Consider the following 55,751-nt stretch of genomic DNA (forward strand, 5'->3'; position numbering starts at 1 on the left):
TCGCGTTCGCCAACCCGTTCAAGATCTGAGTTTCGCGGTCCAACCTGACTAAAGGAAGACTACCGTGAATCTGAACGCAACCCTGGTAGCCCAGCTCGTTGTGTTCTTCATTCTGGCGTGGGTCACGATGAAATTCGTGTGGCCCCCCATTGTGAAGGCACTCGATGAGCGCGCGAAGAAGATCGCCGACGGGCTCGCGGCTGCGGACAAGGCGAAGAGCGATCTCGCTCATGCCGAGAAGAAAGTCGTTGAAGAGCTGCGCAAGGCACGCGAATCCGCTACGGACGTTCGTGCTTCTGCTGAAAAGCAGGCTGCAGTGTTCCTCGATGAAGCTCGCGCCGAAGCCGCCCGCATCATTGCCCAGGCCCGTGAAGCCGCCGAAGCCGAAGCTGGCGTCGCTGCCCAACGCGCCAAAGAAGCCCTGCGCGATCAGGTCGCCCATCTGGCTGTCGCCGGTGCCGAGAAGATTCTCCGCAAGGAAATCAATGCTCAGGCCCACGCCGACCTGCTGGCCAACCTGAAACAGGAACTTCAATAAGCCATGGCCGAGAATGTCACCATCGCACGCCCCTATGCTGAAGCGGCATTTCAGCTCGCTTCCGCGGGCAATGCGCTGGGGCCTTGGTCGGAAGCACTAGGTCGGCTGGCGTCCATCGCCGCCGATCCGCAAATGGGGGATTGCATCAGCGATCCCAAGCTCCAGCCTGCACAACTGGCCGGGCTTTTCCTCGAGGTCGCTGGAACCGGACTTTCTGCTGAACAGCAGAATTACGTTCGTGTTCTGGTTGAAAACGAGCGTCTGCAAGTGCTTCCCGAGATCCGTGACCTGTTCGTTGCTCTCAAGAACGAACACGAAGGTGTCAAGGAGGCGAATATCGTCTCCGCCTTCCCCATGGACGATGCCACGCTGAAAACGCTCGTTGCTGACCTGGAAGCTCGCTTCAAGGCCAAGCTCAACGTGAGCGTCAGCGTCGACCCCGAGTTGATCGGTGGGGTCAAGATCGCCGTTGGGGATGAAGTCATCGACGCCTCGGTCCGCGGCAAGCTCGCGAACATGGCCGCCGCGCTAAAGAACTAGGAGCATAAGCTATGCAACTCAACCCCTCTGAAATCAGTGACCTGATCAAGAGTCGGATTCAGAACCTGCAGCTGTCCGCGAATGCCCGCACTGAGGGTACCGTGGTCTCTGTGACCGATGGTATCTGCCGTGTTCACGGCCTTTCCGATGCCATGCAGGGCGAAATGCTGGAATTCCCCGGCAACGTTTTTGGCCTCGCCATGAACCTCGAGCGCGACTCCGTCGGCGCCGTGGTCCTTGGTGAATACGAAGGCATCTCCGAAGGCGACACCGTGAAGTGCACGGGCCGCATTCTGGAAGTTCCGGTTGGCCCGGAACTGCTTGGTCGTGTGGTCAATTCCCTTGGCCAGCCGATCGATGGCAAGGGCCCGATCAATGCCAAACTGTCCGAGCCGATCGAAAAGGTTGCTCCGGGCGTTATCTGGCGTAAATCGGTGTCCCAGCCGGTGCAAACCGGTCTGAAGTCGGTCGACTCCATGGTCCCGGTTGGCCGTGGTCAGCGTGAGCTGATCATTGGTGACCGCCAGACCGGCAAGACCGCCGTCGCCGTTGATGCCATCATCAACCAAAAGGGCGAAGGCGTTCTGTGTATCTACGTGGCAGTCGGCCAGAAGGCCTCGACGGTTGCCAACGTGGTGCGCAAGCTCGAAGAGCACGGCGCGCTGGAGTACACCATCGTCGTTGCTGCCACCGCTTCCGAGTCCGCCGCGATGCAGTACATCGCACCGTACTCCGGTTGCACCATGGGCGAATACTTCCGCGATCGCGGTCAAGACGCCCTGATCGTTTATGACGATCTGACCAAGCAAGCCTGGGCCTACCGTCAGGTTTCCCTGCTGCTGCGTCGTCCCCCGGGCCGTGAAGCCTACCCTGGCGACGTGTTCTACCTGCACTCCCGTCTGCTTGAGCGCGCAGCCCGCGTGTCTGAAGAGTACGTCGAGAAGTACACCAATGGCGAAGTCAAGGGCAAGACCGGTTCGCTGACCGCTCTCCCCGTGATCGAAACCCAAGCCGGCGACGTTTCTGCGTTCGTTCCGACTAACGTTATCTCGATTACCGACGGCCAGATCTTCCTGGAAACCGACCTCTTCAACGCTGGTATCCGTCCCGCCATCAACGCGGGTATCTCGGTGTCCCGCGTGGGTGGTGCTGCTCAGACCAAGGTCATCAAGAACCTCGGCGGCGGCGTGCGTCTGGCGCTTGCCCAGTATCGTGAACTGGCTGCGTTCGCGCAGTTCGCTTCCGATCTGGATGAAGCGACCCGCAAGCAGCTTGAGCGCGGTCGTCTTGTTACCGAGCTGATGAAGCAGCCGCAATACGCGCCGCTCAAGGTTTCGGAAATGGCGATCACGCTGTTTGCAGTCAATAAGGGTGCTTTCGACGATGTCGATGTCAAGCGTGCCCTGGCTTGCGAAGCCGCGCTGCACCAGTTCGTGAAGACCAAGGCTGCTGATCTTGTTGCCAAGATCGAGTCGAGCAAGGTTCTTGATGGCGAAGGCGAAAAGCAACTCGCTTCCGTTGTCGAAGAATTCAAGAAGAGCTGGGCTTAACGCAGGCACACGGAGAGCGAAATGGCTAGCGGTAAAGAGATCCGTAACAAGATCAAGAGTGTTCAGAACACTAAAAAGATCACCAAGGCCATGGAGATGGTTGCTGCGTCCAAAATGCGGAAGGCTCAAGACCGCATGCGCGCAGCCCGTCCCTACGCCGAGAAGATCCGCCGTCTCGCCGCGAATCTGTCTGCAGCCAACATCACCGACTACAAACATCCGTTCCTCGTATCTAAGGACGATGTCAAGCGTGTTGGGCTGATCGTCGTAACGACCGACAAGGGTCTGTGCGGCGGCCTCAACACCAACACCTTGCGCACCGGGTTGAATGCGCTCAAGGAATGGGAAAGCAAGGGTGTCACTGACATTCGCGTGACCTGTATTGGCAACAAGGGGCTGGGTTTCATGCAGCGTCTGGGTGCCAAGGTTGTCTCGCATGTCACCCAGCTCGGGGATACCCCCCATCTGGAAAAGCTGATCGGACCTGTCAAGGTCATGATCGATGCTTTCCAGAATGGTGAGCTGGATGAAGTGCACCTTGTCTACTCACGCTTCGTCAATACGATGAAGCAGGAGTCCCAGCTTGAGCAGCTTCTCCCGCTGACCGGCGAGCGTCTCGGAACCCCGGAAGGGAACTGGGACTACCTCTACGAGCCGGACGCGCAGGTGGTGATCGACGAACTCCTGGTGCGCTATGTCGAAGCGCTGGTGTACCAGGCTGTCGCCGAGAACATGGCGTCCGAACAGAGTGCCCGGATGGTGGCGATGAAGGCAGCCTCCGACAACGCAGGGAGCGTGATCGGCGAACTCCAACTGGTCTACAACAAGACCCGTCAGGCCGCGATCACGAAGGAACTGTCAGAAATTGTCGGCGGCGCAGCCGCGGTGTAACGCTTTAACAAGTTTGGGGAAACGACGATGAGTCAAGGAACGATCGTTCAATGCATCGGCGCCGTGGTGGATGTGCAGTTCCCGCGCGACGCGATGCCCAAGATTTACGACGCCCTCACCCTGGAAGGTGCTGAACTGGTTCTTGAAGTTCAGCAACAACTGGGCGATGGTGTTGTGCGTACCATTGCGCTGGGGTCTTCGGACGGCCTGCGTCGTGGCATGCAAGTTTCGAACACCGGCAAGGGTATCGCTGTGCCGGTGGGCCACGGCACCCTGGGCCGCATCATGGACGTGCTGGGTCGCCCGATCGACGAAGCCGGCCCGATCCAGTGCGACGAGCGCCGGGTTATTCACCAGAAGGCTCCGAAGTTCGACGAGCTGTCTCCCTCCGTGGATCTGCTCGAAACCGGCATCAAGGTTATCGATCTGATCTGTCCGTTCGCCAAGGGCGGTAAGGTCGGTCTGTTCGGTGGCGCCGGTGTGGGCAAGACCGTGAACATGATGGAGCTCATCAACAACATCGCCAAGCAGCACAGCGGTCTGTCGGTGTTTGCCGGCGTGGGCGAGCGTACCCGTGAAGGGAACGACTTCTACCACGAAATGAAGGACTCCAACGTTCTCGACAAGGTTGCGATGGTGTTCGGTCAGATGAACGAGCCCCCCGGCAACCGTCTGCGAGTGGCGCTGACCGGCCTGACCATGGCCGAGCGCTTCCGTGACGAAGGTCGTGACATCCTGTTCTTCGTGGATAACATCTACCGCTACACCCTGGCCGGTACCGAAGTGTCCGCGCTGCTGGGTCGTATGCCGTCTGCGGTGGGTTACCAGCCGACGCTGGCCGAAGAAATGGGCCGTCTGCAGGAGCGTATCACCTCCACCAAGGTGGGTTCGATCACCTCCATCCAGGCCGTGTATGTGCCTGCGGATGACTTGACCGATCCGTCTCCGGCCACCACCTTCCTTCACTTGGATTCGACCGTCGTGCTGTCGCGTGACATCGCCTCCCTGGGTATCTACCCGGCTGTGGATCCGCTCGACTCCACCTCCCGTCAGCTCGATCCGCTGGTGGTGGGTGAAGAGCACTACAACACCGCTCGCGGCGTTCAGCAGACCCTTCAGCGTTACAAGGAACTGCGCGACATCATCGCGATTCTGGGTATGGACGAACTGGCTCCGGAAGACAAGCTGCTTGTTTCCCGCGCTCGTAAGATCCAGCGTTTCCTCTCCCAGCCGTTCTTCGTGGCGGAAGTGTTTACCGGTTCTCCCGGCAAGTACGTTCCCCTGAAGGAAACGATCAAGGGCTTCAAGATGATCGTGGCTGGTGAATGCGACCATCTGCCCGAGCAGGCCTTCTACATGGTCGGCCCGATTGAAGAGGCCTTCGAGAAAGCGAAGACCCTCTAATCATCGCGACCATCGTTCGGCGGAGCTCCTGGTGAGCCCGCCGGATTGAGGAGGAAATAGCTATGGCAATGACCATTCATGTCGATATCGTCAGCGCGGAAGAGCAGATCTTCTCCGGTCTGGCCGAGTTCGTGGCTCTGCCCGGCGAAGCCGGCGAGCTGGGTATTCTGCCTGGCCACATGCCGCTGATGACCCGGATCAAGCCGGGTGCCGTACGCGTCAAGGTCCAGAACCAGCCTGAAGAGGAAATGGTTTTTGTGGCCGGCGGCTTGCTGGAAGTTCAGCCCAACCTTGTTACGGTCCTGGCAGACACCGCCATCCGCGGCAAGGATCTGGACGAGGCCAAGGCACTGGATGCCAAGCGTCTCGCGGAAGAAGCCTTGCAGAACCAGGGTTCCGCCCTGGAATATGCAAAGGCCCAATCCGAGCTGGCTTCGGCGCTTGCGCAGATCGCAGCCATCAACAAGCTGAAGAAGCGCGGCCACTAAGCACGAACGGTTCGCTGTATTGCAAAAAGGGCAGTCCAAACGGGCTGCCCTTTTTGTATGTGTGCGAATATGGTGTCAGTGTGCCGATTCGAGTTTCTGCAATCGCTTGTCGAGTCGGGCCAGATCATCGCGGAGGGCTGCGATGTCACTGGCCAGATCTTCAAGGGCGTGGCGTTTGACCAGCACGGCCTGTTCTTCACTCAGGTATTCGGAAAGGTTTTCGACGACGTTGCGTGCAGTCTGTCGGTGCCACTCGGCCACGTTGCGTACGAAGCCGACGCTTCGATGGGCGGCGATGTCACCGATCAGCCTTGATAGGGCTTCTTCACCATCCCAGCGCAGCTTGCGCAGCACGAAACCGAGGGTGTCCGCCAGATCGGCGTTGCCGCTGATGCGGATATCGGCCATCAGCGCATCAGGCCCTCCTACCAATTTGGGCAGGCTGGCAAGAGGCAGCTCGAGAACGACGTCAGGTGATGTTGTGGCAGTTTCGGTAAAGTAACCGTTGCTGTCGATACCCAGCCCCAGTTCGAGGGGGTTGAGTACGAAAGCCGCACTGCGACCGGAAAAAGGGGCCAGCCTTTCCCGGGCCCAGGGAGCATCACCGAGAATGTGGTTGAGGCTTGCAATGGCTGAGGAGGTGAGCATTCCGATCCCCGGACTCAGAGTTTGTAGCCCCGGTGCAGCGCGACCACGCCGGCAGTCATGTTGAAATACTCGACCCGCGCCAGACCTGCGCCTTCCATCAGATCTTTCAGGGATTCCTGGTCAGGATGCATGCGAATGCTCTCGGCCAGGTAGCGATAGCTGTCGGCGTCCTTGGCGACCTTCTCGCCCATCATCGGCAGCAGCTTGAAGGAATAGAAGTCGTAAGCAGGCGCCAGAGGTTTCCAGACCTTTGAAAATTCCAGCACCAGCAGGCGGCCGCCGGGTTTCAGGACACGGCGCATTTCGGCGATAGCAGCATCCTTGTGGGTCATGTTGCGCAGACCGAAAGCCACTGTCACCACGTCGAAATGGTTGTCGGGAAAGGGCAGTTTTTCGGCATCACACTGGGCGACGGGTAGCAGAAAGCCTTTGTCCACAACGCGATCGCGGCCACGGGAGAGCATGGCGTGGTTGATGTCGGTAAGCCAGACCTGGCCGTTGGGCCCGACCTTCTTTGCAAAGGCCAGGGACAGATCTGCAGTGCCGCCGGCGACGTCGAGTACCCTGTCACCGGCGCGGACACCCGCGATCTGCACGGTGAAGGCCTTCCACAGGCGGTGCAGGCCGAAGGACATCAGATCGTTCATCACATCGTAGCTGGAGGCAACGGACGAGAAGACGCTTCTTACCTTGCCGGCCTTTTCGGATTCGGCAACCTTCTGGAAGCCGAAATGGGTGGTCTTGTCATTCATGATCGGGATACGGATCGGAATCGGAGGGAGTCGGCCCCGGTTGGGGCAGACCTGGAATCAGTGATGGTGACCGCAGCCACCACCCTTGGGCGCCGGTGCGGGCTGCAACGCGGGGTCGCGACTACCGCCTGCCTCGGCGAGACGGAGGAGGTAGGTCTGCCACAATTCGTCGTGGTTCTCGCCCAGGTCATAGAGGTAATCCCACGAGTAGAGGCCGCTGTCATGGCCATCGGAGAAAACCGGCTTGATGGCGTAGTTGCCGACGGGTTCGATGCGCGTGATGTCCACGTCACGTTTCCCCAGTTGCAGGACCTCTTGGCCCACCCCGTGCCCCCGGACTTCGGCGGAGGGCGAGAAGACGCGCAGGAACTCAAAGCTGAGCTCGAACTTCCGGCCATCGTCGAAGCTCACTTCCATGATGCGCGAACGCTGGTGCAATTTGATTTCGGTCGGGACGGGATCGTCCTTGCGCAGGCCTGCCATGATGGAGATCCGGGATCTGAGTTCGTGATGGGCGAATGATACTAGAAGGTAGCTTTCCTGCCCTGTCGGGGAGCAAACAGGCTCGCTGTTGCAGGCACGTGACCTGTCATCAAAACTTCAAGTTGCTGCAATACACTGCGCCGGTCGCCAGAAATCAACGAGGTTCCCATGCCTGCCACCATTCTGCTTGTTGAAGACGAGCCAGCTATTCAGGAGCTCATTGCCGCCAATCTGATGCGGGCCGGCCACCATGTGGTTCGGGCTGCCGATGCAGAGACGGCCCAGCGCATCGTGCGTGATGCCCTACCGGACCTGATCTTGCTCGACTGGATGCTGCCCGGCATGTCCGGTGTCGAGTTTGCCCGGCGTCTGCGTGCTGAAGAGCGAACCCGCGGCATTCCGCTGATCATGCTGACGGCTCGCGGTGAGGAGCAGGATAAGGTACTTGGCCTGGAGTCCGGTGCCGACGACTACATCACCAAGCCCTTTTCGCCGCGTGAGCTGGTGGCCCGCATCAAGGCTGTGTTGCGCCGCCGGGCGCCGGAAACCACCGAAGACCCGGTTGAGATGGGAGGACTGCGCCTCGATCCGGCCACCCACCGGCTGGCCGCATCGGGCAATCCGGTCACCCTTGGACCCACCGAATTTCGTCTGCTGCACTTTCTGATGACCCATCCGGAGCGGGTGCATTCCCGTGCCCAACTGCTTGATCAGGTATGGGGTGATCACGTTTTCGTGGAGGAGCGTACCGTGGATGTGCATATCCGCCGTCTTCGCTGTGCCCTTGAGCCGAGTGGTCACGATGCCCTGGTGCAGACGGTTCGGGGGAGCGGCTACCGCTTTTCGACCCAGCAGGAATCAGCCGCCCCCGTGCGATAATTCATGTCAGTTCAGCCTGCTGAAGGGATGATGGCCATTCGGCCGGTCCGGTACATCTTCGTTGCAGCCTTCACCTTTCTGGCAATCCTCGCCCTTGTGGCGCTGATTGTCTGGGGGGTATTCGGCCCGCTTGCAGCACTTCTCGTGTTTTCTGCCGGTCTGCTAGTGGCAGGCATCTACCATGTGCGTAATTTGCACAAGCTGGTGAGCTGGTTGCGGACGCCGGTGGACGATTCGCCGCCCATGCCCCGTGCTATCGGCATGTGGGATTACATCTTTGCCGATGTGAACAGCCGTGCGCGCAGTGCCAGTCATCGCCAGCAGCGCCTGTCATCGGCCCTGGAGCGCTTCCGGGAAGCCAGCCAGGCAATGCCCCATGGGCTACTGTTTCTTTCCAACACTCATACGATCGAATGGGTAAATCGGCAGGGAGAACAGCATTTCGGTCTGGAGCAGGCCCGGGACCAGGGTATGCCTATCACCAATCTCGTGCGCCAGCCGGATTTTGTACGCTACTTGCAGGATGCTCATTACCAAGAGCCTCTGACCTTGAGCATCGGCCGCCCCCATCCCCGCATGCTGATGGTCCACGTTGTGCCTTTCAGCGAAGACATGCGCTTGCTCATGTCCGAGGACATCACCCAGGGTGAGCGCCTGCAAGCGATGCGCCGTGATTTCGTGGCTAACGTCTCCCACGAAATGCGCACGCCCCTGACAGTCGTGACCGGCTTTCTCGAGACCGTGATCGATGGGTTGGACGATCTGGAGAAGGACGACATTCACCATTACCTGGGCCTGGCGTCCGAGCAGGCCGGGCGCATGCAACGGCTGATCCAGGATCTTCTCACCCTGTCGGCCCTGGAGGTCGACGAGCCGATCCGCCATGAGGAGGCTGTGGATGTGGCTGACCTGCTCGAAGAGGTTCAGCAGGAGGCGCAGGTGGTTTCGGGGGGCAGGCACACCATCGAGCTTGACTGCAGTACCCGTGCCCGCCTGCTCGGCAACGCCAAGGAGCTCTACAGTGCCTTTGCCAATCTGGCCATCAATGCGGTGCGCTACACCCCGGCGGGTGGGCATATCCGTATCAGTTGGCGTCAGCGGGGTTCAGTGGTGGAGTATGCGGTAAAGGACGATGGGATCGGGATTGCACCGGAGCACATTCCTCGTCTGACCGAGCGTTTCTATCGGGTGGATCGAGGCCGCTCCCGGGAAACCGGGGGAACGGGGCTCGGTCTGGCTATCGTCAAGCATGTGTTGAGCCGCCACCAGGGCGATCTGCTTATCGAGAGCGAACCTGCCACCGGCAGCACTTTCACAGCCTGCTTTCCAGCCCGCCGCCTGGTGGACTGAAACAGCCGGCTGGGCTCAGGAGGCGACCATCTCGTAGGTTGCCTGGTCGAAGTTGGTGCCCCGGGCCACCAGCGAAGTGAGGCGTATCTGACGCGGTTCGCCAGTGTGCAGTTCAAGTACCTTGTCGGCATGGAACCAGCCACCAGGCAGCACGATGCTGGCTGCGGCCCGCATGGCTGCCACTTCGGGGAGCAGGAAACCCTGGGCGTAAGGCTCATGAGGGCTTACGTTGAGGCCCGTTCCCCTGACGGCCACTGAAGCCGGCAAACCCGTCAGCAGGTGGATGCCGGCCATCAGGGTGCCATCCGGCTCATACATCAGCCAGCTCACCTGGCCGAGCAAGTATTGATTGCCATCGCCGGGCTTGATGCCGACCAGCTGATGGTGTTCGATGCGCTGCCCGGGGTGTTTGCGCTGCAGCCGGAAACCTGACACCGAGTGATCGACGGTGGTCCATTCGTCAATATGGAAACCACGCCGCCTCACCTCGGCTTCGGCGTCGATAATGGTTGGCACTTCGTCATCCACACGGGCGCCGAAGGTGATCACGTTGAGATCGTAGCGGCTGCCCATGGCCTGGCGCCGGTTGGGGGGCACGAACTCCTGCCCCGATACCAGCAGCCCGATGGCCTCCCAGTCGGTGCTGATGATGTTTCCGACCTTCTTGCTGTGCCGCGGAAAACGACGCCCTGCAGCGGACATGCCCCACGGTCGGTATAGCGAAACGAGCAGACGGGCGCAGGCCGGTTGCGAGCAGTCGTCACCCAGGCCGAGGGAAGCCGGGGTGGTGCCCTGCTTGAACTCGGCCAGCATGGCCTTGATCTGGGCCGCCAGACGGTGGCCGTCGAATCGGCGCATGCCGGGCCGGCTGCCGATCAGGGCGATGGGGCGCAGGCCGTGGTCTTCAGTCAGATCGAGGCCATAGGCGCGGGCGTCATCCTTCTCCCATTCGCTCTGCATGATGCAGTAGGGGGCGAAGCGTTGGGCCCAGCGGCAGATCCAGTTGAGCTCGCGCTGGTTGCGGCCGTAGGGGTTGGTCAGGTCCACGAGCAGCAGGGCGATGTAGGCCTCGTCGGGGCTCTGGGCTTTCCAGGTGTTGTTGAGGGGGTCGATGACCCGGCTGTGGGCCACGCCTGTCCGTTCGGCTTCCAGATAGGCCGCATGCACGGCCTTCCAGGCACCCTGGGGTTCGGCCCGGTGGGCGCGAAAGTACTCGATGATGACTTGGCCCAGATACTGGATGCGGCGCTGGGCCAGCAGAGGCCACTGGGCGCGGAATTCGTCGCTGCCGGCGCCGCTTTCCACCAGGCGCGCGTAAGCCGTGCTGAGGGCCGTCCATAGGCGCACCACCTGACGCAGGGTGGCGTCTTCCGCACTGTCGGGGGGCAGGGGGTGCGCGGCATAGCGGGACGACATCTCGTGCTGCACGAAGGTGATCGTCTGGCGTGCCGACTCGAGGACTTCCAGCTGCTCTTCCGGCCCCAGCGGGCTGGCCAAAAGGCCCTCAAGCATGCGCACGAGGGTGGCGTGGCTCTCGGCGGCATTGAGGGTGTGGAGGTTGCGCAGCAGCTTGCGATACTGCTCCACGCTGCGCAGATCGGTGTAATTCTGGGGGCTGTCCGTCATGGGGCTATCCTCCGCGTTCAGCCGGAAAGGTGCTCGGCAACGGCATTGCGTATGGCCAGGGCGAGACGGGCGTCATCGACGTCGGGTGCCGGAGAGTGGCCACCCTTGCGCTGGCTCTGCCCCCACACGGGCTGGGGGAAGTGGCGGTCGTCGAGGTAGCGTGGAATCACATGCCAATGCAGGTGTGGCACCACGTTGCCAAAACTGGCCAGGTTGACCTTCTCGGGTCGGAAGCACTCACGCACGGCCACCTCGACTGCCATCAGAATGTTGAAGCAGTGGCGTTGTTCGGCGGGCGAAAGATCGCTCATTTCGGCCACATGGTCGGTCCAGACAAGCCGGCAATAACCAGGATAGTCCGGATCACTGACCCGGATCACCCGGCAGCTCGCGTCGTGCCAGAGTACGTTCTCCCATTCAGGGAAACACAGGGGGCAGTCTTTCGGGGCGCTTGTCGGCATGGATGTTTCGACCCGGGTTGGCGGTATCCGATGATTTTAGCCCGGATACATCGCAAAATTTCACAGCGGCTTGGTTGTGACGTAATTCATAGAAATTGTATTTCCAGGCAGATTTGACATTCCAGCCTCAGCCAGTCGCCCGGACAAAAGCACAGGTATCAGCGGGCCCCGCATCTACCGGTTCGCCGTCTACGAACAGCATCAACGTACCGGGCGGGATGGTGGCCCAATTTTCGTTGTCGGTCAGTGGCGTGGTGGCTACAACGGCAACCCGGTCGGCCGGGGAGGTCAGCTGGCGGAAATCCACGGTGATGTCCTGGTCCTTCAAGTGGGCCTCGTCGAACGGCGCCTTGCGCACGATGTAGGTCAGCCGGGACGCGCAATGGGCGAACAGGCAGGTACCGTTGGACAGCAGGAAGTTGAATTCACCGTGGTGGCCGATGTCGGTGGCGATGCGCCGGATGGCAGAGAAGAGCTCTGCCCGGGTGGGCTCGCCGTCGGGGAAGTCCCGGTTGAGGGTTTCCATCAGGTGGCAGAAGGCCCGCTCCGAGTCGGTCTGCCCGACGGGCTGGAAATCGCCGCGCTGATCGGGGGAGAAATCCAGCAGGTTGCCGTTGTGGGCAAACACCCAGTAGCGTCCCCACAGCTCGCGCTGGAAGGGATGGGTGTTCTCCAGGCTGATGAATCCCTGGGTGGCCTTGCGGATGTGGGCGATCACGTTGAGGGAGTGGATCGGGTAATTGCGTACCAGCTCGGCCACCGGTGAATGGGCGCTGGCCTTGGGGTCAAGGAAGACACGCACGCCGCGACCCTCGAAGAAGGCGATGCCCCAGCCGTCCCCGTGCACGTCGGTCAGGCCGCCGCGGGCCTGGAAGCCGGCGAAGGAGAAGCAGATGTCCGTCGGCGTGTTGCAGTTCATCCCGAGTAGCTGACACATGTTCTTTTCGGCCTCCCCTATGGCCTGCGACCGCTGTGGCGGTCAGAATTCAATCATTGGCGTGTACAGCCGTTAGCCAGACACACGCGTCACCCCGGAATTCTCCCGTAAGGGACTCAGCATGACAAACACCACCATAGCCGATTGCACTGCCCAGATTGCTGCCGCAGGTCGCCTCCTGTCTGCCGCCAGGCGCATCCTGTTCATCACCGGGGCCGGTCTTTCAGCCGATTCCGGCCTGCCCACCTATCGGGGCGTCGGTGGCCTGTACGAAGGGGCCCTCACCGACATCGGCCTGCCCATCGAGCAGGCCCTTTCCGGTGCAGTCTTCCGATCCCGGCCCGACATCACCTGGCGCTATCTGGCACAGATCGAGTCGAGTTGCCGGGGGGCCCGGCCCAATGCCGGTCACTACGCGATCGCCCGCCTTGAAGCCTTGCACGGCAAGGTGACGACCCTGACCCAGAACGTGGACGGTTTTCACCTGGAGGCGGGCTCCCGGGATGTCATCGAGATGCACGGCACCCTGCGCCGCCTGCGCTGTGTGGACTGCGGCCGTGTGCGTCAGGTGGAGAACTACGCCGGCCTGTCGATCCCGCCGGAATGCCCCCACTGTGGCGGCGTCCTGCGCCCCGACGTGGTGCTGTTCGGCGAGAGCCTGCCCGACCAGGCCGTGCATCGCTTCGAAACCGTGCTGGCAGCGGGGCCCGACCTGATCTTCACGGTGGGTACCGGCAGCGCCTTTCCTTATATTGCCGGACCGGTGTTATGGGCGCTGGAAGCCGGCGTGCCGACCATCGAGATCAATCCGGGTAGCACGCCGGTCAGCGAGCGGGTGGACATCCGCCTGCGCCTGCGCGCCGCCGAGGCCCTGCCGGCCATTCTCGACGCTGCTGGTTTTTCACTGGACAGCGGCCGCGACGCCCGCGCCTGAGTTTCCCGGGCTTGTTTCGCTGCAGCGCCGCAAAGCCTAGAATCGGGGGTTTTCTCTGCCTGGCCGCCGGCATGGATCTCCCCCGCCTTCTTGCCCAGCTTGACGACACCCTCCTCGGCGAGCTGTTTTCCGCCAGCTCCCTCAGCCGGGCTCGTGCCTATGTGGGGCGAGTGCGTCACATCGAGATGGCCGGCAATCAGCTCCAGGCCCAGGTCCAGGGGACCGAAGCGGTGCCCTACCGGGTGTCGGTACGGATCGAGCGGCGCGAGTTCTTCGGCCAGGGCAGCATCGAACTGGCCACCCGCTGCACCTGCCCGGTCGGCAACCGCTGCAAGCATGCGGCGGCGCTCATTCTTGCCGCCCGCCGCCCGGGTGCCCTGGTGGACAAGCCTCGCGCCGAGATTCTCGCCTGGGCGCGCAGTCTGCGCGACCGGGTGGACAAAGCTGGCAAGGCGAAGAAGGCAGCCGTGCCCAAGGAGGCCATCTTCTACCTCTGCTCGGTGATCAGCCTGCCCACGGGCGACGAGCTGGAGTTCAGCCTGCTCAAGGCTCGGGTGGGGGCCGACGGTGGCCTCACCAGCCTGGCCGGTGAATGGTCCAACTACGAACAGGCCCTGCTGCGGCCCCCTGGTTTCGTGAGGGACGAAGACCTCAACGTATTCCGTCTGCTGCGCGAGGCCAACCGGCGCACCGGCGGATATGGCTGGCCTCATATCAGTGGCAGTGCCGGCCTGGCCCTGCTGGATGCGGCCGTTGCCACCGGCCGGGCCTACCTGGAGGCGGATGGCAACGGGCGGATATCGCTCCTGCGCGCCGGCAGCACCCGCCCCGGCAGCCTCGAATGGGTGCCCGGGGCGAACGGCATGAAGGCGCGGGTTGCCACGGCCCCCCCCACCACCCTGGTGGTCCGCACCGAGCCCCTTGCTTACCTGGACGTTACGGTCGGTGAGGTGGGCCGCGTGTTGCTGGACGACAGCATGGTGATCGCCGAGCTCCTCGCCCTGCCGGCCCTGGCCCCGGCCGAATTGCCGGTGATCGCCAACGCCCTGGCCGAAGTGGCCCCCCGCCTGCCCTCACCCCAGGGCCAACGGGCTGCCGAATTGCCCCTGTTGGTGCTGCCCTGCCAGCCCGTCCTTAGCGTGGCCTCCCTGTTCTGCTGGAGCTGGCGCAAGCACCGGGGCTACGAGGCGGACTTCGGCGGCCATGAGTACGATGTGGCGACCCCCGTGTTCACCTATGGCGAAGCGCGTTTCGAGCCCGGCGCCACCAGTGAACTGGCCAGCCTCCCCGATGGCCGGGCCGTCCGCGTGCAGCGTGACCTGGCGGCCGAGGAGAGTGCCTGGAAGGCCCTTCTGGCTGCCGGTTTCCAGCCCCTCAAGCGCGGCTGGCTGATCAGTCCGGGTACCGTCACGGAAGGCCTCTACGGCCTCGAAAGCGAAGCTCACTGGATCCACTTCTTCTCCATTGTCGCCCCGGTGCTGCGCGCCGCCGGCTGGCACATCGATTGCCCCAAGGATTTCCGCCACCGGGTGCTGGTGGCCACCGGCTGGGAGGTGAACATCGAAGACAGCGACGAGGGCTGGTTCGAGGTGTCCCTGGGGGTTGAGGTGGACGGCCGGCGGATCGACCTCGCACCCATGCTTCACGCAGTCTTCCGTCAGGACACCCGCTGGCTCGACCCGAAGCTGATCGACGGCATTCCCGACGACGCCCAGGTGCTGGTGCAGCTCGATGATGGCGACCGGGTGGCCCTGGCCGCCGAGCGGGTCAAGCCCATCGCCCGCAACCTGGTGGATCTCTTTGACACGCCGTCCAGCACCCTCAAGGTGTCACGCTTCGACGCCCCGCGCCTGGCCGAGGTGCTTGGGGACGGATGGCGCGCCGAGGGCCTGGCCAGCCTGGAGCGCTGGATCGAGCGCATCCGCGGTGCTGGAAAGATCAAGGCGGTGGCCGCCCCGAAGGGCTTTGCCCTCGACCTGCGCCCTTACCAGCTCGAAGGCCTGGCCTGGCTGCAGCACCTGCGCAAGCACGAGCTCGGCGGCATCCTGGCCGACGACATGGGCCTCGGCAAGACCGCCCAGACCCTCGCCCACCTGCTTACCGAAAAGCGTGGCCGGCGCCTCGGCAAGCCGGCTCTGGTGGTGCTGCCCACCTCCCTGGTGTTCAACTGGCAGCGCGAGGCCGAACGCTTCGCCCCCGATCTCAAGGTGCTCAGCCTGCGCGGTGCGGGCCGGGCCGAAGCCTTCGCGAAGATCCCCGAGCACGACGTGTGCCTCACCACCTACCCGCTGCTGTGGCGCGACCGGGAGCAGCTGGCTGCCCACGAATACCACTCCCTGATCCTCGACGAAGCCCAGACCGTCAAGAACGCCGCCAGCCAGGCCGCCCAGGTGGTGCGCACCCTGCGGGCGAAGCACCGCCTGTGCCTCACCGGCACGCCCCTGGAGAACCACCTGGGCGAGCTGTGGAGCCAGTTCGACTTTCTGCTGCCCGGCTTCCTGGGAGACCAGAAGGACTTCACCGCCCGCTGGCGCACCCCGGTCGAGAAGCACGGCGACACCGTGCGCCGCGATCTGTTGGCCCGCCGCATCGCCCCCTTCATCCTGCGCCGGCGCAAGGAGCAGGTGGCCACCGAGCTGCCCCCCAAGACCATCGTGGTGCGCAGCGTCGAGCTCGACGGCCGCCAGCGCGACCTCTACGAAACCGTGCGCGCCAGCATGGACCAGCGGGTCCGCGACGAGATCGCCGCCCGGGGCTTTGCCCGCAGCCAGATCGTCATCCTGGATGCCCTGCTCAAGCTGCGCCAGGTGTGCTGCGACCCGCGCCTGCTCAAGACCGATGCCGCCGCCAAGGTCAAGGAGCGGGCCAAGCTCGACCTGCTCATGGACATGCTCCCGGAGCTGGTGGAGGAGGGGCGCAAGATCCTGCTGTTCAGCCAGTTCACTGGCATGCTCGGCCTGATCGCCGCCGAGCTGACTACCCGGCGCATCGACTTCGTCATGCTCACCGGTGACACGCAGGACCGGGAAGCCCCCATCCGCCAGTTCCAGGACGGCGAAGTGCCGGTCTTCCTGATCAGCCTGAAGGCCGGTGGCGTGGGCCTCAACCTCACCGCCGCCGACACGGTGATCCACTTCGACCCCTGGTGGAACCCCGCCGCCGAGAACCAGGCCACCGACCGCGCCCACCGCCTGGGGCAGACCAAGGCGGTGTTTGTCTACAAGCTGGTGGTCGCCGGCTCCATCGAGGAGAAAATCCTCGGCCTGCAGGAGAAGAAGGCCGAACTCGCTGCCGGCATCCTCGCCGAGGATCACCAGGGTACGGTGAAGTTCGGTGAGGATGACATCCGCGCCCTGCTCGCCCCCCTGCCGGAGGTGAAGGGTGACGGCGATGCCCCAAAGAAGCGGGGTCGGCCGAAAAAGGCATGAGGTGGGGCTTCTCTCACCCCCTTGCACGGGCGTTCCGCCATCGCCATGCCGGAGGCCTCAGGCCACCCGGTTGCGTGCCTCGCCTGCCACGAAGGCTTCGATGTTGCCGATCAGCTGATCGGCCAGGGTCTGCATGGCGTCGCGGCTGGACCAGGCCACATGGGGGGTCAGGATGAAGTTGCCCGCCGCCAGCAGATCGGGGGCCAGCAGGGGGTTGTCCCGGGGGGGCTCCTCGGTCAGCACGTCGAAGGCGGCGCCGCCGATGTGGCCGCCACGCAGGGCATCGGCCAGAGCGGCCTCGTCCACCAACCCGCCCCGGGCGGTGTTGATGAGCAAGGTGCCGGGCTTCATGGCAGCCAGCTCCGCCGCGCCGATCAGGTGCCGGGTGGCCGCGTTGAGGGGGCAGTGCAGGCTGATCACGTCGGCTTCCCGGATCAGCGTGTCGAAGGCCACATAGCCCTCGCGCAGGCTGTCGGCACCCTTGCGCTCGCCGCGGATCACCCGCATGCCGAAGGCTTGGGCGAGGCGGGCGACGCCTTCACCCAGGCTGCCGCTGCCAAGCAGGCCCAGGCTGCGGCCGTGGAGGTCACGGATCGGGTAGTCGAAATAGCAGAACTGCTCGCTGAGCTGCCAGCGCCCGGCGGCCACCGAGCGGTGGAAGGGGCCGATCTGCCGGGACAGGGCCAGCAGCAGGGAAAAGACGTGCTCGGGCACGGTCTCGCGGGCGTAGCCGCGCACGTTGGAGACGACGATGCCCCGGGCCCGGCAGGCGTCCAGATCGATGTTGTTGTAGCCGGTGGCGGCAATGGCCACCATCTGCAGCTGCGGCAGGCCGGCCAGGATGTCGGCGGTGAGCAGGCGCTTGTTGACGATGGCGATGGTGGCGTCGGCCAGGCGGGCGGCCACGTCATCCTGGCGGGTGGCCTCGTATTCGACCCATTCGTGGGCGAAGGCAGGGCGGCGGATGTTGGCGATCAGGGCGCCGGCTTCGAGGGTGACGATGCGGTGCATGGTGGGGCCGGAGTGGGGAAGGGCACCCAGCTTAGCGCGTCAGTGCCCCGGCCTTGAACCGGGGTTTACCGCAGGTGGCTCAGAACTCCACCCCGGCCTGGGCGGCAATGCCGGCCTTGAAAGCGTGCTTCACCACGCCCATCTCGGTTACTGTGTCGGCGGCTTCGATCAGGGCCTCGGGGGCGCCTCGGCCGGTAACGATGACGTGCTGCATCTCGGGGCGGCTGTTGATGTCGGTGATGACCTCGGCCACATCCAGGTAGCCGTACTTGAGCACGATGTTGAGCTCGTCGAGCACCACCAGGCCGATCTCCGGGTCGTCCAGGAAGCGCCGCGCCTGCTCCCACCCGGCTTTGGCGCTGGCCATGTCGGCGCTGCGGTCCTGGGTGTCCCAGGTGAAGCCGTCACCCATGACGTGCCAGCTCACCTCGGGCTGGCGGCGGAAGAAGGCTTCCTCGCCGGTGTCGGAGCGGCCCTTCACGAACTGCACCACGCCCACTTTCATGCCGTGGCCGAGGGCCCGGGCAAGCACGCCGAAGGCAGCACTGGATTTGCCCTTGCCGTTGCCGGTGTTCACCAGCAGCAGGCCACGGGTGTCCGTGGCGGCGGCGATGGCGGCATCCACCACGGCCTTCTTGCGTTCCATGCGTGCTTTGTGGCGGGCGTTGCGTTCGCTATCGATATCGGTGGGCTGTGTCATTGGGGGCTCCGGGGAGGTCAATCAATGGGTGGACATTGGGCGCGATGGTTCAGGCCGGGACAAAGAGGGTGTGGGGTCCGTCGGTGATGGCCCGCAGGGGGTGGCCGTAGGCGGCGGACAGCGTGTCGGTGGTGAGCACTTCGGCCGCGCGGCCGAACACGTGGCCGCCCTGGCTGTCGAGCAGCAGCACGTGGCTGGCGTAGCGGGCAGTGAGGTTGATGTCGTGGAGCACCATGGCGACCCCTGCACCACCCGCGGCGAGGCTGCGGAAGTGGTCGAGCACGCTGATCTCGTGATGCAGGTCGAGGTGCGACAGAGGTTCGTCGAGGAGGTACAGGCGGGGTTGTTGCACCAGTAGCGCGGCGATGGCCAGGCGCTGACGTTCGCCCCCCGACAGGGTGGGTACCTGTCGCTCGGCAAAGCCGTCCAGGCCCATCTGCGCCAGAGCGCGGAGGGCGATGGCTTCGTCATCCGGACTTTCCCAGTCCCAGCGGCCCAGATAGGGGTGCCGGCCTACGAGGGCGGTCTCGAGCACTGTGGCGCTGAAGAAATCGGGCTGGCTCTGGGCCAGCAGGCCGCGCAGGCAGGCTTCATGGCCTCGCGGCCAGGCGGCGTAGGGTTGACCGGACAGCAGTACCGCACCGCGGGTGGCATCGCGCAAGCCGGCCAGAGTGTGCAGCAGGGTGGTCTTGCCGGCGCCGTTGCGGCCGAGGATCACCAGGGTGTCGCCGGCCTGCAGGCTGAAGTTCAGATCGCGGCACACATCCCGCCGCCCCACTTGCACGGCAAGGCCTTCGGCGGCCAGCACGGGGGGGCGGGCGTCCATTTTCACCGGGGGTGGCGGGCCAGCAGGAAGAGGAACACCGGCACGCCGATGAGGGCAGTGAGCACACCCACCGGCAGCTGGATGGGGGCCACTACGGTGCGGGCGGCGGTGTCGGCGGCACACAGAAGCACTCCACCGGCCAGGGTGGCGGCGGGCAGCAGCAGGCGCTGGTCGTTGCCGATGGCCAGGCGCACGAGGTGGGGCACGATCAGGCCGATGAAGCCCACCGAGCCGACTGTGGTGACGGCGACTGCGGTGAGCAGCGAGCCCAGGCCATAGACCAGGCCCCGTAGGCGTCCTACACGTACGCCCAAGGCCCGTGCGGTGACCTCACCGCGGGCCAGCAGGTTGAGCTCCCGGGCAAAGGGCAGGGCGGCGGTGAGACCGATGGCCAGCAGGCCGAGAGCCGGCCATGGCCGGGTGGCGCCGCTGGCGTCGCCCATCAGCCAGAACAGCATGCCCTTGACCCGGCCCTCGGGGGCAAGGCTGAGCATCAGGGCTACGGCGGCACCACAGCCGGCGGCGACGATGACGCCGGTGAGAAGGAGACGGGTCTGGGTCCAGGAACCGTCGCCGTGGGCCAGGCCGAAGACCAGCAGGGTGGCGCCGAGGGCGCCGATGAAGGCGCCGGCGTCGATCCAGCCGGCAGTGGCGCCGGCCAGGATCGCGCCCAGGGCGCCCACCGCAGCACCGCCGGAGATGCCCAGCACGTAAGGGTCGGCCAAAGGGTTGCGCAGCAACACCTGCATCAGCGCTCCGGCCAGAGCCAGCAGGCCGCCGCAGGCAAAGGCTGCCACGGCTCGGGGCAGACGCAGGCTGCGGATGATGTCTGACTCCATGCTGCCTCCGGCTCCGGAGAGGGCCGTCAGCAGATCGTCGAAGGAGACCGGCAGGGCGCCGGCAGAGAGGGACCAGGTGAAGGTGGCGAGTGCCGCCAGCACCAGGCCGGCCAGCACGGCAGCAGCGCGGCGGCGCACCGACGGCAGGCCGGTGTTGCGCATTGCAGCCTGCCCGTGGGCCATGGTCCCTCTGCTCATGTCTTACTTCGGAGCGTAGCGTACGCCGAAGAACACGTTGGCGCCGGGGGTGTTGTAGCCGTAGGCGGTCTCGTACTGCTTGTCGAGCAGGTTGTTCGCCCGCCCTTCGACTGCCCACTCGTGGGTCAGGGCGTACTTGGCGTAGGCATTGAGCACACCGTAGCCGCCCATGGGCCGGATCTCGCCCGCCCGGTCGTAGCGGTCGCCGGAGCCGCGCCATTCCATGCCCACCGTCAGAGCCTGGATGCGGCGGCTGATGGCCAGGTTGGCGAACTTGTTGGCGCGGCGTTGCAGGCGCTTGTCGGTGTCGGTGTCCTTCGGATCAAGGAAGTCCACGCTGGCGCTCAGATCAAAGCCGGCCAGTTGCCCACCGTAACCCAGGGTGATGCCCTCAAGCTTGGCGTTGGCCACGTTGCGGGGGATGAAGTTCTGGTCGTTGGCAATCAGGTTGCTGATGCGGTTGCGGTAGTAGGTGGCGCTCAGGTTGTGGCTGCCCTTTTCCCACAGCAGGCCGATTTCCTTGTTGTAAGCATTCTCGGGCTTCAGCTCGGGGTTGCCGAAGCCCGGGTAGTACAGCTCGTTGAAGGTCGGCGCCCGGAAGGCCGAGCCGATGCTGCCCTGGACGCGCAGGGTTGGCAGGATCTGGTAGCCGTAGCCGGCGTAGCCGGTGGTCTTGCCGCCGTACTGGGAGTTGTCGTCATGGCGGGCGTTGAGCTGCAGGCGGTGGGCGTCGATGCTCGCCGTCCAGCCGAGCAGGAAGGAATTGACCGAGCGGCTGACATCGAAGGTGCCTTCGTTGGTGGCCTTTTGGTGCAGGTTTTCGTAGGCGGCCAGCAGGCTGCCCACCGGCAGGCGCACGTCGTGCTGCCACATGAACTGGTTCTGGGTGGTCTTGATGGTGGCGCCGTTGGGAGCGTAGGAGGCGAAGTTCTCGTAATCGTCGATGGACTGGCCGAAGCGTACGGTGCTGGTCCAGATGTCGGTCAGGCGGTTGCGGCTGTAGAGGTTCCAGGCGCTTTGGGCGGCGTTGTTGTAGTTGTTGTAGGTCCGGCCCGAGTCGTACATGGAGCGGCTTTCGGCATACAGCACCGAGCCGCCCAGTTCGTGGCCGGCGGCGGGACGCCAGGCGAAGTTGCCCGAGAAGTTGCCGTTGCGGTACAGGTCATTGTCGGGGTTGTAGGTGGTCAGCTTGCGGTTCTGGGCGCTGAAGCTGTCGGTCTGGGAATAGCCGCCCCGGACCGAGTAGGACAGCTGTTCGGTGCCGCCGGCCACCCCGGCCGAGACTTCGCGGGTGCCGTAGCTGCCGGCGCCCACAAAGGCATTGACCTTCGGTTCGCCGCTGCCCTTCTTGGTGATCACCTGGATCACACCGCCGATGGCGTCGGCACCATAGAGCGCAGACGCAGGGCCACGGACGATTTCGATGCGTTCGATCTGGGACAGCGGAATGTCCTGCCAGGCGGCCGTGCCGAGGGTGGCGGAGCCCAGGCGCATGCCGTCCACCAGGAACAGGGTGTGCTTGGAATTGGTGCCGCGGATGGAAATGTCGGTGGCCTTGCCCGGGCCGCCATTGGAACTCATCTGGATGCCGGGCTGGCGGGCCAGCAGTTCGGGCAGCGAGAAGCTCGGGCCGGCGCGCTCGATGACCTCCCGGTCGATCACGGTAATGTCGGCAATGGCTTCGTCGGCGCGCTGGGCCTGGCGGGTGGCGGTGACGGTGACGGTGGGCTGCTCGTTGTCGGCGGCGAGTGCGGCAACAGGAAAGGCGGAGGCGACCGCGATGGCGGTTGCGGAAAGGCGGATGATCATCTGATGGTTTCTCCCTTGCCCGGCCGCGTCCCCGCCGCCGGGTGGATTGCGCTTGGCTGTGCCGAGGGAGGGGGACAGAGAAGGGCCGGAAGATCCATGACCGCGCTCGTCGCCACCACCCCGTGGCACTGCCGCTTCATGTGATCAAGGCCGGTATCCGGGCTCACAAGCTGAGCCGGCGGGCAGAAAGATGCCGAACCGGACGCGGTGTATCGCCTTCCCAGGCCCTTGGCCCAGTGGCGGTGTGATACACCTTGCGCTTGCTTACCGTTGCGGGGGCAGCACAGGCATGGCGGCTTCGGCGAGAAGCGCGCGCACCTGTTTCCCGTTTAACTCCTGGTCTGGAAGACCTGTGGAGCACCTGGAACACGTTTGCCCGGTAAAGCCCATGCTGCACCGGACAGCCTGCGATAATACCACCGAAATCAGATACTTCCCGAATTTGGTTGACGTGCACGGAATGTTTGGAAACCCACTATGCCCTGTGAATTGATCCTCGGTGGTGCCCGTTCGGGCAAGAGCCGCCATGCCGAACAACGCGCCGCTGCCAGTGGCCTTCCGGTGCGTGTGATCGTCACCGCGGAAGCGCTGGATGAAGAGATGAGCGCCCGTATCGCCCGCCACCAGGCCGACCGGCCGGTTGGCTGGGGGGTGGTCGAAGCGCCCCGCGGCCTGGCCGTGGCGCTGGCGGCCGAAGCCGCCGAGGGGCGCTGCGTGGTGGTCGACTGCCTGACCCTGTGGCTTGCCAACCTGCTCGACGGTGCCGAGGCTCTACCGCCCGGCGGCGGGGGGGAGCTGCTGCCGGCCCTGGCTCGGGAGCGGGCAGCCCTGCTGGCCTTGATTCCCCAACTGCCGGGCGAGGTCATATTCGTGGCCAACGAGGTGGGTTTCGGCCTGGTGCCGGAGACTGCCCTCGGGCGCCTATTCCGGGACGAGGCGGGCCGCCTCAACCAGGCTGTGGCGGCCCTGTGTGAGCGGGTCACCCTGGTGGCAGCGGGTCTGCCGCTGGTTCTGAAGGCGGGCCGGTGAGAGCCTGTTTTTAATGCTAAGTAGCTAATTTTATTGGCATTGTTGGCATTTTTCGGGAATTGCCGCACATCTCGAAAGTGTGTTGGATCACAGCGGATTTGCCCCTCGAAGTGCAACATCGGCTCCTATTACAAAATGTAACAGAGGGAGGAGTCGTCACCATGGATACCCAGCATCTTGCCAGCGGTATTGGTCAGCCTTGCCGCCTGGCCCTGCCTTCCCCGCCCGGGGGGGCCACCTGGTACGTGGATGCGTCTGCGGCCCCGCTACAGGTGACGCTTGAGCAGACACTCGGTGAACCGGATGCCCGGCGGCCCCGCAGCCAGGTTTTTCTGCTCGTTGGTGCCGCACCCGGTGATTACGAGTTGCGTTTCGTGCTCAAGCGCGCCTGGGAAAGCCAGGTCCGCAACAGCCGGCGCGTGCTTTTCCAGGTGCGCGGCAGCGGTCGCCGCGGCCTCAGTAGCTGAGCGTCAGGGCCGTACCGGAGGCGGTCATGCCGGTACGTGGGACGGTGTGGTGCTTGAAATAAACGTCGTGCCGTCCTAGCATCCGCGGCCTTGACCCCGCCTGCAGATGCGCTCCATGACCTTCGCCATTGTCCGTCCCGACCGCGGTCTCGCGGCCGAACTCCAGCAGCGCATCGACACCAAGACCAAGCCCCTCGGCGCCCTCGGGCGGCTCGAGACGCTGGCTCTCCAGATCGGCTTGATCCAGCAAAGCCTCGCCCCCCGGCTCAGCAAGCCGCACATGCTGGTCTTTGCCGGTGATCACGGCGCCGCGCGGGCCGGTGTGTCCGCCTATCCCCAGGACGTGACCTGGCAGATGGTCGAGAACTTTCTGGCCGGTGGTGCCGCCATCAACGTGTTTGCCCGTCAGGTCGGCATGGATCTATCGGTGGTGGATGCCGGAGTCGCCCGGGATTTTGGGGGCCGTCCAGGCATGATCGACGCGAAGGTGGCGCCGGGCACCGCCAATTACCTGGAAATGCCGGCCATGGATGGCGCCCAGCGCGACATCGCCATCGCCCGCGGTCGGGCCTTGGCCCGGGAGCTGGCGGGGCAGGGCTGCAATGTGATCGGTTTTGGCGAGATGGGCATCGGCAACACGGCTTCAGCTTCCCTGCTGACCCACTGCCTGACCTGCGCCGGCCTCGACACCGTGATCGGCCGTGGTACCGGGCTGGACGATGCCGGCCTGGCCCGCAAACGCCAGCTGCTGGCCCGCGCCGTGGCCCGCGGTGGGCGGACAGGTGACCCTCTGGAGGCTCTGGCCCAGTACGGCGGCTTCGAGATCGCGATGATGGCCGGCGCCATGCTTGGTGCGGCGGAGGCGGGGATGCTGCTGCTGATCGATGGTTTCATCGTCACCAGCGCCTTGCTGGTGGCCCATGCCCTGTGTCCGGCGATCCTCGATTACAGTGTGTTTGCCCACCGTTCCCAGGAGCCCGGCCACACCGTGCAGCTGACCCATTTCAACATCGAGCCCCTGGTCCAGCTCGATCTGCGCCTCGGCGAAGGCACGGGCGCCGCCCTGGTGTACCCCCTGGTGCAGGCGGCGGTTAACTTTCTCAACGAGATGGCCAGCTTCGAGTCTGCCGGCGTCAGCGGCCAGCAGTGAGCCCGATGATCCCGGGGCGGCTTCGCATTGACTGACATGCTCCGCGCCCAGCTCGAACTGTTCTTCATCGCCCTCGGCTTCTTCACCCGGCTGCCGGTGCCCGGCTGGGTCGAGTTTTCTCCGGAGAAGCTCGGCCAGGCGGCGCGCTTTCTGCCCTGGATCGGCTGGATCGTCGGCCTGATCGGAGCGGGCGTATATGGCCTGGCGGTTCAGGTACTGCCGGTGGACGTGGCCGTTGTCCTGGCCATGGCGGCAAGCATCCGCGCCACCGGTGCTTTCCATGAGGACGGCTGGGCTGACACCTGCGATGGCCTCGGCGGCGGCTGGAGCCGGGAGCAGATCCTGAAGATCATGAAGGACTCGCGGATCGGTAGCTACGGCGCCATCGGCCTTGTCCTGATGCTCCTCGCCAAATACCTGGCGCTGGCTGATCTGGCTGCCGAACAGGATTACCCCCTGATCGTGGCTCTGCTCGTCGCCCACCCCCTGTCGCGTCTCGCTGCAGTGAGCCTGATGGTGGTGCTGGACTACGCCCGCGCCGATGACAGCGCCAAGTCGGCGCCGGTGGCCCGTCGCCCCACGCTGGCCGAACTGGGCGTCGCCACCCTCGGCGGGGTGTTGCCCCTGCTGCTGCTCAATGCCGCGGAGGCCTTGAGCGTGTTGGGGCTGACCGCCCTGGCCAGCGTACTGGCCATACGCACCTTTGCCCGCCGGCTGGGCGGCTACACCGGCGACTGTCTCGGCGCCACCCAGCAGGTCGCCGAGCTCTTCATCTACCTGGCCTTGCTTGCCACATGGAGCTTTACCTGATCCGTCATCCCCGGCCTGATGTGGCGCCGGGGACGTGTTATGGGCAGACCGATCTTGGGCTGGCCGAATCGCCGCTGGTGGTGGCAGAGCGCCTGCGCCCGCTGCTGCCCGCCGACTACGCCCTGTACACCAGCCCCCTGCGCCGCGCCCGCCTGCTGGCCGAAGCCCTGGGCAGCCCGCGGGTGGATCCGCGCCTGCAGGAAATCCACTTCGGCGAGTGGGAGGGGCGCAGTTTCGAGGACATCGGCAAGGCAGCCCTGGATGCCTGGTCGGCGGCGCCCCTCGACTTCGCCCCGCCCGGCGGTGAATCACCGCGCCAGATGGCGGCTCGCGTCCTCGAATTCCTGGCCAGTTTGCGCCACGCCAACCCGGATGCTGCCGTGGTGGTCGCCCATGGCGGCCCCCTGCGTGCCCTGGCCGGGCAACTCCTCGGCCTGCCGGCGGAGCATTGGCTGGGTCTGGATTTCGCCTGTGGCGAAGCCACCCGCCTGGATCTGCATGCTTGGGGCACGGTGCTGCGCTGGTTCAACCGCTGAGTAGCGAATGGCTACTGGCCAGCGGGGCCAAGGCGGCAGAAAACATCAAATACACATAAATTTGTAGCGTAAAGTTACATTTGTGGCATTTATATTGTTTGCATGGTTTTGCGATCGATTCCGATCGGATACTTGAGTCTGTGGGGCGACACCCTGTAGTGCGTACGTGGATACGTACATTGACTGCGCGCGTTGGCGCGCCAGACTCAAAGGCATTCACACCATGGCAAACAGACGAAGCGTACTCAAGGCTGGCGCCGCCGGACTCCTGAGCTCCCTGGTACCCACCTGGGGCTACGGTCAGACGGTCCCCTCGGTCCTCGGTGCCCTGCGCGCCAAGCAGTTCTCCGACCTGCTGCCCAATCCACTCGATCCGGCCAACCTGTTCGCGCCCGATGCACCGGGAGGCACCAGCTATACCCTGGTCATCCGCGAATTCTCCGCAGCGCTGGGGTTGGTGGATGCCACCGGCAAGGGGCTCTACACCACCCTGTGGGGCTACGGCACGCCCATGCAGGCGCCGTCCTACCCGGGGCGCAGCTTCAACCTGCGCCGGGGGGTGGCCGTTTCGGTGCGCTACCAGAACGCCCTGATGAACGCCCAGGGCCCCTTTCCCCATCGCCTGCCGGTGGACACCACCCTGGGCTGGGCCAACCCGGGCAACCTGGGCGGGCGGGCGCCGGTGCCCCTGGTGGCCCACCGCCACGGTGGCGACCAGCTCACCGGCAGTGACGGCCTGCCCGAAGCCTGGGCCACGCCGGATGTGAACCGCGACGGCATGCCTGACTACCGCGGCCGCCTGTTCAGCGCCACCTACACCTTCGATAACGGCCAGGAGGCTGGCCACCTCTGGTATCACGATCATGCCCTCGGCGTGACCCGCCTCAACGTGTATATGGGGCTGGCCGGCAACTACTTCATCCGCGACGCCAATGAGGACTACCTGGTCCAGGCCGGGCAGCTGCCCGCCTACCCCCATGAAGTGCCCCTGTGCATCCAGGACCGCCAGTTCGCCATCAGCGGCGCCCTGCGCTACCCGGCCAGCGACCCCGAAAACCCCCAGGCACCCCAGCCCACCCATCTGCCGGAGTTCTTCGGCGACGTCATCGTGGTCAATGGCATTCCCTGGCCGCGCCTCGACTGCGAGCCGCGCCTGTACCGCCTGCGTCTGCTCAATGGTTCCGATTCCCGGGTGGTCCGCCTGAGCTTCAGTTTCGAGAATTTCCCCCAGAACCGCATGGGCTTCTGGCAGATCGGCACCGAACTCGGCCTGATGAACAGCCCGGTACAGCTCAACTCCCTGACCCTGGCCCCCGGTGAGCGGGCCGACGTGGTGGTGGATTTCTCAAAGGTGGTGTCCTGGTGGCATGGTCGGGTGATCCTGCGCAACGATGCCAATACTCCCTTTCCCGATGGAGAACCGGTACTGGCCGGCAGCACTGACCGGGTGATGGCCTTCAGCGTCAGCAAGCCCCTCGGCTTCTTCGGCCAGGGTAGCGCCGCGCTGACCAGCGCCAGTCTGCCCACCAACCTGCGCCCTGTGCACGGCCCGCTGACGGTGCCGTCGACAGTGGGGGCCACGGTGCGCAAGCTGATGCTGTTCGAGGGCAATGACGCCTACGGCCGCCTGCAGACCATGCTCGGTACGGTCAATCCGGCCCCGGGAAATCCGGTCGGCCCTGGTTTTGGCACCTTCCTGTTCTCCGATCCGGTCACCGAAAACATCAAACTTGGGGCCACCGAGATCTGGGAGATCCACAACACCACCGTGGATGCTCATCCAATCCACTTGCACCTGGTGGATTTCCGGGTGCTCGACCGCCAAGGCTTCACCGGTGTTGTCCAGCCCAAGCCCATGGGCCCGGGTGGTGTGGCGGCGGGGGGTTATCTCACCCGTGTCGCCCTGGTCGGCGTGAAGACCCCGGCACTGCCCAGCGAACAGGGCCGCAAGGACACCGTGCTGGCCTATCCCGGCCAGGTCACGCGCATCATCGCCACCTTCAACCGGCCTGGCGAGTACGTGTGGCACTGCCACATCCTGTCCCACGAAGACCACGAGATGATGCGGCGCTTCATCGTCGCTTGAGCACGACAGGGCGGGGGAGGGTGCCCTTGCCTTCCGTGCACGTCATATACTCCGCGCTTCTCCCTTCCGCTCTCTGCGCCCATGGACTCCTTTTGCGCCGACGACGGCGAACGCATCCACCTGAAGATCTCCGGCAGCGGCACACCGCTGGTGCTGCTCCACGGCTGGACATCCACCCACCGGGACTGGACCCCTTTCCTGGAGGACTTCGAGGCCCGTCACCAGGTGCTGCGCTGGGATGCCCGTGGCCATGGCGGCCACCCGCTGCGCACTGCCGGTGTGCCCACGGTGGAGCGCATGGCCCGGGATCTGCAGAACTTGCTCGATCACCATGGCCTGGAGAAGGCCGTGGTGGTGGGGCATTCCATGGGCGCGCTGACGCTCTGGCAATACTTGCGCGATTTCGGCAGTGGTCGCCTGTCCCGGGTGGTGATCATCGACCAGTCGCCCAAACTGCTCACCGATGACGACTGGAAAAGCGGCATCTACGGGGACTTCGATCACCGCCGCAATGCCCGGTTCATCGCCGAGCTGGAGGGCGATTTCGCCGAGGCGGTGCTGCGCCTGGCAGCCTTTGGCCACAATGCACGGGCCCGGGCCAAGTATCTGGAGAACGGTTCCGGCATCGAAACCGCCCGCCAGCGTTTGCGTGCCCTCGATCCGCGGCCGCTGATCGACTGCTGGGCCAGCCTGAGTGCGGCCGACTACCGCGAGGTGCTGAAGAACATCTCTATCCCGGCCCTGCTGGTGTACGGAGGGGCCAGCAATTTCTACTCCACCGGTACCGCGGAGTATGTGCGCGACAGCATCCCCAATGCCCTGCTGCACATCTACGACGGGGTGGACCACGCCCCTCACCTGTGGGAGCGGGGGCGTTTCATCCGCGACGTGCTCGACTTCGTGGCCCCGGGCTGAGCCCGGCTCCGCCTAGGGCACGATCCATTCGCCGTCGACACTCAGGCGGCCATCCGTTTCAACGCGCATCAGGTAGGCTCCCTTGGAGCCGAAGCGCTGCCCCGGCCCCAGGGTGAAGCGCGGGAAGGCGCTGGCGGTGGCACCGGCGTAGGAATCCTCCACCAGTTCCAGCAGGTAGTCCCGGGAGTAGCGCTCACCCAGGGTGTACAAGGCCAGGGCGGTGATCTCACAGGCTGTGTGAGTGTTGCCCTGGGTGCGCTCCGTGTCCCGCGCCAGGCTCAAGCCCTGGGCGCTCATCCAGCTGCCGAGGTTGAAGACCATCCGGCTGAGGCGAGCCTCCGGGGCGTCAAAAGGGTAGATCACGTGCAGCACCGATCGCCACGGGGGCGGAATACTCCGGGCATCCGCAACCCGCTCCAGCCCGGCCAGAGTGCCCGACACGAAGACCCGGGCCGTAGGGGGCGCTGCCTCCAGCCGGCCCGGCAGGCGCGCCAGGTCGGCGGCACCCAGCCACAGCATCAGCACGTCACCGGCCTCCATGGCGGGCAGCAGTTTTCGCCAGGCGGTTTCATCAAGGGGGCCATGGAAGGTCTGGTCGAGCACCGTCACGGGCTGGTCGATCAGGGCCGTGCGCAGGGCAGAGGCACCCGCGCGGCCCGCGTCGGCGGGGTCGAAGACCTGGATGATGCGCTTCGGCACTGGCGCCTGTTCGAGCAGGTGGCGGGCCAGCACGGCCCCTTCCAGGGCCAGGCCCGGCCACAGATAGACCGACGCGCGGGGGGCCGGGCCGGGCAGATCGGTGTTGGGGAACAGGCAGGGAACCCCTTCGGCCTCGCAGAATTCATGGACAGGCGCCCATTCACGGCCGATGCCCGATACCAGGGCGAAGGCCGGCTGCCGGTGCATCCGCGCTTCGAGTTGGGCGCGCCAGCCCTGGGGTGGGCCGGACAGCGTCCATTCCTCCAGCACCCAGGTGCGCCGACCGCTGCCGGGCGGTGGGCTGCGCCCGGCGATGCAGTGTTGCAGGACCTCACGCATGGCGTCCCGCTGGCGGGGGTCGGCGTCCGGGGTGATGACTGTGGCCAGGTGCAGTGCGGTACTGCCCACGCCCGGCACCGGGCCCTTGCCGAGTTCCTCCAGCCAGGCCTGGAGGGCTGCCAGCTCCCGTTCGTTGAGGGTGTAGCGGGGCATCAGCGGATCAAGAGGGACGTCGCCCGCGCCCATGCCCTCCCGCAGGGCCCGGGCCAGGCGGGGAGCGTCGTAGGCCGGACGGGTGCGGAAGCCGTGATCGAGCAGGGCCACGCCAGCGGCTCGCCGGGGGGCATGGCCGGCCGGAGCCCGGCCTGGGGCGAACAGGACGGCACCAGTAACCGGCGGCACCACCACCACGCCTTCGATGGTTCCCATGCCGCTGCGGCGGTGGCACTGGGCGCAGGCCAGGTCGCGCCCGCGCAACACCTCGCCGCCGGGGCGCCGGCCCTCCAGCGGGCTGCCGTCGGCGCGCAGGCCGTCCAGATACAGGCGCTGCCCTTCGGCCCGTAGTGCCTCATCGGCGTGGCCGGGGAGGGCGAGCAGCAGCAGGCTGAGGGCGAGAAGGCGATGCATCAGGGGCGCGGCGGCAGCATCGGGCGCAGCTCGCGCAGGAGGTCGCCGGCCTGGGCCAGACCGTCCAGGCGCACCCAGGGTTGGCCGGGGCCGCGCCGCAGGAAGCTGACCGGGGTGTGGCCCATCTTGTCCGGGCGGTAGCTGTTGAAAGCCTTTTGCACTGTTGTGCTGGCGGCGGCGCTGCCGGTGAGAAAGAGCCAGGGCTCGGCGGCACCGAACTGGCGTGCGTAGTCCTTCAGGCGTTGGGGGGTGTCCTGCTCCGGGTCGATGGACACGGAGACCAGGCGCACTCGTGGGCGATCGGCACCCAGGCTTTCCTGCACCTCGGCAAAGATCCGTGTCATTGGCGGGCAGATGGCCGTGCAGCTGGTGTAGATGAAGTTCAGCAGTACCGGGCGGCCATCGTCGAGGGTGTCGGCAAACATCACGGCGGCCCCGTCCTGGCTGCGTAGCTTGACCTGCGGCAGGGCGAGGGTGATTTCACTGCGGCTGACGGCCGAGGCAGCGTGGTGATGGTGGTGGGCGTGCTCGTCGCCGCCCCGGGCCATGGCAGGGGCCAGGCCCATGAGCAGGAGGCTGGCAAGCAGGGCAGGCGGGGGGCGGAAGGCGGGGAGGCGTGAAGGCATGATCAGGGTCTAAATTGAAAATGGGCCAGGTCGGGGACACGACCTGTGTGCCGCTGTATGGCCGGCATCGCATGCCCGTGGGCATGACGGGCAAGTACACCATGTCCTGCCCCCTGCATTAATTGTGAAAATCGTTAAATTCGTTAATCATGGCAAAACGATGAAGAGGCGACCCCGCCCGATGTTACGGTAGGCGCTGTTGGACGACATTGGGATGAGAGGCTCTTGATGAACGGATTCGATTTCAGGCGCCTGCCGCGCATCCTCCTGACCCTGGGCGTGATTGCCGTGGCCGGCTTGTGGATTGCCGAGGAAGCGGGCTTGCTGGAGATCGCGCCGCCAGCGGGAGCCCACTCGGCCGACCTGCCGCTGGCGACACCTCTGCCGACGCGGATCGTGCTCCAGGGGGTGATCGCCGGTGACCGCAACACCCCGGGTGTAGCCATCCTGGCCGAGGCGGGCCGGCGTCCGGTACTGGTGCCCGAAGGCGCGGCCTTCAACGATGATCTGCGGGTCGAGCGGGTGATGCCTGACCGTGTGGTGCTGAGCCAGCGCAGCTCGGGGGCGCCGATCGTGCTTCCCCTCAGCCTGATGCCGGCTGATGTTTCGGCCAACCCGGGCATGGAGCCGGGGCGGAGCAGTGACTCCCTGTGGCGGGACGAGATTCCGCCGCCGCCCGTGGGGCGGGCGCCATCCACGGCGGTGGAGGCCCTTCCGGCGGAACGCATGCCGCCGCCAGTGGATGCTTCGGGGCCGCCCCCGGGTAGCGGCCTGACCGGTCCGGCGCTCCCTGGGCCCAGCACCGGCCGCTGATTTCCGCTGCGACAGCGGCCGGCCCTCCGGCTGTCCGCCTGCCCTGGGGAGGTGCCTGGCCACCCTTGCGTCTGTAGTGCTTGCACCGCACAATTGGCCGTCATTCTCCGGCGCCAAGCCATGCCTGCACCCGACGCGCACCTGATCCTGCCTGCCGATCTGATCGCCTGCCACGAGTGCGATCTGCTGCAGACCGAGCCGCAGCTCGCCCCCGGCGAGACGGCTCGTTGCGTGCGCTGCGGGGCCTTCCTGGCGCGTAATCCGCCGGACAGTCTCGACCGCAGTCTGGCGCTGACCCTGGCGGCGGCGATTCTCTACCTGATTGCCAACATCCACCCCCTGGTGGGCCTCGAAATGCAGGGGCGGCGCGTCGAGGTGACGCTCTTCGAGGCAGTGCAGATTCTATGGAAGAGCGGCGTCGAGCCCGTGGCGGCCCTGGTGTTCATCACCGCCCTGCTGTTTCCGGTGCTTGAGTTGCTGATGTTCCTGCTGGTGCTGCTGCCTTTGCGCCTGGGTCGGGTGTCGCCGCGGCTGGCCACCTTCTTCCGCCTGGTCCGCTCGGTGCAGCCGTGGGGCATGATGGAAGTCTTCCTGCTCGGCATGCTGGTGTCCCTGGTCAAGCTGTCGCACCTGGCCACAGTGGTGCTGGGCACGGCCTTCTGGGCCACGGCGGCCCTGATCGTGGTGCTCACCCTGGCCGCCCGCGCCTTCGACACCCGCCTGCTGTGGCAGGCACCGCTGCCCGGGCCGGCCCGGTGAGCGGCGCGCACCTGACGGCCCGGGAGGCCGGCCTGATGAGCTGCCACGTATGCGGTCAGCTCGCCGCGCAGCCGGAAGGCCGGGCCCACGGCTTGCGCTGCCCGCGCTGCGGGGCGCCGATGCACATGCGCAAGCCCGCCAGTCTGTCCACCACCTGGGCTCTGATCGCGGCGGCCGTACTGCTCTACATCCCGGCCAACCTGCTGCCCATGATGGTCACGGCGTCCCTGCTCGGCAGTCAGCAGGACACCATCATGAGCGGCGTGGTCTTCCTGTGGCAATCGGGTTCGTGGCCGCTGGCGGCGGTGGTGTTCTTTGCCAGCGTGATGGTGCCCCTCCTCAAGATCCTGGCGCTGATCTACCTCGTCATCTCGGTCCAGCGCCGCTCCCGGCATAACCTGATCCAGCGCACGCGTCTGTACCGGCTGGTGGAGTTTGTCGGGCGCTGGTCCATGCTCGACATCTACGTGATCACCATCCTGGTGGCGCTGGTGCAGTTCCAGGGGCTCGCCACCATCCAGGCCGGCCCGGCTGCCGTGGCTTTCGGCGCGGTTGTGGTGTTGACCATGTTTGCCGCCATGAGCTTCGACCCGCGTCTCATCTGGGACCCCCTCACCGACCCCGCTTCTCCCCGGCTCCCCCATGACTGACCCCACTCCTTCCGCCCTTCCCGTTGCCGCGGTGGATCGTCCGCGGCGCTTCCGCATTCCGTTGGTGTGGATCATTCCGCTGGTGGCGGCCCTGATCGGCGTTTTCCTGGCCGTGCGCACCTACTACGAGCAGGGGCCCACCGTGACCATCACCTTCAGCACCGGGGTCGGCCTGGAGCCCGGCAAGACCCGCATCAAATACAAGGACGTGGACGTCGGTCAGTTGAGCGCCGTGACCCTGGCCGCCGATGGCAGCCACGTTGTCGCCACCGCAAAGCTGGCCCGCGAGGCGGCGCGCCTGCTGGTGGATGACACCCGCTTCTGGGTGGTCAGCGCGCGGGTTTCGGGCAGCTCCGTGTCCGGGCTGGATACCTTGCTGTCGGGTGCCTACATCGGCATGGATGTGGGCAAATCCGACGAGGCACGGCGGGAGTTCAAGGGGCTCGACGAGGCACCGGTGATCAGCATCGACGTGCCCGGCCGCTACTTCTCCCTCGAAGCCCCTACGCTGGGTTCGCTGGACGTGGGCACGCCGGTGTACTACCGGCGCATTCCGGTTGGACAGATCACCGGTTTCCGGCTCGACGCGACGGGTAAGCATGTGGATTTGCGCATCTTCATCAAGGCGCCTTACGACCGCTTCGTCACCACCGATACTCGCTTCTGGAACGCCAGCGGCGTGGACGTCAAGCTCGGGGCCGACGGAGTACAGGTCAATACCGAATCCCTCACATCCATTGTGGCTGGCGGCCTGTCCTTCCTGACTCCGGAAACCAGCGAGGCCGCGCTGGCACCGCAGGAGCACGTCTTTCACCTCTTCGACACCCGCGAGCGGGCCCTCAAGCAGCCCTATACCTTGATCCAGCATTACCTGCTGCGCTTCACCGAGAGCGTGCGCGGTCTGTCGGTGGGGGCGCCGGTGGAGTTTCGCGGCATCCAACTGGGCGAAGTCAGCGCCATCCACGCGGACATCCACAAGGGGGCCACCGACATGGGCCTGCTGGTCGAGGTCGCCATCTACCCCGGGCGCATGCAGGCTCGCCCCGACTCCGGCCAGCAGACCTTCTTCGGCAAGGACTACCGGGACAAGGATTTCCGTGACTTCATCGACCGGCTGGTGAACAGCGGGCTGCGGGCCCAGCTACGCAATGGCAACCTGGTCACCGGTCAGCTCTATGTGGCCCTCGATTTCTTCCCGGGGGCCAAGCCGGGCAAGGCGGACTGGAATGCCAAGCCACCGCGCCTGCCGACCCAGCGCGGCAGCCTGGATGAACTGCAAACGACCCTGCTGCGCATCGTCGACAAGCTTGACCGGCTGCCCCTCGATGAGATTGGTCAGGATACCCGCAAGGCCATCGTTGGCCTGGGGCGCACCATCGACGAGGCGGAAGCCCTGGTCAAGCGCGTCGACGGCCTGGCCAATGGCGATGTGCGCGACACCGTGGTCGAGGCCCGGGCCGCCATCGCCGACACCCGCAAGCTGCTGGTCACGGACGCGCCCCTGCAACAGGATCTGCGCGCCAGCCTGCAGGAACTCACCCGGGCCGCCCAGGCCCTGCGCCATCTGGCCGACACCCTCGACCGTCATCCCGAGGCTCTGTTGCGCGGCAAACCCGAGGAAAAACCATGAAGCGGCTCTCCCTGATCCTGGTATGCAGCCTGCTGGCCGCCTGCGGCAGCACCCCGCCCGTGCGCTACTACACCCTCGGTGCGTTGGCGCCGGCCGGGTCTGGCGCCATGGGCAGCGGCCCGAGCCTGGTGGTAGGGCCGGTGGGTGTGCCAGCCAGCATCGACCGTCTGCTCATCGTGCGCCAGGTGGATGGCGCTCGGGCCGATGTGGCCGACGGCCATCGCTGGGCGGCCCCGCTGAAGACCGAGATTGCCCGCCGGGTGGCGGTGGAGCTGGCGCGGCGCAGCGGCAACGGCCGGATCGTGGCCTGGCCCCAGTCGAGCATTGCCGAACCGGATATGAGCCTGCCCATCGACGTGCTGCGCTTCGATGCGGAGGGCTTCGAGAAAGTGGGCCTGGAGGTAGTGTGGACCCTGCGCAAGAGTGGCAAGGATCTGGCCGGCGGGCGTTTCGTGGCCACCGAGAAGGTCACCGAGCCCACCTGGGAAGCCCTTGCCCTGGCCCACGGGCGCCTGGTGGATGCCCTGGCGGCGGACATCGCCAAAGCTCTGCCGGCTGGCACACGCACGCCCTGAGGGGCTGCGGCCCGGGTGCCGGGCTCAGGCCGGGGTCTTGCTTTTGCGCACCGCCGGTTTGCGCGGCGTGGCTTTGGTGCGCGCCGGTTTGATGCGTGCCAGGCGTCGGCGGATCTCGTCCGAATCCATCCACAGATCGCTGCCCTGCAGGATGTGGTTGATGTCGGTGGTGCTCAGGAAGGGTGTGCACAGCCGGGTGGTGACCTTCTCGAACCAGCTGCCCAGGGCGTGTACCTCGGCCAGCTGTTCGCTGCCCTTGCCGGCGAAGCTGCTTGAGTAGGTGTGGAACATCAGCTGGCAGTTGTCATGGACGATCAGCTCGTCACCGGTCAGGAATATGAAGGCCGCCATCGAGTAGGCCCGCGCTTCCAGTACGGTGACCACGTGGGCATCCGAGGCCAGCATGTTGTTGATGATCTGCAGCCCGGTATTGAAGTCGCCGCCGGGGGAGTTGATGTGCAGGTAGATCAGGTCGGTTTCGGCGGCGCTGCGCAGGGTGTAGAACAGCTCGGTGTAGTACTGGGGTGCCTGCAGCTCGCCGCACAGGTAGTAGGACACCTGGTGTAGCGGCACATGTCGCTCGTAGCGCACCAGCCCTCCAAACGGTTCCACCTCGTCGTCGTCTGCGTCGGCATTCCGTCCGCGGCTGTGGTCAAGCATGATGGACTCCTTCACGCGTACCCGATCCGGACAGTATGCGACCGGGCCAGCCAGCCCGGCAAGGCGCGCCGGGGGCCGCTTCGACGGGCAGCTCCAGCTTGAAGATGCGGTGCCGGTGCGCCTCGCCCCACAGGCGCCCGCCATGGGTGTCCACGATGGCCCGGCTGATCGCCAGGCCGGCATCCAGGGGGCCGGCCCCGCCTGCCGCAGGCCCATCGAAGAGGCGTGCGGCGTGCTGGGTGGTGAGTCCGAGGCCCGAATCCTCGATCTGCAGGCAGACCCGCTCGGCGCTTTCCTGGAAGGCACTCAGCAGGATCCGGCGGGGGTGACGCGGGCTGTCGGCGACGGCATCAAAGGCGTTGGCGAGCAGATGGCGCAGCACCACCTCCAGTTGCAGGCGGTCCGCCCACAGGGACACCGCCGGCAGCTCATTGACCTTCAGCCGTACGCCTTCCTGTTCGGCCTGGCTGCGGAAGGGGGCCACCGCGGCCTCCACCAGCGTCTCCAGGGGCACGGATTCGAGGCGGGTGGGTTCCGCCTGGTAGAACTCCTGCAGGCGCCGTACCGCCGCATCGGCTCGGGCGGACTCCCGCTGCAAGCACCGCACGGCCGCCAGCAACTGCTCAGAGGTGGCGCCCCGCTCGATCAGACGCTCACAGGCGCCGGCATAGGCGCGCAGGGCGGTGAGGGGTTGGTGCAGCTCGTGGGCCAGGGCGCCGGCCATCTCGCCGGCCGCGGCCAGGCGCAGGCTGTGGCGTAGTTCCGTGCCGGTACGCCGCTTCTCGTCCACCACCACGCCGACAAAAAAGCCCACCAGGGCCATGACCAAAGCCAGGATCTGCAGTTCGGCGACAGTGACTGCGCTGTAGTCGAGCAGCTGCACGGCGACGATGACCCCCAGCTGCAGGAAGGCGGCGCAGATGATGGCCCCGGCCATGCCCTGGCGCCCGGCAGCCCAGGCGATGGGCAGGAAGAGCAGGTAGAAGAGCTTGAAGCCGTTATGCCCACCCAGCCCGAAGGCCAGCCACAGGGTGGCCACGGCGAGGGCCAGATAGCCGCCGCTTTCCGGCTGGCGGATGGCATGCAGCAGTTGCCGGCGCCCTTGTTCGTTGCCCAGCCACCACAGCAGTGGCATCAGGATAGCGATGCCCACTCCATCGCCGACCCAGAAGCGCAGCAGGGCCTGCCACCAGCCGTTCGGAACCAGGAAGCCCCCGAGTCGCAAGGAAAAGACGTACAGCAGGCTTACCAGCAGGGTGCCCAAGGCCACCCCGATGAACCAGGTGACCAGGGCCCGGCGGGTATTCAGCAGACTGTCGCGAGGCAGGATGCGGGCCAGCTCCGAGCCCAGGGCCACATAGCCGGCGGCCAGGACCAGGCTGGTGCCCAGCAGTGGCCAGCGCAGGGGTTCGAAATCGTAGACCACGAAATCGGCCAGCACGACCGCCAGCACCGTCGCTGGCCAGGCTTTCCGCCCATGCCGGATCAGGAACACCAGCCCGAGGGCGGGCGCCGGATTCCACGGGGTGATGTTCAGCCCCCACAGGGGATGGATGAAGCTCACCGCATCCAGGGCCAGGTACAACCCGATGAAGGCGAGTTGCTCTGGCAGCCGGCCAAGCCAGTGGGCGGGCGAACCCTGGATATCGCTAACCATGCCGGGCGAAAGTGAGTGGGCTGCGTGGGGTGCAGGGGCGCGTCATTGGCATATTGTGACGTGAGTCACAGGCTTTCGGGAGCGTTTGTTGCGATTGGCTCGGGTTGGCACGCTCCCCGCCCCTCCACCCTTGATGCGATAATCCGCCCTTTCATCCTCCAGCGCCTGCTTTGCAGGTGCCTGCCAGCGCATGCATTTCTCCCTGCCGGACTTCTCCGCCTGCCGCGTGCTCGTGTGTGGCGACGTGATGCTCGATCGATACTGGCACGGGGCGACCGCCCGCATCTCGCCCGAGGCGCCGGTGCCGGTGGTGCAGGTGAAGAACGACGAAGTGCGCGCCGGTGGCGCGGGAAACGTGGCCCTCAATGCCGCATCCCTGGGGGCTCGGGCGAGGGTCATCGGCCTGGTGGGTGACGACGAGGCCGGCCGTCTGCTCGGCGAGAATCTGGTCGCCCGGGGGGTGGACTGCAGCTTCGAGCGCCTGGCCGACGCCCCCACCATTACCAAGCTGCGCATCATCTCCCGCCATCAGCAGCTGATCCGTCTCGACTTTGAAGAGCGCTTCGCGGCCGCCCATGCACCGCGAATGGCCGCCGCCCTGGCCGCTCACCTCGATGGCGTGGACGTGCTGGTGCTGTCGGACTACGCCAAGGGTACTCTGGCCGACGTGCCTGCCCTGATTGCCCTGGCCCGGGCCAGGGGCGTGCCGGTGGTGGTGGACCCGAAGGGCACCGATTTCTCTCGTTACCGGGGCGCGACCATCGTCAAGCCCAACCTCTCCGAGTTCGAAGCCGTGGTCGGCCCCTGCCCCGATGAGGCCACCCTGATTGCCCGCGGCGAAGCCCTGCGCGCCGAGCTCGACCTGGACGCCCTGCTGGTGACCCGCGGCGAGCAGGGGGTCACCCTGCTCCAGCGCGGCCAGCCGGCCCACCACCAGCCGACCCGGGCGAGGGAGGTCTACGACGTGACCGGTGCCGGTGACACCGTGTCGGCGGCCTTGGGCTGCGGCATTGCCGCCGGCCTCAACCTGCTCGAAGCCACTGCCCTGGCCAACCTGGCCGCGGGTGTGGTGGTGGGCAAGCTGGGCACCGCCACTGCCACCCTGGACGAACTCTACGCCGCCATGGACGCCCAGGCGCCCCTTGCCCGCGGGTGCCTGAGCGCGGAAGCCGTCATCGGTGCGGCCCAGCGGGCCCGCAGTGCCGGCGAACGCATCGCGGTGCTGCTCGGCCCCGTCGGCCAGCCCGATGTCGCGTTGCTGGCGGGCCTTGAGCAGGCCGGGCGCCAGGCCGACCGGGTGTTGCTCGTCGAGCCCGCCGACACCCCGGCCGATGCCCTGGCCCTGCTGGCCGCCCTGCGCCCCGTCGATTGGGTCGTGGCCCTTGGTGCGGCGGCCCGCGACACCCTGCTGGCCGGCCTTGGCCCCCACCTGCTGCTGCCCGCCCGCCCATGATCATGGACATCTCGACCACCAGCGGCCGCATCCGGGCCTGGCTGGACATGCACCTGGTGGATCACGGCGCCGTTCGCGCCGTGTACAGCAACTTCTACGACCTGGGCGGCGGCATGTACCGCAGCAGCCAGCCCAGCCCGGCCCAGCTGCGCAAGTATCGGGACAGCCTCGGTCTGCGCAGTGTGATCAACCTGCGCGGCGCCCACGGCTACGGCTCCTACGCCCTGGAGAAGGAAGCCTGCGCGCAGCTCGGCATTGCCCTCCACGACGTCAAGCTGTACTCCCGCACGCCGCCGGAGGTCGAAGAGGTGCACGCCATGGACACACTCTTCAAGACCATCGAATACCCCGCGCTGCTGCACTGCAAATCGGGCGCCGATCGGGCTGGCCTGGGGGCCGCCCTGTACCGCATCCTGCACCTGGGCCACCCGGTCGAGGCTGCCATGGCCGAGCTGGGCTGGAAGTACGGCCACTTCAAGCAGGCCAAGACCGGGGTGCTGGACTTCTTCTTCGCCACCTACGTGGCGCGCAACCGCCAATCGCCCATCGGTTTTCTCGAATGGGTGGACACCGAATACAACCGTCTCGAGATGCATGACCGCTTCCGGGCCGAAGGCTGGGCCAGCCTGATCGTCGACAAGGTCCTGCACCGGGAATGAAGAGCTCCTTTCAGCTTTACCGCCGCCTGCTCGGCTCCCTCCGCCCCTACGGCAAGGTGGTGGCCCTGTCGGTGCTGGCGATGATCGCCGCGGCGTCTCTGGAGCCGGTGCTGCCGGCCCTGCTCAAGCCCCTGGTGGACGAGAGCCTGATCAAGAAGAACCACGTCGCCCAGTGGCAGGTGCCCCTGTTCCTGATGCTGGCCTTTCTGGCCAAGGGGGTGGCCGAATACGCCGCCAACGTCTCCAGCCAGTGGATTGCCAACAAGGCCATCACCGACCTGCGCCAGCAGGTCTTCCGCCACCAGATGCACCTGCCCATCCCGGTGCACCAGGCCGAGACCGGCGGGCGCATGCTGTCGCGCATCCTCTACGACATCCCCCAGGTGGGCGCGGCGCTGTCGAATGCCTGGATCATCGTGGTGCGGGACACCCTGATCATCATCGGTCTCACCGGCTACCTCATCTACACCGCCTGGGAGCTCACGCTGGTCATCGTCGCCATCGCCCCCGTCGTGGCCTGGCTGATCCGGGTGGCCAGCCGCAAGCTGCGCGGCTCCAACCAGGAGATGCAGGAAACCACCGGCCGCCTCACCGGCATGGTCGAGGAGACCCTCGGCGGGGTGCGCGAGATCAAGCTCTTCGGCACCCACGACCACGAAGACCGGCGCTTTGCCGAGGTAGCCGAGCGCCTGCGCAGCCAGACCATGCGCACCGTGCGGGTGTCGGCCATCAACGTACCCCTGGTGCAGGTGCTGGCCGCCGCCGCCGTGGCCACGGTGATCTGGACGGCCACCTCGCTGTCGGCCCAGGACAAGCTCAGCCCCGGCGAGTTCGTGTCCTTCGTCACCGCCATGTCCATGCTTTTCGAGCCCATCCGCCGCCTCACCAACATCAACGCGGTGATCCAGCGCGGCCTGGCCGGCGCCCAGAGCATCTTCGCGCTGCTCGACACGCCGGCCGAGGTGGATGGCGCCACCGGCCAGTTCCCCCGGGCCCGGGGCGAGCTGCGCTTCGACGACCTCAGCTTCGCTTACCCCGGGCAGACCGAAGCGGCGCTCAGCCACTTCAATCTCGACGTTCACCCCGGCCAGACCGTGGCCCTGGTGGGCGCGTCGGGCAGCGGCAAGACCACCCTGGTCAATCTCATCGCGCGCTTTTACGAACCCTCCGCTGGCCGCATCCTGCTCGACGGCACGCGCCTCGACGCGTTGCCCCTGGCCCACCTGCGTCAGCAGCTGGGCTGGGTGGGGCAGCAGGTGGTGCTGTTTGATGACAGTATCGCCGCCAACATCGCCTACGGTCGGCCCGACGTGCCCGAAGCCGACATCATCGCTGCCGCCCGCGCCGCTCACGCCATGGAGTTCATCGACAAGCTCCCCGACGGCCTGGCCACCCGGGTGGGGGCCAACGGCAGCCAGCTCTCCGGCGGCCAGCGCCAGCGTATCGCCATCGCCCGGGCCTTCCTGCGCGACGCCCCCATCCTGCTGCTGGACGAAGCCACCTCGGCTCTCGACAACGAATCCGAGCGGGCCGTCAAGGACGCTTTGGTCGATCTGCGCCGCAACCGCACGGTGATCGTCATCGCCCACCGCCTGTCCACCATCCGCGACGCCGACCGCATCATCGTCATGGAGCGCGGCCGCATCGTCGAGGCCGGCACCCACGACGAGCTCGTGGCCCGCGGCGAAGCCTATGCCCGCCTGCTGGCCAGTGGCGAGCAGGTGGCCAGGGATGAGGCCTGAGGTCATCCCATGAGCGACCGCGTTGCCGTCTATTTCGTCGCCTCGCCGCTGCAGTACCTGGCCGCCCGGCGCATCGCCGAGGCCCACGAGCAGGGCGCCCGCCAGGTGCTGGTGTGGTACAAGCCCGGCGTCACCCCCATCGTCCGCGAGGCCGACTGGGATGCAGCGGCGTATATGCCCTGGCCGCGCTGGGAGCCCCTGCCCGGGCCCTTCGGGCGCCTGCGCCGGCAGCGCGCCAACATCCGCCTGGTGGCCGGCCTGGTGGGCCGCTGCAGCAGCCTGCACATCCACAGCGCGGTGTTCGACACCGAGGCCATCAACTACTTCCTGAGGGCTTTGCCCAGGGCCGCCGGGGCTACGCAGATGCGCGCCCGCATCCTGCCCGACGGCCTCATCAGCATCCGCCGCTATCCGCTCAGCGCCGCCAAGCGCCTGGCCCAGTACGCCCGCAAGCTGCGCCGGCTGATTGCCCCCGAACTGGACTACTGGTGCTTCTCGGGAGACCGCATCGGCTCCGACGCACCCTTCTGCGACCGCGTTTACGTGCTGCCCGGCCTGCCCCACGAATACTCCGCCGCCAAAGCCGTGGTGCTGCCACCCCTGGTCACCCCCCGGGGCGATGCAATGGCGGCCGGAGGCCCCCGGCGGGCGCTGGTCATCGGCCAGCCCCTGGTGGGCGCCGGCCTGATGAAGCCCGCCGATCGCGACGCCGTGAGCGACGAGATCCACGCCTGGCTGGCTGCCGAGGGCATGGCGCAGGTGTTCTACAAGGGGCACCCGAAAGACCCGGAGCGCGAGCTCAATCACCCCGACTACACGGTGGTGACCCTCGACGAGCCCCTCGAGGTGCACCTCGCCAACACGCCCTACGACGCCGTGGTCGGGGTGCGCTCCAGCGCCCTGCTGTTCGCCCGCCAGACCAGCCCGGCCAGCACCCGGGTGGTGGCCTTCGGCTGGGACCGGGTGCGCTTCAAGTCGGCTGACGAGAAGCGCCAGATGAGCGACGCCTTCCGCACCACCGGGGTCCGCCTCCACGATGAGAAGTAAATTTATGCATCAACTGATTCACGCTGCTCGCTGTATGACGTGGCTACTGCCGCTTTTCCTTCTTGGGTTAATGCTCTCCGCTGCCTTGGCTAAAAGTGTTGCAGTAGTTCTTGTTTTGGTTGGATTGGTGATGGCCCTTGCGCCGGGTCGTCAACTGGATCGCCTGGACCGCCGCTTTATGCTGGGCTGTGCTGTGATCCCTGTCGCCTATATGCTCAATATGGCTCTGCTGGGCTGGAACGCCAGGGTCCTTGACCGTCCGGCCCACCTCCTGGCGGCAATGCTGGTGTATCTGTTGTTCAGGCGCCTGGGCATCTCCTATCGGTCGGTGTTGTTTGGGCTTGCCATGGCGGGCCTGGCGGCGGGGGCCGTGGCGGTCATCGCGGTGGGGGATGGTGGTGGTCAGGGGTTGTTGGCCCTCAATTCCGGGCGGCCAATGGGCCCTTTCTCCAGTCCGGGGCCGTTTGGTAACTACACTGCTGTTGTAGCTGTAGCAGGACTGGCGGGTGCTCTCGCCGTTTGTGTGCGTCCTCTGCCTGGAGCCCTCGCCTTGGCTCTAGTCGCTATCTTGGGAGGACTGATGGCGGCGCTACTATCAGAGACCCGCTCTGCGTGGGCGGCCCTGCTTCCCATGGCTGCGGTGGTCTTGTGCATGCCGGGCCGCCGCCGCATCCCTCGGCGCTGGGTTATTGCCGGCGTTATCTTGGCCGTGTTGGCAGCCTTGCTGGTCAGCGAGCTGGTGAGCGCTCGTCTGGCCGAAGGGATCGCCGAGGTTCGCGCCTATATGGTCAATCCGGGGTCGCCGAGTGCCCGTGAGACCTCCCTCGGCCTGCGTCTGCTGAGTTGGCAGTGGGGCTGGGAGCAGTTCCTGGCCAACCCGGTGTTCGGCATCGGCTTGGGTAATTTCCGTAGCGCCGTGGCCACCGCCGTGGCAGCGGGCACCCTGCCGCCGATCCTGACCACCTTCGGCGGGTTGCACAACCTGTTTATCGACCATCTCACCACCACCGGCTTGGTGGGCACCGTGGCCATGCTGGCCTTCTGGGTGGGGGCGCTGAGGCACTTCATCGTGGCGCGGCGAAGTCGGGATCCGGAAAAGTGCCTGTTTGCCACCTGGGGGTTGATGCTGTTGATGGGTGAGTTGGTGTTCTCAAATGTGGGCTCGCTGTTCGCCTCGTCCCTGGGGACTCTATGCTTTTGCGTGCTGTTGGCAGTGTTTGCTGCCGGCGCCCACCCCGCTACCCCTATGCGGTATTGAAGATTTCAGGACCAAAGGCGTCGGGCGGCGAGCAGGCTGCTGAGTTTGAGGGCGTCGAGACGCAGCTTGAGGCCGCCCCGGGCTCGCACCTGTAGGATCTTCCGAGCCGGGGCTGTGTGCCCCTCGCGGATCAGGTTCTTGACCAAGCGGCGGGCCTGCATGGAGCGCAGCAAAGGTGGAGGAACATGGTCTAGCCAAGCGAGTAGGTCGGCTTCGGGCAGGGCCCGGTGGAAATTGAAGAGCCCGTGAAAGCCAAAGGTGGCCTGGTGAGGCGTGGCGAGCTCGAACGAAAATCGTTGGGCTAGCTCCTCCGGGGCGAAGCGGATGCCATGCCGGCGCTCCAGCAGTTCCCGGTAGAGCTCACAGATGCAGTAGTCCTCGGGCTGCAGTTCGCGGATGTTCTGGTCCTGCAGGGCCTCCAGAAGGCGCCGGGAGCGTAGGGAAAAGCCGCCGTTACCCACAGGTGGAGTGCGATGAGGCCACGTGGCGCCGAGATAGTCGTAGTCCAGGAAGGCGGGATCCCAGGCTAGGGGATCGAGGATGAAACTGTCCCACTGCATCACCAGCACATGACTGCCGCCCACATGTCCCCCCAGCTTCTTGATAATGAAGGCTGAATAGTCGGCCATGCTGCATAGTCGCGCTACAGGATGGATGATGATGCGTGGATCGGGGCTGACGTAGCCCTCGACGGTAAGCAGAATTGCTTCCCGGAAGTGGGCCTGAGCAAGGCAACGCTGCATCGCGAACACCGCCAGATCGGGATGTCGGGTATCGAGGCAGGCCAAGCTGACGTCGGGGAGCTTGAGCATCCAGGGGTAGCGTTTGCTGCGCGGCACGAAAAGCCCATAAGGTTAACTCAAAGCGGGGGCCAGAAGAACGTCCCGGAGAAGATCGGCCGCATGATTTTTGGGATTACGGCACAATGCGCGCGATGTGTCCCCATTGACGGCTATGTCGAGTCAAGTCTTCCCCCTATCCGAATCGTCAGATCCGAAGCCACGTCCTTATCTGGTGTTCATGCGTACCGGGACGGCCGGCCTGTATCCCCGCTGGCTGGCGCAGGAGCCTGACCGTAACTGGGACCTCTTCCTCAGCGCCTACGTGCCCACTGAACCCGAGCCGGCGGCCATCGCCACCGAGATGGGAGGCTACAATAAGCTTGAGCATTTTCGTGACTGCGTTGTCTCCGGCAGGCTAGACCTGAGCAATTACCGCTTCGTCATGCTGGCTGATGACGACCTTGATGTGACCTGTGGCAGCATCTCTGCCTTCTTCGAGAGCATCGACCGCTTGGGGCTGGCCGTGTCACATCCGGCCCAAGATTGGAGTGGTTACTGGTCTCACCGCATCATGCTAAGGAACCCTCTGGCTGAATGGAGGGAAACAAACTTCGTCGAGATCATGTGTCCCTGTTTCGACACCGATTTCTTGACCCGCCGACTGGGGGATATTCCGGTGACCCTCAGTACCTGGGGCAGCGATTATGGCTACAGCCACTTGGCACGGAGCGATGGGGGCACGATAGGCATCATTGACACAGCGGTGATCCGCCATGTGAAACCCATACGGAGGAATGGGGCCTTCTACTTGAAGCTAGAAATTGATGGTGTCACTCCTATTCAAGAATTGAACACGGTACTTGAGATGTTGCCACCTCAAGATCGTTTACATAAGGTAATTCGCATCCATGTAAGCCCGGGTGTTTTAAGTAGCCTGCGACATTTATTCGCTTGGTTCGTTGAACGAGAAAAGCGGGGCATCATGAAGCTCTTCGGGCATCGTCAGGACAGGGAGGACTGATTCTATGCAGATATTTGTGATTAATTTGGAACGCTCAATCGAGCGACGAGAGAAAATGCATCGGCATCTAGCTTCTTTGGGACTTGCTGCGGAGTTTATTCCCGCCATCGAGGGCTCCCGCCTGGCTAAAGGCAGTATTCCGCCCGGCACCGAGCCCGGCTTGTCTCCAGGGGAGGTTGGCTGTTACCTCAGTCACGTTAGATCTTGGCAGGAAATTGTTGATCGGCGGTTAAGTCATGCCATCGTGCTGGAGGATGACGTGAGCTGTAGCCCATCCATGATTCGAGTTGCGGATGAAGTGGCTAGTCTTGGTTTACCTATTGATGCAGTTCGCCTGTCGGCATTAAGGCCTATTCGCGGGATACTGCTGACAACTTTGTCTGGTGGTGAAAACCTGATTCTGCCGACTAAAAATCCGAGCGGAGCCCAAGGCTATATGGTTACTTTCGGCGGGGCTAAACGTTTATTGGCTACGCTCTCAGTGCCTCGTTGTCCGGTCGATACTGCCCTTGATGCCTACTGGATGTATGGTCTGCGGATTCCTCTGATTACTCCTAGTGTCGTTGAGGAGGAGGGGCACCTTGTTAGCACCATTGCTGGTCGTTTTGACTTTCAGCACAGCAACCCCCTTGTGCAGCACATCGCCCGGGTGGCCCAGTCCCAGCGGCGCAAGCTCACCGTTTTCCTTATGGCGCGCCAGCTCCGGCGGCGGATGGGCAGTCCTGCCGGGGGGAATGGGGCAGAATAGCCCCCCCTGCTGCCGACCTTTGAATCGCCCCCGGCCTCAATGACCACACCCGACCTTCCCCGCACCGTCGTCGTCCATCACCGCAGCGGCATCGGCGACCTGATCTGGCACATCCCCTACCTGCGCGCCATTGCTGCCGTCAGTGCGGGCGGCAAGGTCAGCGTGATCGCCCGTCCCTCGTGCCGGGCCGCCGAGGTGCTGGCGGCGGAGCCGTGCATCGACGAAGTCATCGAGTTCGATCGCAAGCCGCGCAAGAGCGAGCGCCGCCTCGGCCGCCATGATGGCTTAGGTGCTCAGCTGGCCTTCGTGGCCGAACTGCGGGCCCGGCGCTTCGGGCGCATCTTCATCTTCTCCGGGCGTGCGCGCTATGCTGCCCTGGCCCTGCTGGCGGGCATTCCCCGGCGGGCCGGTTTCGGTTTCACGGTGGCCGAGCGCCTGCTCCTCAACCAGCCGCCCTACATCCGCCCCTACCGCGGGCCGGGCAACTGGGTGTACCCCGAAGCCACGGACTTCTGCGTTGCCCATGGCCTGGTGAGCGGCCCGGTGGTGCCACGGATGGCGGTGGCTACGGCCGCCCTGAGCGCCGCAGAGCGCGATCTCGCCACCCTGCCCGAGCCGCGCTATGCCTTCTCCATCGGCACCTCCGAAGCCCGCAAGAACTGGGGTGCGGAGCGCTTCGGCGCCCTCGCCGCGGCCCTGGCGGGGCGCGGCGGCAGCGTGCTGCTGCTGGGGGGGCCGGCAGAGCAGGGGGCCGCCGAATCCATCCTTGCCGCGGTTCCGGCCGCGCTGCGCAGCCGTGTGATGGTCTCCGCCCAAGCCTCGGTGCAGCGCTCTGCGGCCCTGCTGCGCCATTGCCAGTATTGTGTCGGCAACGACACCGGCGTGCTCAACATGGCGGTCGCCAACGGCGTACCGGCCCTGGGCCTGTTCGGTGCCACCCCGCCCCTGGCCCATGACCCGCTGCTCCAGGCCCTGGCCGGGCAGGGCATGGACGCCATCACGGTGGACGCCGTCGTGGCCCGCCTGGCCGAGCTGGGAGCCCCTTGATGCGCGTCCTGATCGTCCGAACCTCCGCCATCGGCGACGTGGTGTTCGCCTCGGCCCTGCCCGGGGCCATCCGTCGGCGCCATCCCGATGCCCACATCGCCTGGCTGGTGGAGCCGGGCATCCATGAACTGCTGCTGGCCGACCCGGACATCGACGAGGTCATCACCTGGTCCAAGGCCGAGTGGGTGCGCCTGTGGAAGTCGGGCCAGCGCCTCGCCCTGTGGCGCCAGGTGCGCGCGCTTCGGCGCGAGCTGCATGCCCGCCGCTTCGACCTGGCCATCGATCTGCAGGGCCTCCTCAAGAGCGGCTTCCTCACCTGGCTGTCGGGGGCGTCCCGGCGGGTCGGCCTGGGCTCCAAGGAGGGCAGCCAGTGGCTGATGAGCGAAGTCATTCCGCGGGGGGGCGAGGCCGCCCGCATCGGCTCCGAATACCAGTACCTGGCCCGGCAGATGGGCTTTGATGCCGGCGACTTCCTGCCCACCCTCACGGTGGCGCCGGCCACCGACGCCAAAGCGCGGGCCCTGCTCGCGGAGCGGGGGCTTGCCCCTGGTGCTTACGCGGTGTTTGCTCCCTTCACCACGCGGCCCCAGAAGCACTGGTTCGAAGACGCCTGGCAGGCCCTGGCGCCCCGGCTCATCGAGGCCACCGGCCTGACCCCGGTGATCCTCGGCGGCCCGGCCGATGGGGACGCCGCCGCCCGCATCGCCGCGGCCGACCCGCGCATCGTCAACCTGGCCGGCCAGACCCGCCTGCCCGAGGCCGCCGCGCTGATCGCCCACTCGGCCCTGCTCATCGGTGTGGACACCGGCCTGACCCACATGGGCACCGCCCTGGCCCGCCCCACGGTGGCCCTCTTCGGCTCCACCTGTCCCTACACCGACACCGGCCGGCCCACCGGCAGCGTGATCTGGCTGGGCATGGAATGCTCCCCGTGCCGGCGCCGCCCCACCTGCGGCGGCAAGTTCACCTGCCTGCGCGACATCACCCCGGCCATGGTGCTGGAACGCGCCCGGGCCATGCTCGCCGCCGGAGGCGCCGCCCCATGAAGATCCTCCACGTGGAAGCCGGCAAGCACCTCTACGGCGGTGCCCGCCAGGTCCAGTACATCACCGAAGGCCTGGCCGCCCGGGGCATCGACAGCCTGCTCGCCTGCCCCCTCGACAGCGAGATGAGCCGCCAGCCGCCGGCCGGGGTGCGGGTGCTGCCCATCCGCATGGGGGGCGATGCCGACATCGGCCTGGCTTTCCGCCTGGCCCGTCTGATCCGCGCCGAAAAGCCCGACCTGGTGCATCTGCACAGCCGCCGCGGCGCCGACACCTGGGGCGCCCTCGGCGCGCGCCTGGCGGGGGTGCCCTGCGTGCTGTCCCGGCGCGTGGACAACCCCGAGTCGCGTCTCGCCGTGGCCCTCAAGTACCGCCTCTACGACCACGTGATCACCATCTCCGAGGGCATCCGCCAGGTGCTCCTGGACGAGGGGCTGGCCCCCGGGCGGGTGAGCTGCGTACGCAGCGCCGTCGATCCGGCGCCCTTCCTGGCGCCGGTGGGGCCCTCCGCTTTCCGGGCCGAGTTCCGCCTGCCCCAGGACGCCCTGGTGGCCGGCGTGGTGGCCCAGATGATCCCGCGCAAGGGGCATCGCTACCTGTTTGCCGCCCTGCCCGGGCTGGTGGACAAATACCCCGAGCTGCAGGTGCTGGTATTCGGCCAGGGCCCGCTGCTGGCCGAACTGCGTGCCGACGTGGCCGCCCGCGGGCTGGAGGGTGTGGTGCATTTCGCCGGTTTCCGCCACGACCTGGCAAGCTGGATCGGCGGTCTCGACATGCTGGTGCACCCGGCCGAGATGGAAGGCCTGGGCGTGTCCCTGCTGCAGGCGGCGGCGGCCGGCGTGCCGGTCATCACCAGCCGCGCCGGTGGCCTGCCCGAGGCGGTGCTCGATGGCGTCACCGGCCTGCTGTGTCCTCCCGCCGACGTGGACGCCCTGGCGGCGGCCATCGACCGCCTCGCTGGCGATCCGGGCCTGCGCCGCCAGTACGGCGAGGCCGGCCGGGCGCGCATCCTGGCCGAGTTCTCCATCGACCGAATGGTCGAGGGCAATCTGGCCATCTATCACCAGGTGCTGGGCCGGTGAAGATCCTGACCGTCCTGCGCAGCATGAAGAGCGGCGGCGCCGAGCGCCACGCCCTGCAGCTCATGCGCGGCCTGCGGGCGCGGGGCCACGACTGCCTCTATGCCGGCCCCATGGCCGGCTGGCTCGGCCAGCAGCTGCGCGCCGACGGCTTCGACGGCATCGACCTGCCCCTGCTGGGGCTCTACGACCTGCCCTCGCTGCTGCGCCTGGCCCTGTATGCCCGGCGCCAGCGGGTGGACCTGCTCCACGGCCACCTCACCCGCAGCGCCTGGTATGTGGGCCTGGCCGCCGGGCTGACCGGCCTGCCCAACGTGGCCACGGCCCACTCCGACAACGCCGGCAAGCACTTCGGCCGGGCCGACCGCATCATCGCCGTGTCCGGCGCGGTGGCCGACTTCCTGCAGCGCCAGGGCTATGACTCGGCGCGCATCCGCATGGTCCACCACGGCATCGCCGACCTGGCGGCGCGGCTGCCCGCCGATGCGCGTGCCACGCTCCGGCACGAGCTGGGCCTGGCCGACGACGAGCCCTGCCTGCTGATGGCCGCCCGCATCGTCCCGGCCAAGGGCCACGACACCGCCCTGCGTGCCCTGGCCCGCCTGCGCGGGCAGCCCTGGACCCTGCTGCTGGCCGGCGACCACCACGGCGACCTGGGCCCGCAGATGCAGTCCCTGGCGCGGGAACTCGGGATTGCCGAACGGGTCCGTTTTCTGGGGCTGCGCGAGGACGTGCCGGCCCTGATGGCCGCCTCCGACCTGCTGCTCGCCCCGTCCCGGCGGGAGGCCCTGTCCCTGACCCTGCTCGAGGCCTCGGCCTGCGCCCTGCCCATCGTCGCCACCCGCGTCGGCGGCATCGGCGAGGTGGTGGAGGAGGGCGCCAGCGGGGCCCTGGTGGTACCGGACGACCCGGCCGCCCTGGCCGACGCCATCGCCCCGCTGCTGCGCGACCCCGCCCGCCGCAGCGCCTTTGGCGCCCGGGCCCGCCAGCGCTTTGAAGCCGGCTTCACGGAGGACGCCATGTTCGACAAGACGATTGCCGTGTATCGCGAGGCCTGCGCCCGATGAGCCAGGTGCAGATCCTCATGTACCACCGGGTCGGGCACTTTCCCGGCCGGGTCAAGGCCCATGGCGCCCTGTACTGCCACCTGCCGCGCTTCCGTGCCCAGATGAAGATGTTCCGGGTACTCGGCTATTCGGTCGTCAGCCTGGACGATGCCGCCGCCGGCCTGCGCGGCGAGATCGCCCTGCCGCCGCGGCCTCTGGTGCTGACCTTCGACGACGCCTACGTGGACTTCCTCGACAACGCCGCGCCGGTGCTCAAGGCCCACGGCTACCCGGCCACCGTGTACGCGGTGAGTGGCCTGATCGGCACCACCTCCAGCTGGGACGCGGGCGTCGGCCCCGAACCGGCCCCGCTGATGAACGCCGCCCAGCTGCGCGAGGTGCAGGACCTGGGCTTCACCATCGGCTCCCACTCGAAGAGCCACCTGCGCCTGGCCCAGCAGGACGAGGCCTGCATCCGCGCCGAAGCCCGGGACAGCAAGCTCGCCCTGGAGGATCTGCTGGGGCGGCGGGTCGATCACTTCTGCTACCCCTACGGCAGCCACGACCTGCGCGCCGTGCATGCCGCTGCCGAGGCCGGCTACCTCACCGGCACCACCTGCGTGCGTGCCGCCGCCACCCCCGCCGACGACCCCCTGACCCTGCCCCGCAAGGCCGTGTCCCGGGGCGACGACGTGTTCGGCGTGGCCTGGAAGCTGCTCACCAAGAACGCTCCCAAGGTCACCCCGATCCGCCGCTGAAACCGGTTTGGGGCTGTTGTGGGGCGGCCTCGTCACTCCTCCTGCCGCCGGAAGGCCCAGCGGGCGGCCATGACGGTGAAGCTGGCGATGATGGCGACGATGATCAGGAAGCCGTGGGGATGTTCGGCCAGGGGGATGCCGCCGACGTTCATGCCCAGCAGGCCGGCGATCATGTTGATGGGCAGGGCCAGCACCGTGACCATGGTCAGCACATAGACGCTGCGGTTGGTCTCTTCGGTGACCCGGGCGACGATCTCTTCCTGCAGCAGCTTGATGCGCTCCTGCAGGGCGGCCATGTCGCCCAGCACGGCGGAGAACTCCTCGGTGGAATGGCGCAGGTCGTGCACGTCGTCGTCGGCGATCCAGGCCGGCGGCTGGTTGAGCAGGCGGAACAGGGCGCCGGGCTCCGGGGCGAGCAGGCGGCGCAGGCGCACCAGCACCCGGCGCAGGGTGCCCAGGCGGGCCCGGCTGTGCTGGATGCGGCCGGCCAGCAGGCCGTCCTCGACCTTGTCGGCGCGTTCGGTGGCGGCGCGGACGATCTGGGCCAGCACGTCGGCCTGGTCGCGCAGCAGGTGGGTCAGCAGGGCCACGCTGGAGTCGAAGGTCTCGCCGCCCTTCACCGCGGCGCGCAGCCGGTCGATGGCACGCAGGGGCTGCAGGCGGGCGCTGACCAGGGTGCGGGCATCCACCGAGATCCACTGGGTGGCGATCTGGGATGGCTCGAAATCGAAGTCGTAGAGCACGTCATTGACCACCGCGATCAGGGTGTCCTGGGTGTGCTCGATGCGGGTGGAGCGGGAGCCCTCGTGGAGGGCGTCCATGAAGGCCTCGGCGTTGTCCAGGTGCTCGCCCAGCCAGCGTTCGGTGGCGGCGTTGGCCAGGTTGAAGTGCAGCCAGGCGAAGGCCCCGCCGCTTGTGTCCTCGCCGCTCAGCCAGCGGGCCGCGGCGGCAGTGTCCAGGGGCTCGCCCCGGCCGCCCGGGTGAAACAGGAAGCCGGAGATCAGGCCGGAGCGGTCGGAACCATAGGAGGCGTCGGAGGGCAGCACGGCAGGTACGCGGAAACTCGGATCTGCGAGCCTGCCTGCGCCGGGTGACAGTGACGTGACGCCTGGATGAAGGCTGCGGTCATGGCATGGCCTTCTGCCTGCGTCACCGATCCGGCCCCGGCCTCAGGGATACAGGCCCCGCAGCTTGTGGGCCATCAGCACCCGCTCGCAGCCGAGCACGAAGGCGGCGGTACGCATCACGATGCCCTTGCTCCGGGCGGCTTCCCAGACGGCGGCAAAGGCCTCGCGCATGATCCGGTCGAGGCGGGCGTTGATCTCGTCCTCGGTCCAGAAGAAGGCGCTGATGTCCTGCACCCATTCAAAGTAGCTCACCGTCACCCCGCCGGCGTTGGCCAGCACGTCGGGGATCACGGTGATGCCGCGCTCCTGCAGGATCAGGTCGGCCTCCGGGGTCGTCGGGCCGTTGGCGCCCTCGACGATCAGGCGGGCGCGGATCAGCCCGGCGTTGGCGGCGGTGATCTGGTTCTCCATGGCGGCGGCCACCAGGATGTCGGCGTCGGTGGACCAGAAGCGCTCCGCGTCGATGGTTTCGGCTCCGGGGGCGCCGAGCAGGCTGCGCTGGGTCTGGCGCCAGGCCTTGACAGCCTGGAGGTCGAGCCCGGCCGGGTTGGCGATGGCGCCGGAGCCGTCCTGCAGGGCCACTACCCGGGCACCGGCCTCGGCGAACAGCCGCGCCGCCGCCTCGCCCACATTGCCGAAGCCCTGCACCGCCACCCGCGCCCCGGCGATCTCCAGGCCCAGGTGCCGGGCGGCCTCCACGGTGCTCACGAAGACGCCGCGGCCGGTGGCGTCCTTGCGCCCGAGGCTGCCCCCCAGGCTGACCGGCTTGCCGGTGACCACGCCCATGGCCGTGCGCCCCTCGTTCATGGAGTAGGTGTCCATGATCCAGGCCATGGTCTGTTCGTTGGTGTTGATGTCCGGGGCGGGGATGTCCTTGTCCTGGCCCAGCAGGATGTGGATCTCACTGGTGTAGCGGCGGGTCAGGCGCTCCAGCTCGGCCAGGGACAGCTGCTTCGGATCGACCCGCACGCCGCCCTTGGCGCCGCCGTAGGGCACATTGACCACGGCGTTCTTCACCGTCATCCAGGCCGACAGGGCCATCACCTCCGACAGGGTGACCTGGGGGTGGAAGCGGATGCCGCCCTTGCCGGGGCCGCGGGCCAGGTTGTGCTGCACCCGGTAGCCCTCGAAGTGGGCCATCTCGCCGTTGTCCAGGCGGATCGGTACGTTGACGATCAGCGCCCGCATGGGCCGGGTGAGGATGGGGGCGAGGGGGCGCAGCTCAGGCGCCAGGTGGGGCTCGACCCGATCGATCTGGACCAGAAAGGTCTCCCAGGGGCCCAGATGCTCGGGGGATAGGTAGGACGGGATGTGGGAGACGTTGTTCATTGTTGTTTCTCCTCGGGTTGGCCCTCGGTGGACGCCGGGACCGGGCCCCGGGTTCCATGACCGGCGCCGGCGCGGCTGCCTCCGTGGGGTCGAGTTCATTCGACCTGAGCACATTGCTCATCGGCATGCCGCTCACCACCGTCGGCGGTCGAATAGATTCGACCCCCACGGTCCTTCCGGTGGCTGTCATGCCGTGCCTGCAGGGGCCTGGTGCATGGGGCCCCTGCCGCCATTCCGCGCTCAGTCGGTGGCGCGTGCCGTGAGCCCGGCCAGGGGGTAGCCCCGTTCGAGCAGCCCGGCCCGCAGGGCGCGGGCGGTGGCCACGGCCTCGGGGCCGTCGCCGTGCACGCAGATGCTGCCGATGGGGGTGGGCAGGTGGGTGCCGTTCACCGAGATGATCGCCCCGGCTTCGAGCATGGCGAGCACATGGGCGAGGGAGGCGGCGGCGCCGTGGATCATGGCGCCGGGGTGGCTGCGGGGCACCAGGCTGCCGTCGTCCTGATAGGCCCGGTCGGCAAAGATCTCCTCCACCACCCGCAGCCCGGCCCGGCGGCCGGCGCTGGCCAGGGCCGAGCAGGCCGGGGCGAGCAGGATCAGGCCCGGGTCGAAGGCCCGGATGGCGGTGGCCACGGTGTCGGCCAGGGCGGCATCCACGCAGGCCATGTTGGACAGGGCGCCGTGGGGTTTGACGTGGGCCATGTCCAGCCCTTCGGAGCGGGCCATGCCGGCCAGGGCGGCCATCTGGTAGATCAGGATGGCTTCCAGTTCGGCCGGGGGCAGGTGCATGGGGCGCCGGCCGAAACCCTGCAGATCGGGGTAGGCCGGGTGGGCGCCGATGCTCACGCCGGCGGCCCTGGCCCGGCGCAGGGTGTCGCGCATCACCAGCGGATCGCCGGCATGAAAGCCGCAGGCGATGCTGGCGCTGTCGAGGCTCCCCAGGAGTTCGGCGTCGTGGCCCATCTGCCAGGCGCCGAAACTTTCGCCCAGGTCGGCGTTGAGGTTGAGGATGCGGGTCATGTGCCGGGTCTCGTCGAATCGGGCCAAAGGTGGGGATCGTCGCCACGCACCGCGGCGCCGGCCAGGTTGGCGGCCAGCAGCGTGGCTGTGTCGGGTTCGCCGCCCGCCGCGGCGGGCCGGGCGCCGGCCAGCCAGTCGCTCAGGCGGCGGGCCAGGGCCGCCCGGGCGGCGGCGGCTTCGTCGGCGTCCACGGCGCGGAAGCGGACCTCGTCACCAGCCTGCAGGTGGGCCAGGCGCGGCAGGTCGGCGCGGATCACGGTGGCAATCTTGGGGTAGCCGCCCACCGTCTGGCAATCGGCCAGCAGCAGGATGGGCTGCCCGTCGGCGGGCACCTG

Annotated in this window: 55 protein-coding genes and 1 riboswitch (2 of these 56 cut by a window edge); of the genes, 35 read left to right on the forward strand and 20 right to left on the reverse strand. The window is 66.5% G+C overall.

What is annotated here, in order from left to right; genetic code table 11:
- The 7 genes from atpE to PHI64_RS04235 form a co-directional block, all read left to right on the forward strand.
- A protein-coding gene (atpE, locus tag PHI64_RS04205) for a F0F1 ATP synthase subunit C (protein ID WP_079434620.1) crosses the window boundary here: on the forward strand, positions 1–29 show its end. Its footprint begins 217 nt before the window's first position; 29 of the gene's 246 nt are visible here — the last part of the coding sequence; the start codon falls outside the window, past its left edge; its stop codon occupies positions 27–29.
- Between the two features lie 35 nt (positions 30–64).
- Positions 65–538, forward strand: a complete 474-nt coding sequence (locus tag PHI64_RS04210) for a F0F1 ATP synthase subunit B (RefSeq protein WP_296407674.1) — start codon at positions 65–67, stop codon at positions 536–538.
- A 3-nt stretch (positions 539–541) separates the two neighbouring features.
- A complete protein-coding gene (locus PHI64_RS04215) occupies positions 542–1,078 on the forward strand; it encodes a F0F1 ATP synthase subunit delta (RefSeq protein ID WP_299879064.1) in 537 nt (178 codons plus the stop codon).
- An 11-nt stretch (positions 1,079–1,089) separates the two neighbouring features.
- Entirely contained in the window at positions 1,090–2,628 is a 1,539-nt protein-coding gene (gene atpA, locus PHI64_RS04220; RefSeq protein ID WP_299879067.1) for a F0F1 ATP synthase subunit alpha, read from the forward strand.
- A 21-nt stretch (positions 2,629–2,649) separates the two neighbouring features.
- The gene (gene atpG, locus PHI64_RS04225) at positions 2,650–3,519 is read left to right on the forward strand and encodes a F0F1 ATP synthase subunit gamma (RefSeq protein ID WP_299879071.1); all 870 of its coding nucleotides are present in this window, start codon (positions 2,650–2,652) and stop codon (positions 3,517–3,519) included.
- A 27-nt stretch (positions 3,520–3,546) separates the two neighbouring features.
- Positions 3,547–4,923, forward strand: a complete 1,377-nt coding sequence (atpD, locus tag PHI64_RS04230; protein ID WP_299879074.1) for a F0F1 ATP synthase subunit beta — start codon at positions 3,547–3,549, stop codon at positions 4,921–4,923.
- 62 nt (positions 4,924–4,985) lie between these two features.
- The gene (locus tag PHI64_RS04235) at positions 4,986–5,411 is read left to right on the forward strand and encodes a F0F1 ATP synthase subunit epsilon (protein WP_299879077.1); all 426 of its coding nucleotides are present in this window, start codon (positions 4,986–4,988) and stop codon (positions 5,409–5,411) included.
- A gap of 75 nt (positions 5,412–5,486) precedes the next feature.
- On the opposite strand, the gene PHI64_RS04240 is transcribed toward PHI64_RS04235, so the two are convergent.
- The 3 genes from PHI64_RS04240 to PHI64_RS04250 are packed head-to-tail and all read right to left on the reverse strand — an operon-like array spanning position 5,487 to position 7,294.
- Positions 5,487–6,059, reverse strand: coding sequence for an SCP2 sterol-binding domain-containing protein (locus PHI64_RS04240; protein WP_299879080.1), 573 nt, complete (start codon positions 6,057–6,059; stop codon positions 5,487–5,489).
- A 14-nt stretch (positions 6,060–6,073) separates the two neighbouring features.
- Positions 6,074–6,811: a bifunctional demethylmenaquinone methyltransferase/2-methoxy-6-polyprenyl-1,4-benzoquinol methylase UbiE gene (ubiE, locus tag PHI64_RS04245; RefSeq protein ID WP_299879083.1), complete on the reverse strand. Its 738-nt coding sequence runs from the start codon at positions 6,809–6,811 to the stop codon at positions 6,074–6,076.
- A gap of 57 nt (positions 6,812–6,868) precedes the next feature.
- The gene (locus PHI64_RS04250; protein ID WP_299879086.1) at positions 6,869–7,294 is read right to left on the reverse strand and encodes a DUF971 domain-containing protein; all 426 of its coding nucleotides are present in this window, start codon (positions 7,292–7,294) and stop codon (positions 6,869–6,871) included.
- A 168-nt stretch (positions 7,295–7,462) separates the two neighbouring features.
- On the opposite strand from PHI64_RS04250, the gene phoB reads away from it, so the two are divergent.
- Together phoB and phoR are read left to right on the forward strand one after the other, a co-directional pair.
- Positions 7,463–8,173 carry a phosphate regulon transcriptional regulator PhoB gene (gene phoB / locus PHI64_RS04255; protein WP_299879089.1) on the forward strand — a complete coding sequence of 237 codons (711 nt, stop codon included), beginning with the start codon at positions 7,463–7,465 and terminating at the stop codon, positions 8,171–8,173.
- A 3-nt stretch (positions 8,174–8,176) separates the two neighbouring features.
- Positions 8,177–9,523, forward strand: coding sequence for a phosphate regulon sensor histidine kinase PhoR (phoR, locus tag PHI64_RS04260; protein WP_299879092.1), 1,347 nt, complete (start codon positions 8,177–8,179; stop codon positions 9,521–9,523).
- Positions 9,524–9,538: 15 nt separating this feature from the next.
- On the opposite strand, the gene PHI64_RS04265 is transcribed toward phoR, so the two are convergent.
- From PHI64_RS04265 to PHI64_RS04275, 3 genes are all read right to left on the reverse strand, one after another.
- Entirely contained in the window at positions 9,539–11,149 is a 1,611-nt protein-coding gene (locus PHI64_RS04265) for a hypothetical protein (protein WP_299879094.1), read from the reverse strand.
- Between the two features lie 17 nt (positions 11,150–11,166).
- Positions 11,167–11,610, reverse strand: coding sequence for an HIT family protein (locus PHI64_RS04270; RefSeq protein WP_299879097.1), 444 nt, complete (start codon positions 11,608–11,610; stop codon positions 11,167–11,169).
- Positions 11,611–11,737: 127 nt separating this feature from the next.
- On the reverse strand, positions 11,738–12,547 hold the full coding sequence (locus tag PHI64_RS04275) for a class II glutamine amidotransferase (RefSeq protein WP_299879100.1): 810 nt from the start codon (positions 12,545–12,547) through the stop codon (positions 11,738–11,740).
- 121 nt (positions 12,548–12,668) lie between these two features.
- On the opposite strand from PHI64_RS04275, the gene PHI64_RS04280 reads away from it, so the two are divergent.
- Together PHI64_RS04280 and PHI64_RS04285 are read left to right on the forward strand one after the other, a co-directional pair.
- Positions 12,669–13,481 carry an NAD-dependent deacylase gene (locus PHI64_RS04280; RefSeq protein ID WP_299879103.1) on the forward strand — a complete coding sequence of 271 codons (813 nt, stop codon included), beginning with the start codon at positions 12,669–12,671 and terminating at the stop codon, positions 13,479–13,481.
- Positions 13,482–13,552: 71 nt separating this feature from the next.
- Positions 13,553–16,909: a DEAD/DEAH box helicase gene (locus tag PHI64_RS04285; protein ID WP_299879106.1), complete on the forward strand. Its 3,357-nt coding sequence runs from the start codon at positions 13,553–13,555 to the stop codon at positions 16,907–16,909.
- Between the two features lie 57 nt (positions 16,910–16,966).
- On the opposite strand, the gene PHI64_RS04290 is transcribed toward PHI64_RS04285, so the two are convergent.
- From PHI64_RS04290 to PHI64_RS04310, 5 genes are all read right to left on the reverse strand, one after another.
- The gene (locus tag PHI64_RS04290) at positions 16,967–17,920 is read right to left on the reverse strand and encodes a D-2-hydroxyacid dehydrogenase (RefSeq protein WP_299879109.1); all 954 of its coding nucleotides are present in this window, start codon (positions 17,918–17,920) and stop codon (positions 16,967–16,969) included.
- Positions 17,921–17,999: 79 nt separating this feature from the next.
- Positions 18,000–18,620: a cob(I)yrinic acid a,c-diamide adenosyltransferase gene (gene cobO, locus PHI64_RS04295; RefSeq protein WP_299879111.1), complete on the reverse strand. Its 621-nt coding sequence runs from the start codon at positions 18,618–18,620 to the stop codon at positions 18,000–18,002.
- 49 nt (positions 18,621–18,669) lie between these two features.
- Entirely contained in the window at positions 18,670–19,446 is a 777-nt protein-coding gene (locus tag PHI64_RS04300; protein WP_299879114.1) for an ABC transporter ATP-binding protein, read from the reverse strand.
- A 2-nt stretch (positions 19,447–19,448) separates the two neighbouring features.
- Positions 19,449–20,483, reverse strand: coding sequence for an iron ABC transporter permease (locus PHI64_RS04305; protein ID WP_299879117.1), 1,035 nt, complete (start codon positions 20,481–20,483; stop codon positions 19,449–19,451).
- Between the two features lie 3 nt (positions 20,484–20,486).
- A complete protein-coding gene (locus PHI64_RS04310) occupies positions 20,487–22,292 on the reverse strand; it encodes a TonB-dependent receptor (RefSeq protein ID WP_299879120.1) in 1,806 nt (601 codons plus the stop codon).
- A gap of 130 nt (positions 22,293–22,422) precedes the next feature.
- Positions 22,423–22,672, reverse strand: a riboswitch (cobalamin riboswitch).
- Positions 22,673–22,769: 97 nt separating this feature from the next.
- Between PHI64_RS04310 and cobU the strand changes: the two genes are divergently transcribed.
- The 7 genes from cobU (at position 22,770) to PHI64_RS04345 (ending at position 29,285) form a co-directional block, all read left to right on the forward strand.
- The gene (gene cobU / locus PHI64_RS04315) at positions 22,770–23,321 is read left to right on the forward strand and encodes a bifunctional adenosylcobinamide kinase/adenosylcobinamide-phosphate guanylyltransferase (RefSeq protein WP_299879123.1); all 552 of its coding nucleotides are present in this window, start codon (positions 22,770–22,772) and stop codon (positions 23,319–23,321) included.
- 161 nt (positions 23,322–23,482) lie between these two features.
- The gene (locus PHI64_RS04320; RefSeq protein ID WP_299879126.1) at positions 23,483–23,788 is read left to right on the forward strand and encodes a hypothetical protein; all 306 of its coding nucleotides are present in this window, start codon (positions 23,483–23,485) and stop codon (positions 23,786–23,788) included.
- 115 nt (positions 23,789–23,903) lie between these two features.
- Positions 23,904–24,938: a nicotinate-nucleotide--dimethylbenzimidazole phosphoribosyltransferase gene (gene cobT / locus PHI64_RS04325; RefSeq protein WP_299879129.1), complete on the forward strand. Its 1,035-nt coding sequence runs from the start codon at positions 23,904–23,906 to the stop codon at positions 24,936–24,938.
- Positions 24,939–24,974: 36 nt separating this feature from the next.
- Positions 24,975–25,748, forward strand: a complete 774-nt coding sequence (locus PHI64_RS04330) for an adenosylcobinamide-GDP ribazoletransferase (protein ID WP_299879132.1) — start codon at positions 24,975–24,977, stop codon at positions 25,746–25,748.
- On the forward strand, positions 25,733–26,284 hold the full coding sequence (cobC, locus tag PHI64_RS04335) for an alpha-ribazole phosphatase family protein (protein ID WP_299879135.1): 552 nt from the start codon (positions 25,733–25,735) through the stop codon (positions 26,282–26,284). Before PHI64_RS04330 ends, cobC begins: the two co-directional genes overlap by 16 nt.
- Positions 26,285–26,507: 223 nt before the next feature.
- Entirely contained in the window at positions 26,508–28,370 is a 1,863-nt protein-coding gene (locus PHI64_RS04340) for a multicopper oxidase family protein (RefSeq protein WP_299879138.1), read from the forward strand.
- Between the two features lie 81 nt (positions 28,371–28,451).
- Positions 28,452–29,285: an alpha/beta hydrolase gene (locus PHI64_RS04345; RefSeq protein WP_299879141.1), complete on the forward strand. Its 834-nt coding sequence runs from the start codon at positions 28,452–28,454 to the stop codon at positions 29,283–29,285.
- Positions 29,286–29,297: 12 nt separating this feature from the next.
- Here PHI64_RS04345 and PHI64_RS04350 read toward each other — a convergent pair whose 3' ends face one another.
- Together PHI64_RS04350 and PHI64_RS04355 are read right to left on the reverse strand one after the other, a co-directional pair.
- Positions 29,298–30,890 (reverse strand): hypothetical protein, encoded by a 1,593-nt coding sequence (locus PHI64_RS04350; RefSeq protein WP_299879144.1) that lies wholly within the window; start codon positions 30,888–30,890, stop codon positions 29,298–29,300.
- Complete coding sequence (locus PHI64_RS04355; protein ID WP_299879147.1) at positions 30,890–31,516, reverse strand: SCO family protein; 627 nt, start codon at positions 31,514–31,516, stop codon at positions 30,890–30,892. Before PHI64_RS04355 ends, PHI64_RS04350 begins: the two co-directional genes overlap by 1 nt.
- Positions 31,517–31,744: 228 nt before the next feature.
- Here PHI64_RS04355 and PHI64_RS04360 point away from each other — a divergent pair, with 228 nt between their 5' ends.
- The 5 genes from PHI64_RS04360 (at position 31,745) to PHI64_RS04380 (ending at position 35,943) form a co-directional block, all read left to right on the forward strand.
- Positions 31,745–32,329, forward strand: coding sequence for a hypothetical protein (locus PHI64_RS04360; protein ID WP_299879150.1), 585 nt, complete (start codon positions 31,745–31,747; stop codon positions 32,327–32,329).
- 120 nt (positions 32,330–32,449) lie between these two features.
- Positions 32,450–33,088 carry a paraquat-inducible protein A gene (locus PHI64_RS04365; RefSeq protein WP_299879153.1) on the forward strand — a complete coding sequence of 213 codons (639 nt, stop codon included), beginning with the start codon at positions 32,450–32,452 and terminating at the stop codon, positions 33,086–33,088.
- Entirely contained in the window at positions 33,055–33,738 is a 684-nt protein-coding gene (locus PHI64_RS04370; protein WP_299879156.1) for a paraquat-inducible protein A, read from the forward strand. Before PHI64_RS04365 ends, PHI64_RS04370 begins: the two co-directional genes overlap by 34 nt.
- A complete protein-coding gene (locus PHI64_RS04375) occupies positions 33,731–35,368 on the forward strand; it encodes an MlaD family protein (protein ID WP_299879159.1) in 1,638 nt (545 codons plus the stop codon). Before PHI64_RS04370 ends, PHI64_RS04375 begins: the two co-directional genes overlap by 8 nt.
- Positions 35,365–35,943 carry a membrane integrity-associated transporter subunit PqiC gene (locus PHI64_RS04380; RefSeq protein WP_299879162.1) on the forward strand — a complete coding sequence of 193 codons (579 nt, stop codon included), beginning with the start codon at positions 35,365–35,367 and terminating at the stop codon, positions 35,941–35,943. Before PHI64_RS04375 ends, PHI64_RS04380 begins: the two co-directional genes overlap by 4 nt.
- Before the next feature lie 24 nt (positions 35,944–35,967).
- On the opposite strand, the gene PHI64_RS04385 is transcribed toward PHI64_RS04380, so the two are convergent.
- Positions 35,968–36,603: a Clp protease ClpP gene (locus PHI64_RS04385; protein WP_299879165.1), complete on the reverse strand. Its 636-nt coding sequence runs from the start codon at positions 36,601–36,603 to the stop codon at positions 35,968–35,970.
- Positions 36,596–38,260 carry an ATP-binding protein gene (locus tag PHI64_RS04390; RefSeq protein WP_299879168.1) on the reverse strand — a complete coding sequence of 555 codons (1,665 nt, stop codon included), beginning with the start codon at positions 38,258–38,260 and terminating at the stop codon, positions 36,596–36,598. Before PHI64_RS04390 ends, PHI64_RS04385 begins: the two co-directional genes overlap by 8 nt.
- 190 nt (positions 38,261–38,450) lie before the next feature.
- Here PHI64_RS04390 and rfaE1 point away from each other — a divergent pair, with 190 nt between their 5' ends.
- From rfaE1 to PHI64_RS04415, 5 genes are all read left to right on the forward strand, one after another.
- Complete coding sequence (rfaE1, locus tag PHI64_RS04395) at positions 38,451–39,713, forward strand: D-glycero-beta-D-manno-heptose-7-phosphate kinase (RefSeq protein ID WP_366945131.1); 1,263 nt, start codon at positions 38,451–38,453, stop codon at positions 39,711–39,713.
- Between the two features lie 2 nt (positions 39,714–39,715).
- Positions 39,716–40,372, forward strand: a complete 657-nt coding sequence (locus PHI64_RS04400) for a sulfur transferase domain-containing protein (RefSeq protein WP_299879171.1) — start codon at positions 39,716–39,718, stop codon at positions 40,370–40,372.
- On the forward strand, positions 40,369–42,114 hold the full coding sequence (gene msbA / locus PHI64_RS04405; protein ID WP_299879174.1) for a lipid A export permease/ATP-binding protein MsbA: 1,746 nt from the start codon (positions 40,369–40,371) through the stop codon (positions 42,112–42,114). The genes PHI64_RS04400 and msbA overlap by 4 nt, the downstream gene beginning before the upstream one ends.
- Positions 42,115–42,123: 9 nt before the next feature.
- The gene (locus PHI64_RS04410; RefSeq protein ID WP_299879177.1) at positions 42,124–43,161 is read left to right on the forward strand and encodes a polysialyltransferase family glycosyltransferase; all 1,038 of its coding nucleotides are present in this window, start codon (positions 42,124–42,126) and stop codon (positions 43,159–43,161) included.
- Positions 43,162–43,291: 130 nt separating this feature from the next.
- Positions 43,292–44,419, forward strand: a complete 1,128-nt coding sequence (locus PHI64_RS04415) for an O-antigen ligase (protein ID WP_299879180.1) — start codon at positions 43,292–43,294, stop codon at positions 44,417–44,419.
- 5 nt (positions 44,420–44,424) lie between these two features.
- Here PHI64_RS04415 and PHI64_RS04420 read toward each other — a convergent pair whose 3' ends face one another.
- Entirely contained in the window at positions 44,425–45,258 is an 834-nt protein-coding gene (locus PHI64_RS04420) for a DUF5672 family protein (RefSeq protein ID WP_299879183.1), read from the reverse strand.
- Positions 45,259–45,433: 175 nt separating this feature from the next.
- Here PHI64_RS04420 and PHI64_RS04425 point away from each other — a divergent pair, with 175 nt between their 5' ends.
- The 7 genes from PHI64_RS04425 to PHI64_RS04455 are packed head-to-tail and all read left to right on the forward strand — an operon-like array spanning position 45,434 to position 51,943.
- Positions 45,434–46,222, forward strand: coding sequence for a hypothetical protein (locus PHI64_RS04425; protein ID WP_299879186.1), 789 nt, complete (start codon positions 45,434–45,436; stop codon positions 46,220–46,222).
- Positions 46,223–46,226: 4 nt separating this feature from the next.
- Positions 46,227–46,970 carry a glycosyltransferase family 25 protein gene (locus PHI64_RS04430; protein ID WP_299879190.1) on the forward strand — a complete coding sequence of 248 codons (744 nt, stop codon included), beginning with the start codon at positions 46,227–46,229 and terminating at the stop codon, positions 46,968–46,970.
- Between the two features lie 39 nt (positions 46,971–47,009).
- Complete coding sequence (locus PHI64_RS04435) at positions 47,010–48,017, forward strand: glycosyltransferase family 9 protein (RefSeq protein ID WP_299879193.1); 1,008 nt, start codon at positions 47,010–47,012, stop codon at positions 48,015–48,017.
- The gene (locus PHI64_RS04440; protein WP_299879196.1) at positions 48,017–49,063 is read left to right on the forward strand and encodes a glycosyltransferase family 9 protein; all 1,047 of its coding nucleotides are present in this window, start codon (positions 48,017–48,019) and stop codon (positions 49,061–49,063) included. Before PHI64_RS04435 ends, PHI64_RS04440 begins: the two co-directional genes overlap by 1 nt.
- Positions 49,060–50,142 carry a glycosyltransferase gene (locus tag PHI64_RS04445; RefSeq protein ID WP_299879199.1) on the forward strand — a complete coding sequence of 361 codons (1,083 nt, stop codon included), beginning with the start codon at positions 49,060–49,062 and terminating at the stop codon, positions 50,140–50,142. Before PHI64_RS04440 ends, PHI64_RS04445 begins: the two co-directional genes overlap by 4 nt.
- Positions 50,139–51,206, forward strand: coding sequence for a glycosyltransferase (locus PHI64_RS04450; RefSeq protein ID WP_299879202.1), 1,068 nt, complete (start codon positions 50,139–50,141; stop codon positions 51,204–51,206). Before PHI64_RS04445 ends, PHI64_RS04450 begins: the two co-directional genes overlap by 4 nt.
- Positions 51,203–51,943: a polysaccharide deacetylase family protein gene (locus PHI64_RS04455; protein WP_299879205.1), complete on the forward strand. Its 741-nt coding sequence runs from the start codon at positions 51,203–51,205 to the stop codon at positions 51,941–51,943. Before PHI64_RS04450 ends, PHI64_RS04455 begins: the two co-directional genes overlap by 4 nt.
- Before the next feature lie 32 nt (positions 51,944–51,975).
- Here PHI64_RS04455 and PHI64_RS04460 read toward each other — a convergent pair whose 3' ends face one another.
- From PHI64_RS04460 to PHI64_RS04475, 4 genes are all read right to left on the reverse strand, one after another.
- Positions 51,976–52,989, reverse strand: coding sequence for a transporter (locus tag PHI64_RS04460; protein WP_299879208.1), 1,014 nt, complete (start codon positions 52,987–52,989; stop codon positions 51,976–51,978).
- 123 nt (positions 52,990–53,112) lie between these two features.
- Entirely contained in the window at positions 53,113–54,399 is a 1,287-nt protein-coding gene (locus PHI64_RS04465; protein WP_299879211.1) for a Glu/Leu/Phe/Val dehydrogenase, read from the reverse strand.
- 240 nt (positions 54,400–54,639) lie between these two features.
- Entirely contained in the window at positions 54,640–55,416 is a 777-nt protein-coding gene (locus PHI64_RS04470) for a LamB/YcsF family protein (RefSeq protein ID WP_299879214.1), read from the reverse strand.
- Positions 55,413–55,751, reverse strand: the 3' end of a protein-coding gene (locus tag PHI64_RS04475) for a biotin-dependent carboxyltransferase family protein (protein ID WP_299879217.1). It continues 702 nt past the right edge of the window; only the last 339 of its 1,041 coding nucleotides appear in the window; the start codon falls outside the window, past its right edge; the stop codon is at positions 55,413–55,415. Before PHI64_RS04475 ends, PHI64_RS04470 begins: the two co-directional genes overlap by 4 nt.

The sequence above is a fragment of the Zoogloea sp. genome (assembly GCF_028689785.1).
Lineage (GTDB): Bacteria > Pseudomonadota > Gammaproteobacteria > Burkholderiales > Rhodocyclaceae > Zoogloea.

Coding starts and splice junctions, on each gene's coding strand:
- PHI64_RS04320 (WP_299879126.1), top strand. CDS start 23,483: ATGGATACCCAGCATCTTGCCAGCGGTATTGGTCAGCCTTGCCGCCTG.
- PHI64_RS04275 (WP_299879100.1), bottom strand. CDS start 12,547: ATGTGTCAGCTACTCGGGATGAACTGCAACACGCCGACGGACATCTGC.
- cobC (WP_299879135.1), top strand. CDS start 25,733: ATGGAGCTTTACCTGATCCGTCATCCCCGGCCTGATGTGGCGCCGGGG.
- ubiE (WP_299879083.1), bottom strand. CDS start 6,811: ATGAATGACAAGACCACCCATTTCGGCTTCCAGAAGGTTGCCGAATCC.
- atpD (WP_299879074.1), top strand. CDS start 3,547: ATGAGTCAAGGAACGATCGTTCAATGCATCGGCGCCGTGGTGGATGTG.
- PHI64_RS04375 (WP_299879159.1), top strand. CDS start 33,731: ATGACTGACCCCACTCCTTCCGCCCTTCCCGTTGCCGCGGTGGATCGT.
- PHI64_RS04265 (WP_299879094.1), bottom strand. CDS start 11,149: ATGACGGACAGCCCCCAGAATTACACCGATCTGCGCAGCGTGGAGCAG.
- PHI64_RS04280 (WP_299879103.1), top strand. CDS start 12,669: ATGACAAACACCACCATAGCCGATTGCACTGCCCAGATTGCTGCCGCA.
- rfaE1 (WP_366945131.1), top strand. CDS start 38,451: ATGCATTTCTCCCTGCCGGACTTCTCCGCCTGCCGCGTGCTCGTGTGT.
- PHI64_RS04330 (WP_299879132.1), top strand. CDS start 24,975: ATGCTCCGCGCCCAGCTCGAACTGTTCTTCATCGCCCTCGGCTTCTTC.
- PHI64_RS04345 (WP_299879141.1), top strand. CDS start 28,452: ATGGACTCCTTTTGCGCCGACGACGGCGAACGCATCCACCTGAAGATC.
- PHI64_RS04365 (WP_299879153.1), top strand. CDS start 32,450: ATGCCTGCACCCGACGCGCACCTGATCCTGCCTGCCGATCTGATCGCC.
- PHI64_RS04390 (WP_299879168.1), bottom strand. CDS start 38,260: ATGGTTAGCGATATCCAGGGTTCGCCCGCCCACTGGCTTGGCCGGCTG.
- PHI64_RS04385 (WP_299879165.1), bottom strand. CDS start 36,603: ATGCTTGACCACAGCCGCGGACGGAATGCCGACGCAGACGACGACGAG.
- PHI64_RS04440 (WP_299879196.1), top strand. CDS start 48,017: ATGCGCGTCCTGATCGTCCGAACCTCCGCCATCGGCGACGTGGTGTTC.
- PHI64_RS04240 (WP_299879080.1), bottom strand. CDS start 6,059: ATGCTCACCTCCTCAGCCATTGCAAGCCTCAACCACATTCTCGGTGAT.
- PHI64_RS04430 (WP_299879190.1), top strand. CDS start 46,227: ATGCAGATATTTGTGATTAATTTGGAACGCTCAATCGAGCGACGAGAG.
- cobT (WP_299879129.1), top strand. CDS start 23,904: ATGACCTTCGCCATTGTCCGTCCCGACCGCGGTCTCGCGGCCGAACTC.
- PHI64_RS04380 (WP_299879162.1), top strand. CDS start 35,365: ATGAAGCGGCTCTCCCTGATCCTGGTATGCAGCCTGCTGGCCGCCTGC.
- PHI64_RS04360 (WP_299879150.1), top strand. CDS start 31,745: ATGAACGGATTCGATTTCAGGCGCCTGCCGCGCATCCTCCTGACCCTG.
- msbA (WP_299879174.1), top strand. CDS start 40,369: ATGAAGAGCTCCTTTCAGCTTTACCGCCGCCTGCTCGGCTCCCTCCGC.
- PHI64_RS04415 (WP_299879180.1), top strand. CDS start 43,292: ATGGCCCTTGCGCCGGGTCGTCAACTGGATCGCCTGGACCGCCGCTTT.
- PHI64_RS04305 (WP_299879117.1), bottom strand. CDS start 20,483: ATGAGCAGAGGGACCATGGCCCACGGGCAGGCTGCAATGCGCAACACC.
- PHI64_RS04340 (WP_299879138.1), top strand. CDS start 26,508: ATGGCAAACAGACGAAGCGTACTCAAGGCTGGCGCCGCCGGACTCCTG.
- PHI64_RS04285 (WP_299879106.1), top strand. CDS start 13,553: ATGGATCTCCCCCGCCTTCTTGCCCAGCTTGACGACACCCTCCTCGGC.
- PHI64_RS04350 (WP_299879144.1), bottom strand. CDS start 30,890: ATGCATCGCCTTCTCGCCCTCAGCCTGCTGCTGCTCGCCCTCCCCGGC.
- PHI64_RS04215 (WP_299879064.1), top strand. CDS start 542: ATGGCCGAGAATGTCACCATCGCACGCCCCTATGCTGAAGCGGCATTT.
- cobU (WP_299879123.1), top strand. CDS start 22,770: ATGCCCTGTGAATTGATCCTCGGTGGTGCCCGTTCGGGCAAGAGCCGC.
- phoB (WP_299879089.1), top strand. CDS start 7,463: ATGCCTGCCACCATTCTGCTTGTTGAAGACGAGCCAGCTATTCAGGAG.
- PHI64_RS04465 (WP_299879211.1), bottom strand. CDS start 54,399: ATGAACAACGTCTCCCACATCCCGTCCTACCTATCCCCCGAGCATCTG.
- PHI64_RS04270 (WP_299879097.1), bottom strand. CDS start 11,610: ATGCCGACAAGCGCCCCGAAAGACTGCCCCCTGTGTTTCCCTGAATGG.
- PHI64_RS04310 (WP_299879120.1), bottom strand. CDS start 22,292: ATGATCATCCGCCTTTCCGCAACCGCCATCGCGGTCGCCTCCGCCTTT.
- atpG (WP_299879071.1), top strand. CDS start 2,650: ATGGCTAGCGGTAAAGAGATCCGTAACAAGATCAAGAGTGTTCAGAAC.
- phoR (WP_299879092.1), top strand. CDS start 8,177: ATGTCAGTTCAGCCTGCTGAAGGGATGATGGCCATTCGGCCGGTCCGG.
- atpA (WP_299879067.1), top strand. CDS start 1,090: ATGCAACTCAACCCCTCTGAAATCAGTGACCTGATCAAGAGTCGGATT.
- PHI64_RS04410 (WP_299879177.1), top strand. CDS start 42,124: ATGAGCGACCGCGTTGCCGTCTATTTCGTCGCCTCGCCGCTGCAGTAC.
- PHI64_RS04290 (WP_299879109.1), bottom strand. CDS start 17,920: ATGCACCGCATCGTCACCCTCGAAGCCGGCGCCCTGATCGCCAACATC.
- PHI64_RS04235 (WP_299879077.1), top strand. CDS start 4,986: ATGGCAATGACCATTCATGTCGATATCGTCAGCGCGGAAGAGCAGATC.
- PHI64_RS04470 (WP_299879214.1), bottom strand. CDS start 55,416: ATGACCCGCATCCTCAACCTCAACGCCGACCTGGGCGAAAGTTTCGGC.
- PHI64_RS04455 (WP_299879205.1), top strand. CDS start 51,203: ATGAGCCAGGTGCAGATCCTCATGTACCACCGGGTCGGGCACTTTCCC.
- PHI64_RS04300 (WP_299879114.1), bottom strand. CDS start 19,446: ATGGACGCCCGCCCCCCCGTGCTGGCCGCCGAAGGCCTTGCCGTGCAA.
- PHI64_RS04400 (WP_299879171.1), top strand. CDS start 39,716: ATGGACATCTCGACCACCAGCGGCCGCATCCGGGCCTGGCTGGACATG.
- PHI64_RS04445 (WP_299879199.1), top strand. CDS start 49,060: ATGAAGATCCTCCACGTGGAAGCCGGCAAGCACCTCTACGGCGGTGCC.
- PHI64_RS04250 (WP_299879086.1), bottom strand. CDS start 7,294: ATGGCAGGCCTGCGCAAGGACGATCCCGTCCCGACCGAAATCAAATTG.
- cobO (WP_299879111.1), bottom strand. CDS start 18,620: ATGACACAGCCCACCGATATCGATAGCGAACGCAACGCCCGCCACAAA.
- PHI64_RS04435 (WP_299879193.1), top strand. CDS start 47,010: ATGACCACACCCGACCTTCCCCGCACCGTCGTCGTCCATCACCGCAGC.
- PHI64_RS04355 (WP_299879147.1), bottom strand. CDS start 31,516: ATGCCTTCACGCCTCCCCGCCTTCCGCCCCCCGCCTGCCCTGCTTGCC.